This is a genomic window from Pseudomonas sp. 9.3L (assembly GCF_058536285.1).
Genome location: NZ_JBZUBK010000002.1, coordinates 1 through 56,218, shown reverse-complemented (window position 1 = coordinate 56,218; position 56,218 = coordinate 1). Strand labels below are relative to the sequence as shown.

Annotated in this window: 62 protein-coding genes (1 of these 62 cut by a window edge); 2 read left to right on the top strand and 60 right to left on the bottom strand. The window is 53.2% G+C overall.

Annotation, left to right across the window (positions count from 1 at the left end):
* The 3 genes in view from AC4LE2_RS21435 to AC4LE2_RS21425 are tightly spaced (at most 35 nt apart) and all read right to left on the bottom strand, a layout consistent with a single transcriptional unit that may run on beyond the window.
* Positions 1-231, bottom strand: partial view of an SOS response-associated peptidase gene (locus tag AC4LE2_RS21435; RefSeq protein ID WP_491828265.1) — the 5' end (the start) only. 459 nt of this gene lie to the left of the window's left edge; 231 of the gene's 690 nt are visible here — the first part of the coding sequence; it begins with the start codon at positions 229-231; its stop codon lies beyond the left edge, outside the window.
* A 35-nt stretch (positions 232-266) separates the two neighbouring features.
* Positions 267-1,547, bottom strand: coding sequence for a translesion error-prone DNA polymerase V subunit UmuC (gene umuC / locus AC4LE2_RS21430; RefSeq protein ID WP_491828264.1), 1,281 nt, complete (start codon positions 1,545-1,547; stop codon positions 267-269).
* On the bottom strand, positions 1,534-1,965 hold the full coding sequence (locus tag AC4LE2_RS21425) for a LexA family protein (RefSeq protein ID WP_491828263.1): 432 nt from the start codon (positions 1,963-1,965) through the stop codon (positions 1,534-1,536). Before AC4LE2_RS21425 ends, umuC begins: the two co-directional genes overlap by 14 nt.
* 466 nt (positions 1,966-2,431) lie before the next feature.
* On the opposite strand from AC4LE2_RS21425, the gene AC4LE2_RS21420 reads away from it, so the two are divergent.
* Positions 2,432-3,292, top strand: coding sequence for a hypothetical protein (locus AC4LE2_RS21420; protein WP_491828262.1), 861 nt, complete (start codon positions 2,432-2,434; stop codon positions 3,290-3,292).
* Positions 3,293-3,521: 229 nt separating this feature from the next.
* On the opposite strand, the gene AC4LE2_RS21415 is transcribed toward AC4LE2_RS21420, so the two are convergent.
* The 8 genes from AC4LE2_RS21415 to AC4LE2_RS21380 form a co-directional block, all read right to left on the bottom strand.
* On the bottom strand, positions 3,522-3,881 hold the full coding sequence (locus AC4LE2_RS21415) for a hypothetical protein (protein ID WP_491828261.1): 360 nt from the start codon (positions 3,879-3,881) through the stop codon (positions 3,522-3,524).
* A 17-nt stretch (positions 3,882-3,898) separates the two neighbouring features.
* A complete protein-coding gene (locus AC4LE2_RS21410; RefSeq protein WP_491828260.1) occupies positions 3,899-4,885 on the bottom strand; it encodes a DNA-binding protein in 987 nt (328 codons plus the stop codon).
* 781 nt (positions 4,886-5,666) lie between these two features.
* Positions 5,667-6,434 carry a hypothetical protein gene (locus tag AC4LE2_RS21405; protein WP_491828284.1) on the bottom strand — a complete coding sequence of 256 codons (768 nt, stop codon included), beginning with the start codon at positions 6,432-6,434 and terminating at the stop codon, positions 5,667-5,669.
* 370 nt (positions 6,435-6,804) lie between these two features.
* Entirely contained in the window at positions 6,805-7,002 is a 198-nt protein-coding gene (locus AC4LE2_RS21400) for a hypothetical protein (RefSeq protein WP_491828259.1), read from the bottom strand.
* 483 nt (positions 7,003-7,485) lie between these two features.
* On the bottom strand, positions 7,486-7,953 hold the full coding sequence (locus AC4LE2_RS21395; protein ID WP_491828258.1) for a GntR family transcriptional regulator: 468 nt from the start codon (positions 7,951-7,953) through the stop codon (positions 7,486-7,488).
* 43 nt (positions 7,954-7,996) lie between these two features.
* Positions 7,997-9,850, bottom strand: a complete 1,854-nt coding sequence (mobH, locus tag AC4LE2_RS21390; protein WP_491828257.1) for a MobH family relaxase — start codon at positions 9,848-9,850, stop codon at positions 7,997-7,999.
* Between the two features lie 165 nt (positions 9,851-10,015).
* Positions 10,016-10,933 (bottom strand): hypothetical protein, encoded by a 918-nt coding sequence (locus AC4LE2_RS21385; RefSeq protein ID WP_491828256.1) that lies wholly within the window; start codon positions 10,931-10,933, stop codon positions 10,016-10,018.
* 30 nt (positions 10,934-10,963) lie between these two features.
* On the bottom strand, positions 10,964-11,935 hold the full coding sequence (locus tag AC4LE2_RS21380) for a tyrosine-type recombinase/integrase (protein WP_491828283.1): 972 nt from the start codon (positions 11,933-11,935) through the stop codon (positions 10,964-10,966).
* A 141-nt stretch (positions 11,936-12,076) separates the two neighbouring features.
* On the opposite strand from AC4LE2_RS21380, the gene AC4LE2_RS21375 reads away from it, so the two are divergent.
* Complete coding sequence (locus AC4LE2_RS21375; RefSeq protein ID WP_491828255.1) at positions 12,077-12,448, top strand: DUF3742 family protein; 372 nt, start codon at positions 12,077-12,079, stop codon at positions 12,446-12,448.
* A 14-nt stretch (positions 12,449-12,462) separates the two neighbouring features.
* On the opposite strand, the gene AC4LE2_RS21370 is transcribed toward AC4LE2_RS21375, so the two are convergent.
* The 49 genes from AC4LE2_RS21370 to AC4LE2_RS21130 all read right to left on the bottom strand — a co-directional run.
* Complete coding sequence (locus AC4LE2_RS21370) at positions 12,463-13,983, bottom strand: conjugal transfer protein TraG N-terminal domain-containing protein (RefSeq protein WP_491828254.1); 1,521 nt, start codon at positions 13,981-13,983, stop codon at positions 12,463-12,465.
* An 8-nt stretch (positions 13,984-13,991) separates the two neighbouring features.
* Positions 13,992-14,327: a hypothetical protein gene (locus AC4LE2_RS21365; protein WP_491828253.1), complete on the bottom strand. Its 336-nt coding sequence runs from the start codon at positions 14,325-14,327 to the stop codon at positions 13,992-13,994.
* Complete coding sequence (locus tag AC4LE2_RS21360; RefSeq protein ID WP_491828252.1) at positions 14,324-15,709, bottom strand: integrating conjugative element protein; 1,386 nt, start codon at positions 15,707-15,709, stop codon at positions 14,324-14,326. The genes AC4LE2_RS21365 and AC4LE2_RS21360 overlap by 4 nt, the downstream gene beginning before the upstream one ends.
* A 29-nt stretch (positions 15,710-15,738) precedes the next feature.
* Positions 15,739-16,689 (bottom strand): TIGR03756 family integrating conjugative element protein, encoded by a 951-nt coding sequence (locus tag AC4LE2_RS21355; protein WP_491828251.1) that lies wholly within the window; start codon positions 16,687-16,689, stop codon positions 15,739-15,741.
* Positions 16,690-16,691: 2 nt separating this feature from the next.
* The gene (locus AC4LE2_RS21350; protein ID WP_491828250.1) at positions 16,692-17,126 is read right to left on the bottom strand and encodes a TIGR03757 family integrating conjugative element protein; all 435 of its coding nucleotides are present in this window, start codon (positions 17,124-17,126) and stop codon (positions 16,692-16,694) included.
* 224 nt (positions 17,127-17,350) lie between these two features.
* A complete protein-coding gene (locus AC4LE2_RS21345) occupies positions 17,351-17,659 on the bottom strand; it encodes a hypothetical protein (RefSeq protein WP_491828249.1) in 309 nt (102 codons plus the stop codon).
* 8 nt (positions 17,660-17,667) lie between these two features.
* Positions 17,668-20,586, bottom strand: a complete 2,919-nt coding sequence (locus tag AC4LE2_RS21340) for a conjugative transfer ATPase (RefSeq protein WP_491828248.1) — start codon at positions 20,584-20,586, stop codon at positions 17,668-17,670.
* Positions 20,586-21,044, bottom strand: coding sequence for a TIGR03751 family conjugal transfer lipoprotein (locus tag AC4LE2_RS21335; protein ID WP_491828247.1), 459 nt, complete (start codon positions 21,042-21,044; stop codon positions 20,586-20,588). The genes AC4LE2_RS21340 and AC4LE2_RS21335 overlap by 1 nt, the downstream gene beginning before the upstream one ends.
* Positions 21,025-22,524 carry a TIGR03752 family integrating conjugative element protein gene (locus AC4LE2_RS21330; RefSeq protein WP_491828246.1) on the bottom strand — a complete coding sequence of 500 codons (1,500 nt, stop codon included), beginning with the start codon at positions 22,522-22,524 and terminating at the stop codon, positions 21,025-21,027. Before AC4LE2_RS21330 ends, AC4LE2_RS21335 begins: the two co-directional genes overlap by 20 nt.
* Positions 22,514-23,419 (bottom strand): TIGR03749 family integrating conjugative element protein, encoded by a 906-nt coding sequence (locus AC4LE2_RS21325; RefSeq protein ID WP_491828245.1) that lies wholly within the window; start codon positions 23,417-23,419, stop codon positions 22,514-22,516. Before AC4LE2_RS21325 ends, AC4LE2_RS21330 begins: the two co-directional genes overlap by 11 nt.
* Positions 23,420-23,421: 2 nt before the next feature.
* Complete coding sequence (locus AC4LE2_RS21320; RefSeq protein WP_491828244.1) at positions 23,422-24,081, bottom strand: PFL_4703 family integrating conjugative element protein; 660 nt, start codon at positions 24,079-24,081, stop codon at positions 23,422-23,424.
* Entirely contained in the window at positions 24,081-24,488 is a 408-nt protein-coding gene (locus AC4LE2_RS21315; protein WP_491828243.1) for a TIGR03750 family conjugal transfer protein, read from the bottom strand. Before AC4LE2_RS21315 ends, AC4LE2_RS21320 begins: the two co-directional genes overlap by 1 nt.
* A 31-nt stretch (positions 24,489-24,519) precedes the next feature.
* Complete coding sequence (locus AC4LE2_RS21310; RefSeq protein WP_491828242.1) at positions 24,520-24,909, bottom strand: TIGR03745 family integrating conjugative element membrane protein; 390 nt, start codon at positions 24,907-24,909, stop codon at positions 24,520-24,522.
* Between the two features lie 45 nt (positions 24,910-24,954).
* The gene (locus tag AC4LE2_RS21305; RefSeq protein ID WP_491828241.1) at positions 24,955-25,188 is read right to left on the bottom strand and encodes a TIGR03758 family integrating conjugative element protein; all 234 of its coding nucleotides are present in this window, start codon (positions 25,186-25,188) and stop codon (positions 24,955-24,957) included.
* A gap of 5 nt (positions 25,189-25,193) precedes the next feature.
* Positions 25,194-25,532: an integrative conjugative element protein, RAQPRD family gene (locus AC4LE2_RS21300; RefSeq protein ID WP_491828240.1), complete on the bottom strand. Its 339-nt coding sequence runs from the start codon at positions 25,530-25,532 to the stop codon at positions 25,194-25,196.
* 89 nt (positions 25,533-25,621) lie between these two features.
* Positions 25,622-25,930 (bottom strand): DUF4177 domain-containing protein, encoded by a 309-nt coding sequence (locus tag AC4LE2_RS21295; protein WP_491828239.1) that lies wholly within the window; start codon positions 25,928-25,930, stop codon positions 25,622-25,624.
* A 181-nt stretch (positions 25,931-26,111) separates the two neighbouring features.
* Positions 26,112-26,420, bottom strand: a complete 309-nt coding sequence (locus tag AC4LE2_RS21290; RefSeq protein ID WP_491828238.1) for a hypothetical protein — start codon at positions 26,418-26,420, stop codon at positions 26,112-26,114.
* A gap of 49 nt (positions 26,421-26,469) precedes the next feature.
* Positions 26,470-27,216 carry a TIGR03747 family integrating conjugative element membrane protein gene (locus tag AC4LE2_RS21285; protein ID WP_491828237.1) on the bottom strand — a complete coding sequence of 249 codons (747 nt, stop codon included), beginning with the start codon at positions 27,214-27,216 and terminating at the stop codon, positions 26,470-26,472.
* Positions 27,217-27,491: 275 nt separating this feature from the next.
* The gene (traD, locus tag AC4LE2_RS21280) at positions 27,492-29,675 is read right to left on the bottom strand and encodes a type IV conjugative transfer system coupling protein TraD (protein ID WP_491828236.1); all 2,184 of its coding nucleotides are present in this window, start codon (positions 29,673-29,675) and stop codon (positions 27,492-27,494) included.
* Positions 29,676-29,677: 2 nt separating this feature from the next.
* Positions 29,678-30,196 carry an integrating conjugative element protein gene (locus AC4LE2_RS21275; protein ID WP_491828235.1) on the bottom strand — a complete coding sequence of 173 codons (519 nt, stop codon included), beginning with the start codon at positions 30,194-30,196 and terminating at the stop codon, positions 29,678-29,680.
* Entirely contained in the window at positions 30,193-30,768 is a 576-nt protein-coding gene (locus AC4LE2_RS21270; protein WP_491828234.1) for a lysozyme family protein, read from the bottom strand. The genes AC4LE2_RS21275 and AC4LE2_RS21270 overlap by 4 nt, the downstream gene beginning before the upstream one ends.
* The gene (locus AC4LE2_RS21265) at positions 30,753-31,508 is read right to left on the bottom strand and encodes a TIGR03759 family integrating conjugative element protein (protein WP_491828233.1); all 756 of its coding nucleotides are present in this window, start codon (positions 31,506-31,508) and stop codon (positions 30,753-30,755) included. The genes AC4LE2_RS21270 and AC4LE2_RS21265 overlap by 16 nt, the downstream gene beginning before the upstream one ends.
* A gap of 16 nt (positions 31,509-31,524) precedes the next feature.
* Positions 31,525-32,280 (bottom strand): hypothetical protein, encoded by a 756-nt coding sequence (locus AC4LE2_RS21260; protein WP_491828232.1) that lies wholly within the window; start codon positions 32,278-32,280, stop codon positions 31,525-31,527.
* Positions 32,273-32,869, bottom strand: coding sequence for a PFGI-1 class ICE element type IV pilus protein PilL2 (gene pilL2, locus AC4LE2_RS21255; RefSeq protein ID WP_491828231.1), 597 nt, complete (start codon positions 32,867-32,869; stop codon positions 32,273-32,275). Before pilL2 ends, AC4LE2_RS21260 begins: the two co-directional genes overlap by 8 nt.
* Positions 32,870-33,043: 174 nt before the next feature.
* Entirely contained in the window at positions 33,044-33,436 is a 393-nt protein-coding gene (locus AC4LE2_RS21250; protein ID WP_491828230.1) for a hypothetical protein, read from the bottom strand.
* 96 nt (positions 33,437-33,532) lie between these two features.
* The gene (locus tag AC4LE2_RS21245) at positions 33,533-35,770 is read right to left on the bottom strand and encodes an SNF2-related protein (protein WP_491828229.1); all 2,238 of its coding nucleotides are present in this window, start codon (positions 35,768-35,770) and stop codon (positions 33,533-33,535) included.
* An 88-nt stretch (positions 35,771-35,858) separates the two neighbouring features.
* A complete protein-coding gene (locus AC4LE2_RS21240; protein WP_491828228.1) occupies positions 35,859-37,325 on the bottom strand; it encodes a DUF6094 domain-containing protein in 1,467 nt (488 codons plus the stop codon).
* A 27-nt stretch (positions 37,326-37,352) separates the two neighbouring features.
* A complete protein-coding gene (locus AC4LE2_RS21235) occupies positions 37,353-37,952 on the bottom strand; it encodes a hypothetical protein (RefSeq protein WP_491828227.1) in 600 nt (199 codons plus the stop codon).
* Between the two features lie 122 nt (positions 37,953-38,074).
* Positions 38,075-38,347: a hypothetical protein gene (locus AC4LE2_RS21230; protein ID WP_491828226.1), complete on the bottom strand. Its 273-nt coding sequence runs from the start codon at positions 38,345-38,347 to the stop codon at positions 38,075-38,077.
* Positions 38,348-38,501: 154 nt separating this feature from the next.
* Entirely contained in the window at positions 38,502-39,125 is a 624-nt protein-coding gene (locus AC4LE2_RS21225) for a DUF3275 family protein (RefSeq protein WP_491828225.1), read from the bottom strand.
* Between the two features lie 84 nt (positions 39,126-39,209).
* Positions 39,210-39,425 carry a hypothetical protein gene (locus AC4LE2_RS21220; RefSeq protein ID WP_491828224.1) on the bottom strand — a complete coding sequence of 72 codons (216 nt, stop codon included), beginning with the start codon at positions 39,423-39,425 and terminating at the stop codon, positions 39,210-39,212.
* Between the two features lie 53 nt (positions 39,426-39,478).
* Complete coding sequence (locus tag AC4LE2_RS21215) at positions 39,479-39,814, bottom strand: hypothetical protein (protein WP_491828223.1); 336 nt, start codon at positions 39,812-39,814, stop codon at positions 39,479-39,481.
* A gap of 272 nt (positions 39,815-40,086) precedes the next feature.
* Positions 40,087-41,484 carry a DNA cytosine methyltransferase gene (locus tag AC4LE2_RS21210; RefSeq protein ID WP_491828222.1) on the bottom strand — a complete coding sequence of 466 codons (1,398 nt, stop codon included), beginning with the start codon at positions 41,482-41,484 and terminating at the stop codon, positions 40,087-40,089.
* Positions 41,485-41,801: 317 nt separating this feature from the next.
* Positions 41,802-42,065, bottom strand: a complete 264-nt coding sequence (locus AC4LE2_RS21205; RefSeq protein WP_491828221.1) for a hypothetical protein — start codon at positions 42,063-42,065, stop codon at positions 41,802-41,804.
* 65 nt (positions 42,066-42,130) lie between these two features.
* Positions 42,131-42,625: a DUF3577 domain-containing protein gene (locus tag AC4LE2_RS21200; RefSeq protein WP_491828220.1), complete on the bottom strand. Its 495-nt coding sequence runs from the start codon at positions 42,623-42,625 to the stop codon at positions 42,131-42,133.
* Between the two features lie 845 nt (positions 42,626-43,470).
* The gene (locus AC4LE2_RS21195) at positions 43,471-43,647 is read right to left on the bottom strand and encodes a hypothetical protein (protein ID WP_491828219.1); all 177 of its coding nucleotides are present in this window, start codon (positions 43,645-43,647) and stop codon (positions 43,471-43,473) included.
* Positions 43,648-43,708: 61 nt separating this feature from the next.
* A complete protein-coding gene (locus AC4LE2_RS21190; protein ID WP_491828218.1) occupies positions 43,709-44,026 on the bottom strand; it encodes a hypothetical protein in 318 nt (105 codons plus the stop codon).
* A 974-nt stretch (positions 44,027-45,000) separates the two neighbouring features.
* On the bottom strand, positions 45,001-47,001 hold the full coding sequence (locus tag AC4LE2_RS21185) for a DNA topoisomerase III (protein WP_491828217.1): 2,001 nt from the start codon (positions 46,999-47,001) through the stop codon (positions 45,001-45,003).
* A gap of 161 nt (positions 47,002-47,162) precedes the next feature.
* The gene (locus tag AC4LE2_RS21180; RefSeq protein WP_491828216.1) at positions 47,163-49,109 is read right to left on the bottom strand and encodes a DEAD/DEAH box helicase; all 1,947 of its coding nucleotides are present in this window, start codon (positions 49,107-49,109) and stop codon (positions 47,163-47,165) included.
* A gap of 10 nt (positions 49,110-49,119) precedes the next feature.
* A complete protein-coding gene (locus tag AC4LE2_RS21175) occupies positions 49,120-49,692 on the bottom strand; it encodes a hypothetical protein (protein ID WP_491828215.1) in 573 nt (190 codons plus the stop codon).
* A gap of 162 nt (positions 49,693-49,854) precedes the next feature.
* Entirely contained in the window at positions 49,855-50,238 is a 384-nt protein-coding gene (locus tag AC4LE2_RS21170; protein ID WP_491828214.1) for a single-stranded DNA-binding protein, read from the bottom strand.
* A 6-nt stretch (positions 50,239-50,244) separates the two neighbouring features.
* On the bottom strand, positions 50,245-50,808 hold the full coding sequence (locus tag AC4LE2_RS21165) for a DUF3158 family protein (protein ID WP_491828213.1): 564 nt from the start codon (positions 50,806-50,808) through the stop codon (positions 50,245-50,247).
* A gap of 3 nt (positions 50,809-50,811) precedes the next feature.
* Positions 50,812-51,537: a PFL_4669 family integrating conjugative element protein gene (locus tag AC4LE2_RS21160; protein ID WP_491828212.1), complete on the bottom strand. Its 726-nt coding sequence runs from the start codon at positions 51,535-51,537 to the stop codon at positions 50,812-50,814.
* 331 nt (positions 51,538-51,868) lie between these two features.
* Entirely contained in the window at positions 51,869-52,465 is a 597-nt protein-coding gene (locus AC4LE2_RS21155; protein WP_491828210.1) for a DUF2857 domain-containing protein, read from the bottom strand.
* A gap of 6 nt (positions 52,466-52,471) precedes the next feature.
* Positions 52,472-54,064 carry a ParB family protein gene (locus tag AC4LE2_RS21150; protein WP_491828209.1) on the bottom strand — a complete coding sequence of 531 codons (1,593 nt, stop codon included), beginning with the start codon at positions 54,062-54,064 and terminating at the stop codon, positions 52,472-52,474.
* The gene (locus tag AC4LE2_RS21145; RefSeq protein ID WP_491828208.1) at positions 54,057-54,341 is read right to left on the bottom strand and encodes an Arc family DNA-binding protein; all 285 of its coding nucleotides are present in this window, start codon (positions 54,339-54,341) and stop codon (positions 54,057-54,059) included. Before AC4LE2_RS21145 ends, AC4LE2_RS21150 begins: the two co-directional genes overlap by 8 nt.
* A complete protein-coding gene (locus AC4LE2_RS21140; RefSeq protein ID WP_491828207.1) occupies positions 54,338-54,853 on the bottom strand; it encodes a hypothetical protein in 516 nt (171 codons plus the stop codon). Before AC4LE2_RS21140 ends, AC4LE2_RS21145 begins: the two co-directional genes overlap by 4 nt.
* Before the next feature lie 142 nt (positions 54,854-54,995).
* Positions 54,996-55,367, bottom strand: coding sequence for a hypothetical protein (locus AC4LE2_RS21135; RefSeq protein ID WP_491828206.1), 372 nt, complete (start codon positions 55,365-55,367; stop codon positions 54,996-54,998).
* On the bottom strand, positions 55,367-56,218 hold an 852-nt coding region (locus AC4LE2_RS21130), incomplete at its 5' end, for a ParA family protein (protein WP_491828205.1). The genes AC4LE2_RS21135 and AC4LE2_RS21130, both read right to left, overlap by 1 nt.

The window sequence follows — 56,218 nt, the reverse complement described above, 5'->3', positions numbered from 1 at the left end:
ATTGATAGGGTCAGGACGTTTACCCTTGGCCCAAAAGGGTGCCCAGCCCCATTTAACAGCCTGCAGACGGATGCCCTCGGCGTCAGCACAGATCAGCGGTGATTTTGTGGTAGGGGCCACGTTGTAGCGGTTGATCGGCTCAGGCGGCACGTAGTCAATCACCAGCTGGCCCGGCCCCAGTTCGCGCAGGTAGTGGTCCATCGCCTCGTACACCGAATAACGTCCGCACATGCTGTACCTGCCTTTGTCATTGTTCTACTGACGCGCTAGTGCGCTTTTACGGTCCATAGCTGATCTATCCGCGTGGTATAGCTCTGGCTCATAAACTCCCGACGCATGCCCCAGTCTGGTTCCACCGGCACGGTAGCCGAGCGTAGCGTGCCCCGGCCCCACCGCGCATTGATCGAATCTAGGGTTTTCATCAGCTGCTCGCACTTGTCAGGCTGCGTCACAGCAAACAAATCCCCTGTGTACTCGCCTGGTTGCCGCAGGTCCAACAACAGCACTTCGGCCTTGCTGTAGCGGTAGCCCTGGCGAAAGATGCGCTCCACGGCCTGTGTGGCCGCGTTGGTCATCAATAACGTGTCGTGTGTAGGGTAGGGCAGTTCGACCAGGACGCCATTTGCATATTTAGCCTCGTCCGGGTTGAACATGCCGGTACGCACGCTGACCCGCATTTTTTTGCACATGGAGCCCTGTGCGCGCAGCTTCTCGGCGGCCCGCGCCGTGTAGGTGGCCACCGCTTCCTTGATCGAGGCCAGGTCGGTTAACCGTTTGCCGAACATGCGGCTACAGCAAATCTCCTGCTTGGGCGGGTCGGGCTCGTCCAGCTCCATACAAGACACACCAGCCAGCTCGCGGGCCGTGCGCTCCAGGACCACACTGAACTTGGCCCGCAGTGTCACAGGGTCAGCCTGGGCCAGGTCCATGGCCGACTGGATGCCCATGCCCTGCAGGTGGGCAGTCAAACGCCGGCCGACACCCCACACCTCCGACACTGCAGTATTGCGCAGCACCCAATCACGCTTGAAGGGGTCGCAGATATCCACCACGCCGCCTGTGTGCTGCTGTAAGCGCTTGGCCGTGTGGTTGGCCAGCTTGGCCAGGGTCTTCGTCCTGGCAATGCCCACACCCACCGGGATACCGGTACAAGCCATCACCCGTTGTCTGATTGAGCGGCCCAAGGCCGTCAGGTCACCAGGCTGGCCGGTGAGGTCACAAAAAATCTCGTCAATACTGTATACTTCTGACGCGTAAGTCATTGATTCTATTATGGTCATTACGCGTTCAGACATTTGACCGTATAAGGCATAATTGCTGCTGAAGGCCACGATACCGTGCCGGCGCAAGGTGTCTTTGATCTGGAAGTAAGGCGCACCCATCTTCACGAAGGGTTTGGCGTCGTAGCTACGGGCGATCACACAGCCATCGTTGTTCGACAAAACGACGATAGGGGTCTTGGCCAGGTCAGGCCTAAAGACTCTCTCGCATGATGCATAAAAACTATTACAATCTATAAGTCCATAGATATTGTCAGGCGTAGGCATGATCGCGCACGCTGTAGCGCACTACACCCCAAATGACCATTTCATCGCTTTCCAGCACGTAGCGCTGGGGGTAGGCCGGGTTCTCCGACTGAAGGATGACCTCACGGCCTTTGCAGTGGAGTCGCTTACACACGGGCTCGCCATTGAGCGCGGCAATCACGATATCCCCATGACGCGCCTCGCGGCCTCGATCCACGATCACCAGGTCGCCGGTGAACAGGCCAGCACCCATCATGCTGTCACCGTCGATCTTCACCAGGTAGATGTGAGGCGCGCGGATATCGAACAGCTCGTCCAGGGAAATATGCTTTTCCAGGTGGTCCGCAGCGGGGGAGGGAAAGCCGGCCGGTACGCGGCAGGAAAACAAGGGAAGGGTCGTGATTGAAGGCTTGAGCGAGCCGAGAATGGTAAAGGACATGGTGTCACCGCAAGTAGCCGGTCAAAACCGCTCGAAGGCGGCAGCAGGAAAAGGTTAGGCTTATACTGTACATATTTACAGTATTACACGATTACCTGCTCTGCAAGGTGTTTACAGCCCGGCCATCGGTATACCCCATCACAGATTCTGCGTAGCACTGTAGTAGAAAGACGGCCCCGGCATGAACTGCACCCGCACGGCTATGGCTCCGCAGTGCGGATACTGTCCGCACCGAGGCCTTCAGGCTTGATGCAAGCAGGCTGGCAGCATGCAGCAAGCTTGCTGCGGCCTAGCTGCCGGCTTCTGGTACTCGATCTTTATCGATGAGCGTCAGGCGGGTGCTGGCCGCATGAGGTGGGAAGCGGACGTAAGCGTGCTGCCATCGAGCGTAATCTCGCCAAACCGGAGGCGTAGTCTGTCGAATCCAGTATATTTTGAGCCCGCGCCTTCACGACAAGAGAGAGAGATGAAAAACGCAGTATTTAGCGATCTAGATATCGATGAGCGTCAGAACCTTGTGCGCTCCTATACGGATAGCGCAGAAAGATGGCTGCGCCATCTTGTCCATACCAAGCTCAGCGTGGCAAGCGGCTCGAATTATATAACGCAGGGGCCGACCAGTGCCGATCTCATACGGAGGGTCACAACTAAAATCCAGAACAGTCCTTCAAGTTTTCCGCGTGAAGTCGACGCCACGACTTTCGATCAGCTTGTGACCATCACATGCCACCCAAAACTCTGGCCTCACTTCGAGCCGGCACTGATCGCAGCCTACCCTCTTAAGGCCGAGGAAGCGCGTCGATATCTCATCCGCATTCAAGATATCCGGAATGAGGTCGCGCACCTGCGCCCCGTTAGCGTTAGGCAACTTGAGCAGGCTCTCTGCTACAGTAACGATCTTTCCGATAGCATCAAGAACTACTTCCAGGTCACCGGCATGACAGACGAATTTTACGTCCCGACCTTCCTGTCCTATGCAGACAGCCTTGGCAACAGGGGTCAGTTTCAGCCGAATGGCTATAGCTTCCGGGGTGAAGATCTGTCGACCGATCTCCATAAACGGCTCTATCCTGGCGACACCCTGACGGTCGAGCTGGAGGTTGATCCGAGCTTCGATGTCAGCAGCTATTCGGTCGTCTGGTTGCTTAAGACCGCACCGGGTGATCAGGGGAGCGGCAGAAAGGCCATGATCCCGATCACCGAGGCCCATGTCAGCCAGCGGATGGAGCTGCAGTTCAAGCTCACCACGACAAATAGCTGGCATCGGGACTCGGGCGGCGCCGACGACATCATAGACTTTTATTATCGGGTGCCGCCGCGGCCTTGAATGACAGCCCTTCCGAATAAGTGGCCGTTGTTCTTTTACAACCGTGGTAGGGCTAAAACCACCTCCCGCTCAGGGGGTTACAGTGAAAGCCGCTTGAATTCACCCTCTGGCTTCTGATTCGCCCAGGTCAATCGTGCCGTAACGCTCTTGTCTGGAGCCCTTACTTGATGTGTAGGAATCTTTGAAATTCCTATATCGAGTAGCTAACCCAGTGTCCGAACAGGGTGGCTTAATCGCCCCGCTGCCCAATTCGGCGGACCTTTCGAACGGGAGGCTTTTCCCCGCGACCTGGTACACAGCAGTCCAGTTGATTCAGAAAGAAGTCATGGTCCTGGCGATGCAGGGCATTAAGCTCAAGGGCCTGTGCTAGTACCGTCCTGAGTCGGCTGTGCCACTCCTCGGTTTGCAGCAAGGCAACAGCCATGATCTGGTCCAGTTGCTTGACCAGGCCACTCCTGGCGCGGCCGTCAAGTTGATCCTTGCAGGCATAGAAAAAGTACCGCACGCGTTGTGGGTACTGCACGCAGCGATCATTGAGCATGGTCTGTGTGGACTCGCACATGCCGGTCGTGAGCGGGGTCAAGGACATGGTAGTGGCTCCCTGGGTCATTGATGGTCGGGGGTGGGTTTAGCCGGCTTGGGCGTGCCGGTGGCCTTGGCTTTTTTCGTTTCTTGTTCTTTCTTGCTCAGCGCTTCCAACTGGGCACGTGCTAACTGCTCGCGGTGCGTCGCCTCCTGCGCTGCCTGGGTGACCGTTTTTAGCTCGTTGTTAACCTCCTTGAGCTCTGCCTTCGCCTGAACCAGGTCAGCCTTCACCTGATCGACCTGCGCTGCCTGGGCCTCGGCAATCGCCGTAGCCTTAGCCAGGGCGTCACCGGCAGTGCGCAGCTCGATGCGCAGGTTTTGGCAGACCTGGGTATCGTCCTCGTGCTGTTTCTCCATCGCCCGTAGCGCGCCAACGGCCTGGGCTTCGCGCTCGCGAGCCATCTGCTCGGCCTGGCGTTGTTGTTCCAGCTCACTGCGCAGCGCCTTCTCCTTCGCTACGGCGCCTTCGGCGGCCACTTGGGCCGCCTTTTCAACGGCGGTCAGGCGTTCGCGCAGCTGGGCCAGCTCCACGGCCAAGCCCTGCTTTTCGCTCTGGCTCTGGACTAGCTGCGCATCGACGTGTTCACGGGCTTGCTGAGCGTTATCAAATTGCTGCTCCAGGTCCTCGACGGTCTTTGTAGCGTCAAGCAATTCGCGCTCAGCTTGTTCGCGCTGCTCGCCCGCCGCCTTGACCACTTCATGGACACGTCGCTCGCTGGCCTTGACGGCTCGGTCGTTGATTTCAAAGGCCATGGCATTCAACTGGATGACCAGCGTTTCGCTCACTTTGGCCAACTGTTCCGCTACCTCAACCGGCAGCTCGGCTACGGGCTCAGCCTGGGTGACGTTCTGGCTGGCCTGATACTCGTCCCACACCTGCTTGAGACGGGTAGGGTTGCCGCCGCCGATGCGCTGGCGCAGCGCAAACCCGGTGATGTTGCGCCCCGTGCCCTGGAGCGCTTGGCCAGCTTCGATGATTTGCTCAGGGGAAAAGTCGGCAGGACGCATGAGGGGTATCTCCTTAGGGGTAAGGAGAGTATAAACCCTTTTCTATTAATAACAAATAAATTAACAAACTAACAAACTAATTAATAAACTATGGTGTGTCTCGTGCCCGATGGCCATGGCACGTCACTAAAGAGCCAGTACACGCCACAGCCCATCGTGTAAGCCCTTATCCGCTTCATGTGCGAAAGGCTGAAGCTTTCCCTGATCGTCGGTGCGTCACCGCCAAATGCCGGTCGGGTAAAGCCTCCAAAACACATGCCTTCATTGAAGGCACATGACGGCCGATAGAGCGCTATAGGCGTTTCAAAGCGTGCGCGCACACGCGCCCGGTTGAGCCGGCAGGTGGCGTAGCCGCCTGGGGGCGATTTATCCGGGTCTTAGCGCCCGGAGGGTGGCCGTAGGCCAGGGCAGGGCGGCTGTATCGCCCTGGGCCGCTTAGACAGGCTTTAGCACGGACGTGAGGCTACCGTTTCGCGCCGTGCCGTAGGCACGAAGTGCGCGAGCATTATTGCTCTGTGAGGTGGTTCTACACCTCTAAAAGCACTGTCTTTACCCGTAGGGGATTACTGAAAGGGGTATAAAATTCTACTTATTTCAAGCTATCCACCGGAAGGGCGTTGGCCCGTGGAATAAGGAAGGGTTTTGGAGCCAAATTACGCAGTTTTGCGTCCTGTAGGAACCCACACGCCGGCGCTTCGATCCAGGCAAAAAACGCCCTCAAATTGCAGGCGTGACAAGGCCTCCGCGTGAGCGGATAGGGTTTTAGAGCAGGGAAAGGGTGTTACTTGGCCTTGCTGGCCACCGACGCCATCAGCTTGTCTACCGCGCTCTGTACGTCACTGGGCGGCTTCATCGGTGTGCTTCTCTGCGTGGGTACGTGCGTTGGATGGCTGACGTGGCCACGGCTTTCCTGGGCCTCTTGGGCTTCCTTGGCCTGCCAACGCGCACGTGACTTGTCACGGCGCATTAGCTCCAGCGAGTGCTTCTCCATGTCGCCTAGCCGCTTCTGCTCGATGTCGCGCAGCTGGGCTTCGCGGCGCTTCTTGGCCGACTTCTGTACACGCTCGTACACGTAGGCCAGGCCGAGGTCTTTCCAGAACAGTTTGGTGAAGCGAACCAGGACGCGAGTGCGCACCAGGTGCAAACCGCTTTCGTCCTTTTCGTCCAGGCGAATGCGCTCGATGCGGCGATACACATAGCCTACGTCGTCCAGGTATTTCAGCAGCCGGCACAGGACCGGTGCGGAAATGCCTGAATCTTCGGCAATGCCACATTGGGTGTTGAGAACATAGCGCCCATTTTCAGGATCGATGTAGCCCAATACGCTGGTGGCCAGGTCAAGGCGCACCAGAAACTGTTCGGCTACACGCTCGAAGGCCAAAAATACCTCACTTCGGGTACGTCGATCGCCATGGACGCCATCCAGGCGGCGTAGGTAGCGGCCTCGGTAGCTGGCCATATTGCTCAGACGTTCATAGGCGCTGCGGATCAGGGGGTTTTTGAGTTGCTGTTCGGAGAGGTGCCGGGGGGTCTCACGGCGGGCAGGCAATTGCCGCGCCGATCTGCGCAAAGCGGAATTGGGGTTAGAGGGGGAGAGTTTGACGGCTTTAAGGTGGCTCATGCTTCACCGCCTAGGGCGGGGTGGCCAACTACTGGGGTAAAGCGCGTCGGGAAGATGTGATGCTTTTTGTACAGGCTGTGGCCAGGGGATAGCACAGCCAGATTGGAATTCTTTTCCATGGGTCCGCCGTTTAGCGGTGAGCCGTTGACTATCACATTTTGCAGCTTGCACAAAGCCGCAGTGATCGCCATAATGAGCTCACTAAGTGGACTGAAGGGTAGATCCGCCAAGAACTGGCCCTTCAGCTATCATCCAAAAAGCCTCGGTTTGCAGACCGGGGTTTTTTGGTTTCAGAATCTTACTTTTTCAATTTGGGGATCAGCGATAGCTGTACCTCAGTCTTTTCGTTGTCATACTGTTCAATAAATTCGTATATCGCTTGTCGCAAAAAAACAGAGGCGTTTGTACCGCGGCTTTGCAGAATTTCTTCAAAGCGCCGTTTTTTTGCTTCAGGCACCTTCGTGGCAATCAGCTTCAGTTCATCGCTAGCCACCATCTGCAGCTCCTGGTAAAACTCCGTTTAACCGAATTTACCGAGTGTAAGTGTGCCTGTCAACAGCCAGCCACGCCTGCAAGCGAGGTGCTTCGCCATATCCCTGGCAAGTGAAGGGAGCAAGGCAAGCTCAAGCGCTTGGCGTAGCTGTATGAATGCCATCAGTGATGAAATAGACGAGCACGGGATGCGGAGGCCAACCTGTGGGCATGGACCCAGAGCACTGGAAAAATGATAGTCCTGGATAACCGAAAACACGGTCGTCAGGTAAAGGGGTATACCCCTGGTAGGTTGAAGCAGTATGCACTCAACGCTGGTATCAGCATTCGTTCGCGCTCCCGGGTGCTTAGCGAACTTAGGCGGGGGTAAAAACCTCGCAGCTGCCTATACTGCTTTGCCAAAAGGAACCTGGATAACTTGGCCCAGCGCTTCAATGGCTGGTACAGCATGTGCACAAACGTAGCCAATGTCAATGGGCTGAGAAACCTAGAGGCTGTCGAGCATGGGCGTGGACGGGGGTATGCTACTGATCTGGCCAGAACCTAAGCCGTCTAAAAAAGACATGACCTGAAGCCCAAAGGCTTTTTTGGACTCCAGGTCGCCCTGAGACTCGTACTGTTCAGTCAAAGCGCGAAGCAGAACAGGTAGTTCCGCAGGGGCTTGAGTGGATGGGGCTGCGGCAATTACGTAGACTCTATGTTTCGCGCCATAGAGATAGCCTTGTACTTCTAGTGCTCTGAGGGCCTCACGGACAGGCATCCGGCTGACACCGAAGGCATTGGCTACCGACTGCTGGGTAATGCTGAACCCAGCTTGAAGCCGTCCGATAATAATGGCAGCTCGAAGTTTATCTTCTATTACCTTATGGCAATTCCCAGACACAGCACTCGAAAACGAAGAGATTTCTTCGAGAATTTCTCGGGAGGTCTTGCCCAAGGGTTGTAAGGAGCGCATTAGGTTTTCTCCAATTTTAGGGATTTAAGGTACAGCAGCATAATCATGTGGTTTCCTTAACCAAAACCAAGCTCGGATTGTCCATCATTTCTGTAGTGAAAATATCGGTCGGACGTTTCAGCAAGTAGCCTTTCAGTTGGCCAGACTTGCGTGCACCTACGACAGTACATGTCCATATATTCAATCCATTACTTTTTTTCACGTTCGCTTTAAGTTTTTCAAAGGACTTTTGAACGGTAGACCAAGCTTGATCATTATCTGTCCCAGCCTTATTAAACAACTGTGGATGCTCTTGAACATATCGTCTAAATATTCCAGGGGTGACAATAAAACCTGTACCTTCAACAGTGTGAACCTTCGCTTTAACATCATTAATTATAATCTTATGTGTACCTATACCCATCTTAAGCCAATGCATGAATTGGTGACCCAGTGTTTCACCTGGCTGCAGCTCATCATGGATTTCAAAACCTGGTACAGTATCAACAGCCTCAGCTTGGACCGGAGCTTCACCCACAAGATCATAAGGATCATTGATTACTGGTGGAGGAGGTAATAGCACTGCCCCAGAATCATTATTGGCTGAACGATCGAAATCGAAAATATTTAGCAAGTCGTCAATATCGTCTTGAGCAGGCACACCGGGCACTGGTTCAGTAGCTGGAGAGGAAGCCTGTATCGGCATGGCAGTGGACACCACTGTCTTGGCGATATCATTTTTGGATGAGTTTTCCTCGGTTGGCTCTGGTTGTGCCTTTGTTGTGGGAGTAACTGTTCCAGCAAATGATTCTGGACGATCCTCGCCTGCCAACCAGATTATGTTGGGTGATACTCGCAAGAAGGTAAATGAATGCTTCCATCCAGACGGGCTCGCAACATCGGCTTCCCAAATTGCCTTGCCCGATGAATTGACAACAATAATGCTATTGTCTTGCAAAATATTAAACAATGTCGCATTACGATCAGGAACGCCTTCAGCGCCTGTTGAAAGCATATGAGCCCGTAGTCTGTCAGAAACAGTTTTGCTAACTAGCCACACTGCGTCATTACAGTACCATCCATCGGAAGCTTCAGGCTGGTTCAGTTTCAGTTCATTCTTGATGAGGTAACGCAGGCCCTCAATCAATTGCTTCTGAATAGTATTCTTCGGAGCAGCGATTGCGCGATCTGGATTACCTCCTAGTTCACTAGCTACTGAAGCCTGGTCGGCAGCCTGTACTATATCCGCAAGGACTCCAGCATGCTCTGATTGACCGGCCAGAACGAATAGCATCGATGACCATAGTTCACGGTACTGGGCCAACCAATCCAACTGATCTGGCAGCAAGATTTTATTGAATAAAAGACCGGCTGCAGCACCGTGCAGATTATATTTGCGGCCTTTCACGTATTCGAATCGATAATCTTCGTTCATCGGACCGTGCCAAGCACGCCACGTTTTTCCACTTTTGAGCTGGACGGACACATCTACAGCTATTTTACCGATATCGTGCAGTAACGCAGAAAACGCAACGCCTGCTGACCATGCTTCTGACTGAGAGCTCTGCTGCTCAGCGGTGCTGCCAATAGGAAGTACGTAAGACTGCCGTATTTTCAGCGCATACGCGATGATTTCCAAACCATGATCAATCATGCCTCCTAGGTAAGCATGATGATGATTTTCAGAAGCTGGGAGCAGCTGTACCAGCTCAACATAGCGACAGATAGGCTCGTAGTAAATTTTGTTGAATTGCGCTTTAGACACTGAGGTTCTGTGCCAGATATTCTCTATCAAGCGCTTGCGCCGTGGAGTATCTAGCAAAGATGCGGCTGATTTATAGGCGATATAGCCTGCGGGGAGTGCTGCTGTCCCTGGCGCTTTTGCACTTCCCTTTTTGAATAAACTCCAGTTCAGCATCTCAAATCCTATTGTTACTAACGTCGAGAATGATAGGCCTTCCCTTTGAGGGTAGGGCTCTTACCTTTGAGCCCCATTCCATTACCCCCTTTAGCCGTTCCTTTGCCTGTTACCTTTTCCTTTTCCGCTTTCGAAATCAAGGGAAAAGGTTATATTCATCCTCGACTATTTGTCAGAGGTAGAGCTACCCCTTTTTTCTGGGTAGAAGGAGTAGTAAGACTCTACGGCTTCTTCCCAAAGCTGCATCAACGCCGATTGATGCCTTTCTATCACTTTCACATAATCACTGACATTTGACGGAACCCTGTTACCGGGATCTGGGACAACGGCGGGGTTGTTAATAGAAATCCTCCACGCGTTTTTGTGGTTCAGAAACTGGACACATGGATTTTCCCCCGGGCTTCTACAAATGCAAGAGGCCACAGGGTACTGTAAGCGTGGCTGTGACCCCCAAAGCTCAGCTAATTCTTCGTAAATTTTTTGAGATAGAGGAAAAAATCCAGACTCAATAAGGGCTGGCCGTGCATGGATGTCGAAATTAAATGATGAATACTGGCCATTTGCGAAGCCTTCCACCGCAGAAATTTTATCTAAAGAAATATCTTCACCTAGATAGACATACCAAGTTTTTTCTTTAGTTTTCAAATCTTTACTCAAACGCAGTATCTCTGCATTAGAGACTTCCGGCAAGTTGGTGTAATAACCACGCACTGCGAGCTTACGTCTGTACTCGGGGGACTCGTTAAGGAATTTGCTAAATTCCACAAATGATATCAATCCTCCGGAACTAGGTCTTTTTTTACTAAACTTCCTAAGCTTCGTACCATCTACAACTATTTTTACCGACCGCTTGTTTGTACTGAAATTATTTTTTGGATTTTCTCCCCGCTTTTCCAGTATACCTAGCTCCACCTCGCTAAATTCCGAACCATCAGGCAATCCGTGACCCTCAGCACTGTCGCTCGTAGTGAACCAAATTGCCGGATAAATACTATGATTTTCAGCGAAATAATCGCCACGTGTCAAAGCTGATCTTGAAATAGTTTGGAATATACCGATGGAAGTGTAATGATTTAATCTCATTTGTTGCCTATATTGTCCTGCGATTAATTATCAGTATTTTACTTTAAAGGTTGGCGAATCTTCGGGACGACTATCTCGACGATCGTAGATCACTGTAGTAGAAACGTTCGCATGACCCAGCCAATTTTGTACTCGCTTAAGATCCGCGTCATGTTCCAGGGCATTAGTCGCAGCGGTCGCCCTCAAACCATGAACTCCTAAACCGAGCGCTTCAATACCAACTTTTTTAGCATACTTGCATACGATTTTGTAAACGCCGTCAGGAGTTAGTCCTCCCGATATAGTTTTGCGGCCTCTCAGTCCGCAAAACAGAGGAGTTTCACCTGAGGATTCCTGCCCAAGGGATTCTATATAAGAATAAATTCGCTGCGCTGCAACAGGGTGTAGTGGTAGGTACCGAATCTTTGAGCCTTTACCCAGTACTCTTAAATGCTTAACGCCGCGACGCTCATGAACATCTTGCAGCCGCAGTGCGCAGGCCTCTGCACGGCGCAATCCATGAAACAAAAGTACTGCCAAAAGGGCGCGGTCGCGCAGGCCTATTACGCTTACCACGTCTGGAGCATCGAGCAATGCGCGGGCCTGGTGATCGCTGATCGCAGGAGTTGTGCCCTCGCAGGAGTTAGCTTTGGGCCGCTTAACCCCATCAACCGGATTACCTGCTATTGCATTTGATTCGCAGAGGTAATCAAACAAGGACGCGATAGACGAAAGCTTCCTACGGATGGTGCTAGTAGAGAGCCCCCGCTGCTCCAGCATTGCCCGCCAAGCTAAGACATGAGCACGGGTAACCTGTCGAAGCTCATCTGGCCGCTGGATACCTATAAAGGAAGAAAAATCCTCGACATCGGCCTGGTAGGCCCTACGAGTGCAAGGGTTGGTAATGTTGGCAAACCAGACCCCTGCATGGGGCACCTCTGCCAGGCTCTGGAACTCGACAGCTGTGAGCCGGCGTTCAGCCAGAGGTGTAATACCATTCGTCGGACTCACCTGGATGTCCATGAGTTGCCCTCGCAAAAGCCAGCGGACTGTTAGCCAATAAATAGCTTGATAATGTATTTTATCAATCTTTAGTGGCAAAGGGTATCCGTGGAGGCTATTCTTGGATCATACAGGCGTGAGACTTGACTTCTGGAGAAAGCAATGACTAGCAAATCCAACGAGCCCGTTTCAGCGAAGCTCGGTCATGCCATGGGGCGTGCGCTTCGAAGCTTAGTGAGAGTGAATCGACGGGCAGGCCTCAAACTCACCAGCATTGGTGTGCCCTCGGCCATAGTGCGGGGTCTTACATTCCTACTAGCTTGTTCCGCCGTTGCGATGGTGCTTTACACCAGTTATTGGATTCTGGTTACTCTGGCCGGTGCGCTCTTCTTACACTCGTTAGTTACCAGGCCGCCTGCTGACGGCCTTGAGCATGAATTGATGGACTTCGAATCCAAGGGCCCAAATTGGGAAATGGGGCCCCAGGGGTTTGGGGAGTACGCAAGGGGCTATCGCGTTGACTCAGGTGAGTGACGTTAAGCCTGGGTCTATTTTTTCAGTGCGGCATTGGTAGCCATACTTGCGACTTGGCCTCCAGCCCGCTGAGCGTCCTGTGTTGCACCGCTTAGCCCAGCTAAAGCGTTCCCAGCGGCGATTCCGGCCCAACTGAGTGCGCCCATCCAGAATATTGGCAGCACGATGAACATAGCAGCCATCACCCAGTTCACGAGCATGTCCCCCATCGCGTTATTCCAGCCCATCAGCGGGTTCAATGAGAAATGGGGTGTATTCATCCCGTATAGGGCATCGATGATCGTCGAGTCCATCCACCGGGCCAGCTCAAACCAGAACTCTACAAAATACATTGCGAAGTAGACGATGGTGAGCGTCATCAACGTTTTCAGGCCATACGTCCCGAATACCAGTATTAAAGGAAGGCAGATCACCATCGCCGTTTTCAGGAAGCTCAACACCATAGGCAACGCTTGACGAACCTTGTCCATCGCAGGGAACTGAACGATTGAACCGACCGATAGCCCTAAATCGCTCGCTGCGCGGGTCACTCCATTAGCTGCGGTGGCGTCAATCTGCCCGCCGTAATCAGCATACACCTGGCCCTTGGTCATCATTTGCTGCTGAGGCGCCACAACCGACCTAAGGATGGAATTGTTAACGTCATCCTGTGACAGCACAGATGCCCACTGGCCAAATCTTTGGAGTAGCGAGGGCTCAACTTTTCCGAGCACTCGAGCACGAAGGCCGGAGCTACTGTTTGACCACCAGTCATTGCATGTTGGGTAACCTCCCCCGCTAGCCACCTGCGCAAATCCAGCATCTCTCGCTGAGTCATATGGGAAGTCGGCTCTTGGGGAGTTGGAATGGAATGAACCGTAGAAGTCATCGCCTTCCAAGAACATCTTCGAACCTATCCAGCTGGCATCGTAAGCAGTTTCCTCATCCATTTCAGGTCGTGTCTGAAATAGTTTCGCGCGGGCTGGGGCGTAGCAGTCGCGTGTAAAATCTGCGATCTCTTGTCCGAGAACAGGGTCGTCTATCCTGGTTTCACTCACCTCCATGCGCATCTGTCTGAGGTCTGTGCTGCAGGGAATACCGGCCACTGCACTGCTGGTGAAAGCTTTAGACAGAGCATGCATCCCAAACCACCAGATTGGCACCTTTGCACTCTGCCCTCCTAGCTCTGTGAAAGATGCTCCCCAGCCGGTTTTGGCAGGAGCAGGCCCTACTGGGGTGTAGGTCTGGCACTGCGTCGACCTGGAATTGTCAAAATTGATAGTAGAGACGTTGATCGTGATCAGCGGAAGCTCCGCGAAAAGCAGCACAACTACTGCTAGCCACACACGGTTTTCGATACGCAATGCTGAAAGCACACCTTTGTTACCTTCATCAGCGCCTTCCGCTCGTGCTCGTATCCACTCTTGCAGGATGATAATAAAGAAAGGTAGAGCAAATACGCCCGTATCAAGCAGCGTGTTCCATACACCGTTGCTCACGATCCAACCCACAAGGGTTAGGTAGTATTCAAGATAATCCGTCGTATAGAGCGTCATACCTACTCCTAGAATCTGGTTAGCTGCATCAGCTCAAACACCAGGATGGTAATGATCATGGCGTACTGAATCCTTGTAAGTCTTGCCGCCGCATCTGCTGAAGGATCACGAGCAAGTACGCGTTTGCGCAACCAGGCCCACAAAGCGCCTAGGCTGATGTACAGCATCATTCGCCACGCGAGAAAATACGGGTAGGCCTGCTGGCGTGATGTGTCCCAGTGCTTCGTGTCACTCAATAAGCTCGTACCCAATTGATGAGCAGCTAGCCCTACAAAGCTGATCAAAAGCACTGCGCCAGCAATTTTCCAGAAGGAGCGCTTAGCTAAAGCCTTGAACGGGTTCATTGCTGGGACGTTCCTTTTTCGAGCTGGTGAACACGATCAGGTATGGGGTCGCCTTGGAAGACCCCGCGGCTGTTTTCCCTTCGTTCACGACTACGCTCAATGATTTGTTTTGCAGCGTTGCCGGCGAGCGAATTCCGCATATCCAGTTCCTGCTTCAAATTACCCAATTCCTGCTGGAGCACCTGCTGTTGCTTTTCGGTCGCAGTTACCGCATTACTGATACTGGTTGCGTTTGGCTCGCGGGCTCCAGCCTGGAGTACTCGACCCAGCAAAAGGCCGCGCTCGACGACATCTGTTAGAGCGACTTCGGAGGCTAGCCGGCGTGATAACACATCTTGATCATCATCCGTCCTGAGGGCCTCAATCAGACGTCGGGTGATTGGTACTGAGCTAGTGCCAGCCTTTCGTAAGTTGGACAGGGTGGGATTGGTATTGCCCTTTATGAGATCACGTAGATCCTCGAGCTTTGTCTCATACGACTCCTGAATCAGCGGCGTTAATCCAACACCTGGCCTAGTGGTTGTTCGCGTGCAATCCCTGCACGTGCGTTGTTCTTCCTCTCCTAAGACCCGGACAGCAAAACTGGTGGCGGCCTCAGGTGAGGCCCAAGTGCCGCAAATCAGGCCCTCATCACAATCGGATTCGCTGATAGGAGACGTGTCGTCAACCGCTCGATCATGAAGAAGGTTGTAGCCGGCCTTAGTGACATCCGCGACGATACGAATGGGCTGCTGGTTGCTCCCACCTGCAAAAGTCCCTCCTATCCAAGGCACTCCTACGTCGCCCCCAGTCGCATCGGCTTGGGTAACGCTAGCAACCGCGTCTCCTCCTGTGGCGTCTACCGATTGCTTCATCGCCTGGCCTTGAGCAATCTGAGTCCAACCCATCTGCTCAGAAGCAGCGTTCGCCATTTTCTCGCCCATAGAACGGCATGTGAGCTGGCTTCGATCAAAGTCTACCCGGGCTTGCAGAATTCCGTTTGAGAGCAGGTTGTAAAGCGCTGGGTTAGCGCGCTGAATGATGAGGGCAGGGAGTGAAGCGACTGCCCCGGTCGCACTTTGAATGACATTGCTCATGATCGTCTGGAAGCCGGACGTTGCACCGTTTAGCTGGTTTTGCAGCGTAGAAGTCAAGCTCATGTTTCCGCACATGAGGTTGCTATTCCAGCCTACCCCGACACCAAGGCTACGAGGGCTACCAGACTTACCCATCGCGACTGCGCTGCCCCCGCCAACGTTGTAAAGCACGTAGTCATCGATCACGTTACCTGATGCCTCATATCCGTAATTGTTCTGTGCAGCTTGGGCATGGCCCACTCCGTCCAGAAGCACCAATACCGTGATCAAGGCACAACCGAGTGGCCGTAGTTTTTTGACCTTCATACTGACTCCCACTGCGTTAGCCCCATATCTCACGAACCGGTACCGGCAAAATCAGTGCTGCCCAAAAACGTTTGTCCAGCACGTTTGCAACAACTGTAAGGACGCCAAAGCGCCCAAGCGTATGCACCATCCTCGGCCTGAGCATCTGCATTCATATTGGGGAAGACTGCACACGTAGAACTCAAGCTAGGCTTGAGCTCCTGCCATTTGTGATTCGTTATATCGCCTTCAGTGACTGGTCCTGGGGGCCAATATCCGTCTTGGGGGGCAGCTGTGATAGGGACGTAGACATGCGGTTGAGCAATGCGCGTGACCACATCTGCACTGCGTTGAGCCATGACAGCAGCTGCTTTGTACTCATCCACCTGATGCAGAAAACCATCACGCGGATAGACGTTGCCCCAGGTAGTTCCCAATAGCAGATTGCCTACCTCACGTTGACCAGGAATGATCGCTTGGGGGTAGGCCATTTCTGGAATGCTATTTCGCCAAGCTAGGCTATCCAACGTGCTTAAAAAATAGGGCATATACGGTTTAGCTGCGCTTTTACATACATAGCCGGTGCCACTGGCAGCTGCACTGAGGAGTGTTGCTGGATGTCCTATGACGTCCACATTTTTGAAGATGCTCATCTCATTTTCATGCTTGATATTGGTCGTGCCGCTGCCCCCATCTTGTGCTGAGGCATTAGGCAAACCATACGCAGCTACTTCGGTCCATGGGTTTTGGCCGGTCACCCCGTAGCTAGATACCACTGCTTCTGGAATGAAATGGCGTACCTTGGCAGAAGTCTTGACCTTGCAGCCAAAAGGCGTGCAAAGCAGCCAATAGCAGATACCTACGACTCTGTATTCGAGGCAATCGGGTGATATTGCAGACGGGATGATTGTTGCGGACTGTAGTGCAAATGCCGGCGTAGAAAGCGCAAGGGTAGCTAGAATCAATGATCTAGGTACCCTACAGAAGCGGGCCATAGTCATGATCATTGGCCCTCGCGTGCGCGGAAGTCATCTACCAAAGCCTGCGCTCGGGTGACATCGGCATTGCCATACACCACATACTGTCCATCGATGACCACTGCGGGTATTTTCTTCACACCCCAGCTCCACGCATCAGCAACACCTTGGTGAGCCTCACGTAGCTTTCTATTTATCGCATCACCGCGATCTCCGGACATTCGCCGCTTCACTTCAAGTGAGGCCAGCTGCGGGTCAACAGGCAAACCGGTTGATAACTGGCGCTGGATAATTTCGGGGTTATCCAGATAGATCACCCTCACACCTACCGAGCTTTTGACAGGGTTGTGGCTGTCTGTCACCACCACGGTGTCGGCTGCCGCATGTGAAGTGATGCCCAATATCAACGGAAGCATTGCAAGCGCGCAGCGAGCGGGGCAAATAGCAAAGGGGAGGGGCATTAGTCTAGAACCTGTGGTGTAAGGCACGGGCACTAGTCAAAAACATTCAGTGAGCAAGCGCAGCAAACAATACGATTTCCATCCAATACCATTTATTCGAGCATGGTATTGGATGCCGCTTGCGGTGGCCGGCTATGGCCTAGAGCGGGCCAACACCAGCCATGACTCATAGCTCACTGAAAAAACTTGTCCTCTCACCACCGCGTATAGCTGAGATCGCCCGTTCAGACAGCCAGGACATGGCGGCTTGGCAAGCTAGATGGCACTACAACTTCTGGCAAATCCAGCTCTGCTGGCAAGCTCAGCAGTGCTTTGTGAGCAACCTCAGACTGCGGGAAGGTCTTGAGCCATTGGGCTATTTTAAGCTGCAGATTGGTGCTCATCTCCCGCCGGTCAACTGCTCGGAGCTTCACTGCCTCAAGCGACTCGATCAAGGCCGGCGCACCGACTGTAAGCGTCTGCAATGCAGCGGCGGGATGCGTTTTTAGCAGGTCAACCAGCGTATCGATCAGTTCCTGGGTAACGTTGTTCATTGCTCGACTCATTGAAGCGCTTCCTTATTTTCGTTTTTCCCCCGGCTCAGGATTTCTAGGCCCCGGGCGCGGTCAATTTTTTCAGCCATGATGATGGCGGCATCAAGCTCCGAACAACCGTGCTCATTCATGATCCGGTACCGCTCGTTCTTCTCCTCCGGTTCAGTCATAGCCAAGGCGAGATACAGGCTCGGCGGGACTGTCCGGAATAGCATTTCCATGGATTTGGAAAGCACCACACCTTCCGCGAACTTGTGCTTTTCCTTGCGCGCCGAAAGCATCAGGGCCTTCTGAGCATCGTTGAGCTCACGAAAGCGGGAAATCTTGGCAACTTCATCAGGCGGCATGCTCAAGCAGATCCACCACTCGATCATGTTCAGCATTGGCGCAGCTTCAGGCGGCAGATCGTCGATGTTCTGAGTAGCCAGCCAGAACCAGGCGCCTAGCTTCCGCCACATCTTCGTGATCTTCACCACATAGGGGCAGAGCAAGGAATTCTTAGTGATGATGTGGCCTTCGTCGGTCACGTTGATCAGCGGGCGGCCCTTGTACTGGTCGCGCTCCGCGATGTTGTTCACGGTGTTGATCAGTGAGATGTACGAGATTGAAAGCTGCGCGTTGTAGCCTTCGCGAGCATAGGTCGCCAAATCTACGATGGTAACGTCCGCTTCAGGCCATGGAGTGCCGGCACGGTTAAATACGTCACCATCGGCGCCTTGGCAGAACATATCCATAGCGTCTGCCATTTCAAGTAGGCGATTGCGACGGTTCTCGGTGAGTTCCTCATCGCGGCCCATAGAGCGCAGAGCGTCCCTCACGTCCTGCGTCAGGACCGTACTAGCTTTAGCTTCACATACCTTGGCAGCGTTGATAATGCACTGACGGATCATGCTGCGGTCCGCACGTGACATGCGGGCTTCTTCCTTGGTCTCACCGCCAGTGATCATCAGGCGTGCGGTAATCTCAAGCTCGCCCAGGATGTCCCGTTCCTCATCATCGTCAGCGTCAGCGTCAGACATGCCAGGCATAGCTGCTGTAGGCTTGGTGACTACATCCTCTTCGTCACCATCAATGTCCAGTGTGGCCAGTACGTCAGGTGCCACCAACCGGCGTGCATCGGCAAACGGAGCCAGGCTGATACCCGAACCTGGAGCCAGCTTGACCCGGTGTACTGTCAAGCCCATACGAGCGAAGAAGTCACCCGTGAGACCAAAGCTATTGCCCGCTTCCACGATAAACAGCCGAGGCCGGTAGATCGCGACGGCCTGGTGGAGGAGAGTGTTGAGCGTTGCTGACTTGCCGGCACCAGTTGGGCCAAATAGGAACAGATGAGCATTCATTTGCCGATCAAGGGGATTGAGCGGGTCAAACGTGACCGGCCCACCACCTCGGTTAAAGAGCGTGAATCCAGGATGACCTGTCCCAGTGCTTCTGCCCCACACCGGGCACATGTTCGCGATGTGCTGGGCAAACATCATCTGGGTGTACCAGCCCGCATTTTTTTGTGAAGGATCGAAGCAGGCCGGTAGCCAGCGCAGATAGCTATTGAGCGGAGCTACTTCATCTTCCTCGCGCACCGGCAGCAGTCCGTTGTTAAGCATAACGTTGTGCAGCTGGAGTGTACGGTGATCGAGCTCTCGGTCATCTTTGCCTCGGATGAAAAAGCCCACGCTGCACTGATACAGCTTATGAGAGCTCGACAAGATGGTGCGGGCACGACGGATATCAGAACGGGCATTCTCGGAGGCAAGCGTGTCACCGACCGATTTCTTGCCCAGATAGTTGAGCTTGGCCTCCAACACGTCCTGCGGGTTCACTACCATAGTGATGCATAGGGTTGTATCTTCCGGCATCTGGTCGAACAGGGCATTTATGGCATTACCACCCTTACGGGTCTCGCCAGTGAGATGTCCGGTCGTAGGGGGCAAGCGCAGCTTATCTACCATGACCACTCGATGAGGCATCCCGTCGAAATACCAGAGGCCTTGGTCTACGTCCGATACTGGCTGATTGAAGAATAGCCGATCGGAAAAGTCGCGACCTGCAGCTAGCTCCAGCTCTCCTGGCTCAGTGGTCTCTGGATATGAAGTAAGACGGTAGAACTCGTCCTTGTCAGGGATCAAAGTCGGGGCAGGGTTAAACCAACGCAGCAACCAGTCGTGAATCGGACCCTCGGACATGCGGCGTGCAGATACGCCGGCATTGGCTAGCCCCCCGGACAGACGATCGCAGATTGAGTTGAGCTCCTCCTCGGCAGACTGTCCACGCCGAGCTGCAGCACCAACCGAGCGCCGGTAGACGACCATCCTGCACTCACGCATCTGACCTCGCCAAGGCAACCGTGAGACAGTTGTGTCCTCGAACAGCCCACCTGGGCGCGAGATGCTTTTCAAATGGTGCTCAAAGTCCCTTAGGTAGGCCTCACTGAACTCGGTACCTTGTGCCCGCGGCTGCACATAATCCCGCAAACCTGTAGTGAAAGGGTCCCAGTTCGTATCGTCCCTTGCATAGAACTGGACTACCCATGGGTGCTCATCGAGCTCGTCAAAGCTGTCTTGGAGCGCGCGTTCAAGCGCATCCCTTACCGAACGAAGCCAGTGTTCGTCGCGGCCTTCGGTACCTACCGATGAAAGATCATAGAACGCAGCGACCGATGCCCCATCCTCAAGCAGCATGCACTGGGAGTCAGGCAGGAATTCCGCCCAGGGTAAGAGCTTCACAAAGGATGGGAGGGTGTCGTATGTACGACGATGATCGCTCTCTGTAGCCGGACGTGCATGCGGATCTAATGCATCACCGGGAGCAGGGATACCGGCATCAGCCAACTTCGCGACATGATCCTCCCACACGTCTCTCTCAGCGTCAGGAGTTGTTTCAGGTACTGATTTGAATCGCTTGAAAAATGATAGCTTCTCAAACCTCCCCATTAATAATCCTCCGTCCGCTCGCCTGGCATGGCGTATTGGACCCGCTGGTAAAGTGGGAAAACAGTGCTATAGCCTGGAACCGGCGATGGATCACTGCCGGCCATATGGGGGTACACGTACATCACCAAATCCGGGTTCGGCAGGCGTCGGAACTGACTGTAGATTTCGTTTTGAGCGGTGCGAGTGTATTGACTTGGGTCGTTACGCTCTGCCTCTGCAGCGATGCCTTTGTCTTGTACAGCGGCTCCTTCCGTCAACGGCCGACGCAGTTGCTGCCGTGCGTCGAGCATTTTGAGCTGCCCAACACTGCCGGAGCCGCCACCCGTGCCTTGGGTCCAGATATCCATCATGGTGTGGTCACCATGGGGGAGCATCTCATCCTTGGTAGTTGAGCAACCAGCCAGCACCAGGCTCAACGCCAGGGTTCCAAGAGTGGGGTTAATCCAGAGTCGAGACATGCGGGGCCCCTGTGCCGTACTTGACCTTGCGGCCTTTGAGTTCGTAGTCGATTTGCAGCTCTTTATCCAAGTGGATCGAGACCTTGGCTCCAGGCTGGACATACACAGCCGCAAACGCTTGTCCGTAAAGCTTGTTCACCCAGTCAGATACATTGCCTACGCCACTTGTAAGAATCTGCTGAACCGCTTGGTTACCAGTTGTAGTCGAGCCACCAAACGATCCGCCGCTGCCTGAGAAAACGGACGTCGAGCTGCCGCTGCTATCAGAATTTCCAAAAATAGTGGCTGCACCGGCGCCTGCAGCTGTAATCAGAGTCTGGGTGCCTATGTACTGATTGGCGTTGCTCTTGCGCTCACCACCTACACACGGGATACCGTACTGATCGCTGATCCAACCCAAACCGCCCTGTACTTGGTCCAGGTCTGAGCCTTTATTTTCCGAGTTACCACTGCCCTTATTCTTGGAGGCATCCTCAGGTGCGGGCAAGGTTCTTACCCGGCCATCATTGAATACGAAGGTAATGCTGCGCACCTGACCTCGCACACAGGAGAGGGTCCAATCGCCGGTCGCGCTGCCTGAAACAACGGCTCCAGCAACGTCTGGCAGATCGATGCCATTGGCAGTGAGATTGTCAGGACCGATCAATACTTTGAACGGGTAGGGGTCGTTCACAGTGCCGTCTATTGGTACACGTCCGACCAGTGCCGTCATGGCTACGGACCCCATCAGGGTTGAGTTTTGCGGAAGCGTATATACCTTACGAACCTTCTTCTTTTCCGCTCCGCCAACCTTAGTGGTTGCCTCTGCCAGCTTCGATTGGGTGCTGTCGCTACCTGAGCCAAAACTGGTTGGGAAGCTATATCCGGTTACTTTTTTGCCCCCTGAACCTGATAGACCAGGCGAAGCATCAAGTTCACGCTTGTCAGACGGATCTATCCAGGTTATCCCGTCTCCACTACCACTTCCGTTCCCTGTGAAGCCTGAACCCTCACCGCCGTCCAGACCCAGCCCTACGGGCATATCCTTGCTATTGGGCTGCTTGTAATTGCTTACTTCAGCTTTGAAGCGCTCCATCATGGACTTGGCGTCTGTGGTTGCCCGAGACAGATTTTTCTGGTCATCCTGGAGCTTGTCCTTCTGGTCACGAAGTCCACTTTCAATACGATTATCGATGTCGCTTTCGCGCGAGCGCAGGCGCTTGTTTTCCTTCACTAAGTCTTCATTGCTTCCTTGCAAGGTTTTCAGGTCGATACGCATGGCCTTCACCTGGCCGACCAGGGTTGCAACAATATCTTTGGAAGTATCTCCCTCCACCCCCAGCGTCTTCATCTCCGAGGGTGTTAGCTGAGGCTTGTCTTCCACCACCTGAGCAGGGCGATCGCTTTTGTTTTTGAGGGTGACGATCCCAATAAAGATTGCCACTGCGGCAACTCCGATGACGATCCACTTGAGCAAGCCACTAGCGCTATTAGTGCTCATGCTTGGCTCCCCCCACATTGGCAGACGGGTCAATTGGGCTCATGGATGGCAATACTGACTTGCTCAGGTCGCGACCTTGAGTAACCAGGTAGGCCACCGTCGTATCTGCATCGCTGCCACGATTTCCCAGATAAGAATGCTGGAACGTGGCCGCACGTAAATCACCGGTCAACTCTCGAGGATCAAGCGTGATGCGCATAGCCGATAGATTTTTGAGCCGCACTGCAGTGACCCAGTAATCATCAAGCTTCCATGACGCTAGAGCGGTCGCCTGGATAGGCTGAGTAGGCATAAGCCCTGACAAATCCAGCGAAGGGTTGATGTTGGCCTGGCTGATACCATCCACTGCCTCTACCGTACGCAAAGGGGCATACAGCGATTGGCTGGCGTAGCGAGTAAGCACGACTGGAACAGGTGTTGCGCGCTTCTCTGGGCGAGCATCGCGCTCGTCATCGTCATCCTCATCTGCTTCGTTAGCATCTGTACTCACAGGTGCGCTGGCATATTTGGTGCTAGCCACATCGCCTCGAACAACCTTGACCGGTTCCAATTCAGCCTTACCTTCAGTAGGTGGATTAGCCGCAATATCCAGCAAGATCAGCTCGCCCGTGGTTTCAGACTGCACCTGCAAGCGAGTTGGCTCTATTGCCTCACTAGCTCTGAGGTAAATAGCGCCATTAGCGCTCTGCACACGTAGCTTGTCTTTGATGGAGTTGGGTACACCGACCCGGACGTTCTCTTCGACGAATACAACGCGCTCTTGGCCTACAACCAAGGGCACGGGAAGGGGCAGACGCTGCCAGCGCAGAATCTCGACTGCATGCGCTGGAATAGAAAGGATCAGTCCGGCTGTTGCAGCAACAAGACAGGAGTAAACAGGCAGGACGCGTTTCATGTTCAATCTCCTTTGGCAGCCAGGTCAGCAGGTTCCGGGGTAGTGATGCGCATGGGAGCGCTGGTGTAACAGTCCAATGCCATCCCCCACGGGTTCATCTCACCGTCGCCATCCATGCGCACAACCTTGACGGGATACCGCACAAAGGATTTTTTAACCGGTTCCGAGGCATAGTATTCGCTCGTGGCCAGGTCCAAATTTACCTGCCAAGAATCCATGGATAGCTGCTTGACCCGCATAACAGGATCGTCTGAATAGCCGCGTCCAGGAATTTCGGAAACGTAACGGATTCGGTCTTTCAGTTCGTTGTTCTCATTGCGAAATTTGTAGTCCCCTTGCAGGAAGGCCCGGCAGCTGGGTGTCAAATATTGCTTGAGTATGGATATCTTGTTTTCGTAGTCGCGCTTGCCATCCACCGGCCAGCTATTGAGCTGCTGAAAGATGTAGGAAGTGAACGAATAGACGCTTTCTGGTGGTATATCCCACCACTTCCGGGTACTACCCGAACGCAAATCTGGCGGTACATGAACTGTTAGGTCTTTGGGTGAATGCCACCATCCAGCGCCGGCTGCTATCGCCAGGCCGCACGCGACAATGCAGGCAACTCGTAGGGTTTTGACGTGAGCTTCCAATCGGGCGACGTCGTTGCGGATTCTGCTCATTATTTGACGCCTCGACGATGAAACCAGATCCCCGACCGCTTGATGAGAATGCGGCCGCCAAACCAGCCTGCGATTGCAGGAAACCGATGGGTAAGCTTCCATTGAAGATTTCGGTAAAACCACTCATCTGGACGGCCTCGTTTCAGGCGGCGCATGATACGGCCGCCTGTCACGATTCCCAGGGCACCTACAAGAAGGCCGGCAGTAGGCACAAGGGCAATTTTGCTAAATACAATTGCGAGGATGACGCCCAAACCCAGTCCTATAGCCACCGAGACTGCTCCAACAAAAAAAAGCTCATCCGCTGTTAGCCCCATCACCACAACAGGTTGTCTGTTGAGGCGGTTGGGAAGAAAATCTACGGTCCCATCTGCTAGGGTTCTGAGCGGTTCATAGCTCTCTTCCATCAGAAACAACCTCAGAAACTGAAGGGAACCGTCACAGGATCTCGGCAGCCTGAGTGCACAGCCATATAACTAGAACCAGGATCAACGCGCCTACACCCACAGTCGCGCCGAAGTCGCCCCAGGTTTTACGGCCTGCTTGCACTTGCCCGTATGAGCCAACCGAATGGTGGGCAACAACCAAGAAAGCTACCGTAGCCAAAGCTAGGCCCAGCAAGATGCCGATGTCAGATCCATAGTTTTTAAGCGTTTCCATGATGCCTGAACCGTTACCGCGAGTTGGTGCGTCAGAAACAGGCATAACCGCAAAGGCCGGGCTGATCGACGACATGATGCCGGCAGCTGCAAAGAGTGTTTTGATGGAAAGATTCCGAGCTCCATTTACAGTTCGCGTAATAGGATTGCTGCTGATCACTTCTTTCATGGAATGCCTCCTTCGGCATGGGTTTGTAACGCAATAAATTTCAGATCACTGCAAAAGCAGGTATGCCAAGCCAAGAAAAATAAGGATGAATCGAGCAGCTGTCGTGACCACTGCTGCCCTGTCCAATCGTTGGTTTGCCCATCCTCGATAAGCCGAGAGCACCGCCCATGCTCCCCAAAGAAAAATGGCGACAAAGACCAGCCCTACGAACAAATTCGAAGCAACAGAAGGTGCAAAGCCACCTGTGGCTTGGAAGGCGCTGTTTTGCGCTGCTGTCATAGCTGTCATGGCGCGACGGGGCCAGTGCGCGTGTAGTGACCAGACAGTGTCCCAGGGTCCCGTGGCTGAGCACGGGTAGGGGTCATATAGGTCTGCAAGCCTTTACGAATCGTATCGAGGTCTTGCTGCAGACGTTCGTAATCGAAGTGATAGCGTTCGCCTTCTGGGCTACTCAGTTCAGCGCTGCGTTGTGCAACGCGCTGCGACTGGTCAATTTGGCGAATGATCAGCTCAAGATTTTCGGCTTCAATCGCGCTTGCAGCTGAGGCACATTGACCGCCTGCAAGAGCGGTGATCACCAATGCGATCACTCTGGCGCGAAGGGGTAACCGAGCATGTTTCATCGTCTAAATCCTGGCTTTGGCCGTTGGACACAGCCTGCCAAGCTCTTGAAGAAACATCCGCAAACAATGCTATTTGCAACCCAACCTATTTATTCCGAAGAACATTTTGTTCGCTTCATTATCAGCAGGTAGGCGACGGGGACTACATACACCGCTCCTGAAATCTGATTCTGCACAGCGCTAGCCTGAGCAACTGACTGCCAAACTGGCTCGACCGTTACAAGCTCCCATCCATAGCTCCCATGCTCGTTGAGAGCATCCTCGATCGTGCCGGCCAGTTCGCTGTGTAGGGCAGCCTGATAATCGGAGACATATTTTTTCTTGATCAGACCTGTCTCGCGCCTATCGTAGGCGGCTGGAAGATTAATCGTCTTGTACTCGATAGACAGAAGGGTCATAGATCACTCTCGGGTGTTGCGGGCCGCAACATCTGGACCTGCTGTAGGGGGTCTTCAGCTCGCGTTCCTTAAGGCTGCCTAAAGGGGCTGCAACGATTCTGAGAATATCCCTATCTAGAGAGCGGATCTCAAAGGTAGCGTGCCTCACCGGATGCACAGGTCTGGTTCACCTGCACGCTTATCAATTACTAGGCAGCGATGAGCTCACAATTTCAAAATCGGCCTCTTCGTAACTGAGGGTGATCTCCCGGTAATCCGAGGTCTTGTGCTCAAGGGCTGATCTCGGGTATGTAGTGCCGGCGACTCCTAGTGCAAAGCACCACGGCTCAGAAGCGGTATGAGCACGCGCACTGTTGATCTGCCAACTCACAACTGAAATCAATTCACGTAAAGCCTGAGCGAAAGGAATCTCTTGCTGGTTCCCGCTCAGAGCCAAGTGCTCTTCAAGCTTGGCCGCCCCTACTTGCGTCAATCCAGTGATCAGTCGCATAGATTCGCTCTCTAAATCAGGTTTTTCACAGTCCAAAACTTCCGGTCCATCACAAGTACTTCTTGAAGCTGCCTGCGGTGATGCTGACTGACACGGCGAGCATGACCGCGCACGGCAGAAGTACCAAAATAGGACTGATGCTGATTGGTATGGAGAGGTAGATGATCCAGGGGGCCACTGCTAGCGGTTTGATCGTGGCTCGCGCTCGATGGTACAGAAACCCTGACTCCAGCCCCGCGCCAAAGCGGCGTATGTCGCGACGAACCAAACCGTCGACAAAACCGACCAGGACGGCCATTCCAAACAAAGGAAGGGTCAAGGTCAGCACAATCAGCCGTACCAGGAAGGTCAGGATCGTGTACACCGCTGCAAGCCCGTAGTCTTCCGCCAACACCATGGCGTGACCGATGCTATGGTCCCAACCATGGCCATTGGTACTCTGGTCGTGGTAGGTCGCAGAGAGGTTCTGAACAAAGGCGACAAAACCGGTATCCACGAAAAACAGCTTGTAGGCACTTTCGATGATCCACAAGGCCGTTTCTCCGGGCTCATGTACGATCACGCTGCGGGTGAAATCCTCCGAAAGCCAATCCAGCTCTGTGCAGAGCATGGTTTGCGCGTGCTGCCAGCCCTGATCACCCCAGAAAAAATACAGCCCAATCCACTCGAAGACCACGCTGATAAAAAGCGAGCCGAACATAACCGCCAGGAATCGGAAGGGCAGAGTGAGGGTGCTGACGAACCAGCCACTTTGCTGTACCTGCTGCCGATCAGCAGTCTTTGCCATATCCGCCATGGGATTTTTGTCCTTGTTAGTGGAGCGTGACAGCGATGGTTTCGCACTGCAGCAAAACGACTCCTGCGACAGGATCCTGAAGGCTTAGAGCCACTGAACCATTCTGTCGTATCCAAGCCGGTTGAAACCCCAACTTGCGTAGCCGTTCATACACCGCAGGCTCATCAAGAGCTCCGCTGTACGTCGCACAGATCTCGCTCTGAAGCAGTTGAGATAAGCTGTACAAAGCTTCTGAACCAGCAACCTTGACTCTGAACCAGAGCTTCTGTGGAAGGTTATCTATCATCGCGGCTCTCCTCCGTGAGGGCTTGGGGTGTTGGGGATCCGGACATAACAGGAGCAGGACTTTCGAAATCAAGGTCAAGGTCCGCCGGTAGATCGTCCTGGGCGCCTCCCACAGGCCCTGTGTTGTTCCACCACTCGCCGCTGTCCAAGTAGTTGCTGCGCATGTAACTGGCCAGGTGCTGCAAGTCTTTTGGCATCTTTTCATCCGGATCGACCGCAGGCAGAGGCATGCGAATCTTCCAGAGATTGCCACCTTCAATCAGAGCAAAGGCCTGCCCCTTAGGTAGCGAAACCACATGGGAAGGCTCGATCAGCGGGACCGAGACCGAGCTAATCCGGTCCTGGGTGTTGGAGGTGAAAGCCGTGTTTCCGGTTGGGTCCGATGTATCGGTAGCGCCGCTCACCTGAGTTGTGGCGTACACATCGACCTTGTTCAGCTGGTTGGTCAGCAGCTCAGCGGTGGCTGTTTCCCGGACACGCAGCATGAATAGGTTGTTGAAGTTACCAATCACCTGACCAGCCTTGGCACGGTTGCCGATTCGGGCCTCAATGTCGCTCAGGGTTTGGGTGTAGGCTGTCACCTGAATGCCGGCACCGCCTCCCTTGTTGATCATAGGGATGAACTCTTCCCCCATAAGCTCGTTAAATTCATCACAGTGCAGGTTGATTGGGATCTTGGTGCCCGTATCGCTACCCGGCAGGCCATCGTCCACGCCATGCTTGTAGATATGGCCAGCCACCGACACCAAGTCGGAAAACATCGAGTTGCCCACCGCAGCGGCAACCTCGGAGTCCGATAGGGCATCTAGGCCCACGTAGACGATCCCGCGCTTACGGATAATCTGCATCCAGTCGAAGATAGGGCGCGGATCGTTCAGGTCGTTATAATTGGGGGAAATGAGCTCAGCCATGCGGCCCGTAGTGAGCTTTTCCAACAACGGCAGCAGGCTCGCTACGATCTTGTCGAAATAGGTCTTGTCATAACGCACAGCGCTACGCAAGCCGTCCATCACTGGGTCTTCGACCCGAATCTGAGAGAGGTAGGCATCGAGCGCGACCACGCGCAGCGACCGGCCCTTCATGTTGAAGGGAATATTCTTCTCATTGAGCTTGCCCTCAATCGTTATGACCTTCTCCCACTCTCTGGGATCGCGCCTGGAAAAGAACAACTGCGCATATTCTAGGAACAGGCCTTCGATGTTGATCACATGACGCTGGATCTTCATGTAATCCGGACGCTGGCCAAGCTCGTTCAAGGCACGTGCAATGATGTTCACGAACCGCCAGGAGAATTCCTTAAACGCCGCACTGTTGCCTTGGCTGGGCAACTGACCTGCCACCCGGCTGGCCACCTCAGAAATCCTCCCAAAGCGACCTACAGCGTTGTAACGTGCCGATATGTCCGGCCAGCCCAGGTGAAAAACGTAGAACTCGCCCAGACGACCCGCACGCTCTGCCTCGACATAGGCGCGCTTGAGCAAGTCTGCATCGCCTTTAGGGTCGAAAATGATCGTTGTCTCCCCCCGATTGATGTCCTGAGTAATGAAAACCTCGGCTAATCGGGTCTTGCCCACGCGAGTCGTTCCCAGTACAAGCGAATGCCCTACACGCTCGCCCAAGGGCAGGGAAACCGGGACCTCGTTAGGTTCGATTCCGTGCAAACGTGGCGACCCACCAACCGGGGGTAGCGGACGCACCGGATTCAACCATGAGTCGGACGAGGTCAGCCGCGGTATCAGGCTGAAGGGGAACGGAGTCTTCTCCATACGCTCTTCTAGACGGCGTGCGGCCACATAGCTGGGCTTTGGCTCTACATAGGCTCGATATTCGGGACGGTACGTCTGCAGCAAACGCTGGGTGTGTTTCTGCTCCCACTTGAAGCCCATGCCAATGAACAGGCGCTTGTTACTCACCGGCACCTTACGGCTTTTCATCTCGTAGCGTGGCAGCCTACGAATATTGCGCTGGTACCGCAAAACGGTCAGACCCTGACTAAGGCGCTTCAGACCAAAGAGGACCATCACGATTGCAGTCGCGTATCCAAACTCTGGAGATAGAGCAATAGCCCACGGCGAGACCACACTGACAACTGCGCAACATGAGCACACAAAGGCCGTACAGAGCTCAACTGGTGGGCGTAGCAACGCTTCGATTGCATGATGTTTTAGGGTCATGACTACTGCTCAATACTTTGGAATGTAACCAGTGCAGGGTAGTGATCCAACGACAACCGTTTGGCTACATCTCCACCAGGTGTCGGTAGCATGGTCAGGCCGGCACCCACCTGGCGTAGGGCCTGTAACCCGTTGACCGTTTTGACATTCACAACCATGCCTACGGCCCCCATGGCAACGAGTGCATCCTTACGCGATATGAGCCACGCACGTGATAAATCGTCGTCTCCTACGATGAAAAACGGTCTCAGTCCTGGCGCATTGATCTGTCGCCGAACCACCTGACCTGGGCTGATACTGGGAGACAGGACTGGAAGCATGTTGGCCTCTGTAACTGGCCCTGACAGAGGTCGTGCTTGCGATGCTTGTGAGGTGTCCGGCTCAGGATTCAGTTGCTCATAATACGGTTCGGCCGATGCGCCACCTGCATCGTCGACCACTTTGAGCGCTCCGAAAGCGCACGTGATCGAAAATGCTTTAAGGAGGGCCGTCCAGCCAAGACAGATAGCGGTCCGTTTCATGGGTTGCCTACCAAGAGAGTATTGGAATCATTGCCGAGTACACGGCGTAAATGACTGTCGAAGGCTGTTCGATAGCGTGCGGCAGGTGCTCCCCCAGCAGGCCGATGGTATCTGCCGGCTGCTTCAGTCCAGTTGCCGGTCTGGTCGTACCATCCCCTAAGAATCTCGGCACTGACCGACAGGTTTCGATAGGGATCAAGCGCTTCGCAAGGCTCTTTGAAATGATGGCCGTTCCAGCCGATGTTGACCTGCGCAATGCCGGCATCAACGCGCTTGGCCCCAGCTTCGCGAATACCGATCAGTAGTGCTGTGCAAGCTGCTTCGCGAGTCGCAAATCGATACGAAGCGCCGGCAACATTCAAGGTCCAAGGCCAAGGAAGTAGCCGGTCCTTAATTCTGGTACCGGACTCCTGAAGCGCTAAAGAGAACAAAACGACTCCGGGTACTCCGGCGGTGAATCCAGCAAGTTGATAGGCCGGAGGCGGCAGCTCATCTGCCTTAGCAAGGCTCATCGTCACCCAGCAGCAAGTCAACACGAAGGCCTTAAGCAGTGCGGTCACTGCTGCACCCATTTGCCGCCGGTTTTACGCAGAGCAATTGGGAAATTTGAAGCGGAAACCGAGGTGCCTGATGCTCCTAGAACAGCCTCCAAGCGACCCTCATCGTGGTTGAGGGTAATGATTTTTTGTCGGACCTTAGAAGCTTCGATGCCCGAGGCAATCGCCCAGGCGCGCAGCTTGTCATCGCTATCGGCGTCGTCGAGCATATAGATATCGAATGGCGTGCCTTTTAGCTGTAGAGCTTTGACACGAGCAGAGCAGGCCTGGCAATCAGGTTTAACGAACAAGGCTAGACGTCCATTGCCCTCGACCTCAGACTCAAGAGAGGGTGGCCTTTCGTTAAACATGGGCTTGTCTGGACGCAGATTAATGACCTGCTGGCCACGATTGAGCTCAGCCACTGCATTGTCATAGGCGCGCTGGTACTCAAGCTCTTTCTGAACCCGTTTGGTTTCGGCAACGGCCTGCAAATGTGCAAAACGATCGCGCTCTGCGTCGGACCGCGCTTCTATACCCAGTACAGCTATAGGGTCTAACCCGGGTGAGTAGATCCCACGAGCGCCTTTCATGAGTTCGGAATACCGATCCCACTCCTCAACTGACAAACCCCAACGTTCAGCCTGCTTCTGGGATATCTCTTTGTCATTGGAGGAATGCACTTGAGTATTCTGTACCTGGCTTGTGGTGTCCTGTGCATGTGCGCCGCAGGAGCCAATAACTGCGCAGGCCAGTAGGAAATTCCGCATAGACATGATCACTGTTTTACACTCACTGAAGCGTCAAAACCTGAGTAGTGCCGTTGACTTCAAACTCGGCGGTGGTACTGCCTAGATTGCGCAGCTGCCAGTCGTAGCGGGTATCGCCAGGGCGTATCAGAGAAATCTGATCAAGGCGTGTACTGCCATTAGGGGCAACTGATAGGAAGCGCTCACCACCACGAATCTCAAAGCCAATCACTTGAAAGGGAGGGCTCAGTTTTACTGGACGCTGCGCAACGACCAAGGGAGTTTTAGGACGAGATTTAGCCGGCTGTGCCGCTGATACCATTACAGGTCTCTGGGCAAGAACATTCACGCGCTTGTCCATAGCTTCAAGAGCAGTCTGGATGGACTCAATTTGTGCCTTGAAGGCCAGAAAATCCGGTGATTCGCTACCGGTTTGTTGCGTCCCGACCATTTTAGCTTTGAGGTCTTCAACTTGGTTTTTCAGCTCTTGCTGGGCGACAGCGAAATCGGTACGTAGCATCACGTCTTTCTGTTTGTCGCTGACGGTCGCTACCTCTTCAGCAAGCAATGTCATGTGCTCATTGACACCCTTGATCGCTAATTCTTGTCGATCTGCTTGATCGGCATCCCCCATGTGACTGATCTGTACCTGCTGATAGCCATTCCAGCCCACAAGCAGCAGCAGTGCGCCGCAAACTGCTAGAGCTGGAGCCTTGGATTTAGGAACTTGAGCTCGACGATCAACACCTAGCCGACGTTCCTGACGCTCCTGAGGGAGTGCGCTTAGCTGTTCAGTCATGTGCGAATCCTCCTGCAGGAGCACTAGATGAGCTAGCTGCTACTCGCGCTATTCGCTCATAGCCTTGGCGCTTTTCGAAACAGATGTTGCGAGACACCTCGTCGACTACTACCTGCCAGGCGGGACCTGCGAGGATCTGAACGGTATTTCGAAGTGTCATCGGGCCGAGCTGGTACTGGGAGGCGGGGAGAGGTAGTCCATAGAGGACTTTCACATCCCCCTGGGCAGGGCAAAGGCCATAGCCAGAACGCTGCATGACGTAGCTCATCGCCTCATGCACGTTCGGGGTCATGGACTGAGGGATGGTAACGTTGATGATCTGACTAAGTAGGTCGCGCTGTTCGGCCCCGGGCTCAGTACTGACTAGAGTGTAACGACCGTAACGGACGACCGGCTCTGGAATCGGTGTAGCGCCCTTGGGATACAGGTCCGGACGGACTTGTTCAGGAATACGGCTGCCGTCCTGGGCACTGGTAGCCAGAGCAGTTGTGCCGGCGTTTTTTCCCGTTGCGCAGCCTGACAGAACCAATAGGGCCAGTGCCGCGCTGGCCAGGCCATACCGCTGCGAAGCAGCAATCGGGATACTCATCGTGAAGCCCTCACACCAATATGGCCTCTACGATGGATAACTGCGTCAATCTGCGCAGCAATAAATGGGATATTGATCAGAACCTATTTTTGGCCTGCACCTAACCGGACCCTACCAGCAATCCTCTGTTGCTCATCAAAATCCGTTCTAGCACAGGCTTGGCTAAGGAAAGGGTTATATTGTAACCGTCTCTTTAAGCTTGATCACGATAGGATCACCAACCTTAAGCGTTGCTATACCTGGCTGACCGTCTGGTCCGAATAGCTCAATCGCAAAATTGACCATGTCTTTTTTCTCGCATGACAGCGTTGCCCTATTTGCTTCATGAAGGTGCGTTATTGGGTTGAAGCGGTACGCAACATTGACCTCACATTTCATAGCTCTCAGCGACCTTTGAGTTTTTTCATCATTACTCACAGCCAAATCGCCTGCAAAAAACGTATCTGAGCTTGCGAATTGCCAAAGAGTGGCAGTGATGGTGGTTCCAGAGTCGATCTTGGTCTTGGGTCCACAGCCCAAGAGTGCGAAGGAGCACATTGCTAGAAGAGCGGTTTTTTTGAAGTGCATTGCCTAATTACCTATCAGTAGTGTGCTGATTGAAACTGAAAAATTGCGAGATTTTCAGATATGAAAAAAGCCCCCCTTAGGGGGCTATAAGGATACTCAACCCGCGACTAGTTGCCGAGCGAGAGCCATTTCTACTGAATCACCATCCTGATTGAGCGAATCGAGGCCGGACTCGGGCACATCGCCAGAGGTCGACTGTGATACTGCTATTTTCTTTGCCATAAGCTCAAGACAAGCAATCTGCGAGGTTTTGGCATAGCCAACAAACACCACACGAACCGCCTGCTTTTGCCCAATACGCCATGAGCGCCTAGCTGCCTGTTGCAAGGTGTAGACGTTCCAGCCTGTCTGCATGAAGCAAATGGTTGGAAAGTCGAGCAGATCAAGACCTGTTTTGACCAGCTCCGGGTTTGTGATTAATACGTCGATGCCTCGAGCCACCTGGTCGAGAATCCAGTCCTCACGGCGGGCCGTGTCAACTGAAGCCCTCAGCACTGCAACCTTTAGCCCCTGACCCTCCAGAATCATCTTGAGGCGAGCTGTGGTGTCCCTGGTACCTGTGTAAACCGAGTACACAAGCACCTTGCGGCCTTGGGCCTTCTCTTCCTGGCACAACTGCACAAGCTTGCGTTCCTTGGGCATCAGCTCCATTTCCTGAAAAATGGTAGGTACAAACGCTAGTAACTCCCGAGACCGCGGATGCTTGACGGTCTCAGCTCGAAAACAGCAATCGGGCCATGCCAGCAACACGTTCAACACCACACCTAGCAGGGTCGTATCCCGTCGAGCTAGGGCTTGCCGCAGCTCAGCGGTAAGGCTGCCTGCAAGACGCGCATATGCTCCCGCCTGCTCGTCGTCCATGTCGACCTCTACAAACTGCTCGACGTAGGACGGCAGGACGTTGCCCCCGATATCCTTAAGTTTCAGGAATACCGTGAAGGGCAGCACGTAGCGCAAGATGCCCTTGGGACCAAATCCTGGAGCCTTCACTGACCGGACACTGAGCGCCTTGCCGCGAGCGGTCTTGTGCGCACGGTCGTCCTTCTCCGTGTAGATGTCTTTCAACACCCCGTGCTCCCTCATGAACGACATGGCAGCCGGTGCCATGCTTCCCCGACTATTCGGCCGGTACCCATCCTCGATCATGCGCCGAGTAATGATCCGAAATAGCAGGTAGAAAAGATCATCGGCATAGCCCCCCATCAAGGTCCCGGTCAGCAACAAGGTCTTGCGGGCCTTGGCAGCAAGTACGCCCATGGCTTGCCCCTGGGCGGAACCTGCATTCTTGTATTCATGCCCCTCATCGACGATAAGCAGGTCAAAAGTATGGTCTGGTAAGTACCGCTTGATGAACTCGGTAGGCTGATAGCCACCTTCACCCAGACCAAACTCGATGTTGGCCATCGCACGCTCCATGCGCTTGGCCTGCTTGTCGCTGAAAACGAAATTGCCCTCACGATCCATTAGATTGATGAACTCGTGGACGTTGTCGGCCAGCATCGAGGCGAGAAAATCTTCCCCAAACTGGTTGACCAGCGATTCCGCTTTCACTGGGCCGATGGTTGGAATCCGGCACATCGATTTAAGGATGATTGAACGACGATTACCGGCATCAGGCTTACCTGCCCTTAACAACGACCAGAGACGCTCACCACACGCGGGGCAGCTTTGGCGCCTAGCGTCGAGCATGAACTGCTCCACGGTTCGGTAGTTGCCGTCGTCATCTAGGAGGTTGCCGAAGCAACCTGGGCAGGTTGCTACAACCATCTGACCGATCTGCTTGGTGACACATACCGGCTTCCAGTGAAACCCCATGCGCATGCGAACGCGGCCGAGGATAAAGAACTCTTGCTTGCCATCATCAGCCAGACCTAGCTGATCACGCAGTTTAAGCAACTTGGTAAGCGTGTCAGGCCCGTTGAGAACCCAGACACGTGCATTAGGCACAGTCTCAAGGATTTCCCGACGCCATTTGTAGACGAGATGCGGTGGGGAGACGATAAGCGAGCGCCGATAGCCTTCCTGGTACAGCACTGCTGCTACAGCTATTGCCATCATTGTCTTCCCTGTCCCCATTTCGGCATTGATCACGCCGGCTTGTTCGCCTTTATCCAGCAGAAGGGCAGCCATGGCCTGCACGACTTCCGATTGAGCTGGAAAGGGCTTTCTCTTGAGCGAAGCCATCACGGCCTGGCGAGTGCGCGAGCCATTTCCCCCATACACCGGGGGATTGGATTGGTTTAGCGATGCAAGCAGCTCTTCGCCAAATTCCGCAACGAAATCGTTGAGGTCAATGGACAGAGCCGCGTCTTGCTGGGTGGTTTGGTCGTGCATGTCAGTCACTCCAGATAACGGGCATGCACGACCCCAGACGGGCGCGGCAAAGGCCCGTATGGGTTTTCAGCAGGATTGCTGAGAGGGTCTAGTACTCGGAGGGGAACAGCAGCGTAGTCACGCTTCTATCCGCCTCTGTGATAATCCAAAGTTTGGTCTCGGCTTCGACATCGATGTCGTAGACCGAGAACAGACGGTTGCCCAGCCGCAGGGCAGCATCGTTGGAACTCTTGTCCTCGTCACAGCAATCCCCCCAGTCCCCGGCAAAATGCCGACGAATATAAGGCGCTGGATTTAGAAACCCATCGGCAACCACATCGTTTACGCCTCTGCTAAACACCAGACTTCCCGAAGGAAACTTGGAGCCTGCCACAGAAGCTCGAACGTCCTGCATGGCTGTCTCAGGGGTTTCTATCGGCGGAGGCTCTTCAGCCTTTGCCGTTGAGGTGATCTTCATGATCCGTCCCAGGGAAGCCGATCCAGGCGTCATGTCCCATGCCAGGATCACTGGAATAAAACGATCAGTCAGAATGCGTACCTCCGAAACTGTGCCATCCTCATTTTCGGTGAACTCGGTCTTGCGTGACTTCTCCTTGTAGGTATCGCCCTTGAGCACCAAAACCCTGCCGGCCTTGGACGTGACAACACCCGAAATGGCCCCGGCCGCCAGCGCAAGCGCTAAATGCCAGGAGGACAACGCACGAACCGGTGGGCGCGGTTGTACGCCCATGTGGTGAAAGTGCAGGCCGAAGTCGGGCCACAAGCCTGAAAGGCGAGTGGTTTCCTCAGCGAACTGCGATGCCTCTAAAGAGACGCGGTAGAAGTGCTCCAACTCGCCAGTGGCTGCAGGAACCTGATAGGGATCAAGCGTCCAGTCGACCGGCAGTTCATCTGGCTGCGTGTCGCCCTTACCAATGCTTAGCAACAGGTCCTTGAGCTCTCCTTGGGGGAGAGTACGGTCCTGATCCTTGCGCTTAGTTCTGACGCCAAATACCACAATCTGCCGAAATTGCTGCTCTGGTGCGCGATAGACCCGAAGGTCTGAAAAATGATTGCACAACCAGCTGCTGAATTCTGCGTCCAAGCAGCCATTGGGAACAATGCACACCATGACACCGCCGTACTGCAGATAGTGGATAGCGCGCTGATAGAACACCTTCTCTAACCGGCGCCGGCCCTTGCTCTGATACTGCGATGCTCCGCTGTGGTCGGCAACTAGGTCGCCGTAGGGTGGATTGAACCAGAGCAGACCAAAGGACTGGCGAGAGATCATGGTGTCGAATAGATCTCCCTGCAGTACCTGATCAGCCATTTCTCTGGCATGGCTTGCTCGATCTCTGTCGTACTCGACAGCGTAGGCCTGGACTGAATCACGGCCTAGAACATGGGCGGCCTCAGCAATCGCAACCCCTTCACCGGCACAGGGATCAATGATCCGCATCGTGCCTGCTGAAGGTTGCAAAGCACCCAGGGCCCGCTCAAGCGTTGCCTCATCGGTAGGGTAATAGCCATTTTTGGCGAAGTTGCGTGCCAACCTAGGAAACATGAGTCCCATGGAGCCTCCAAAAAAGGACACAGCAGGCTAGGCCCGCTGTGTTGTGGTAGTAAGAAGCTGTTGACGGATTAGCTGGCCGAGGTGGGTTTCAAGCTCATCGAGACGCAGCGACAATCGCCATGCCTTGACAGGCCCTAACGGGGCAGGGAGTGCGGAGAGCATCTGCAACTGGTGTAGCAGGCTCAGAACCTGTTCACGCCAGTGATCGAGTAGAGGTAGAGGGCAGGTCTCGCGTACCAGTGGCCAAAGCATTTCCTCGGACATGTGCTGGCCGGGGGGAAGCAACGCAAAGGCGGTATGGTTCGCAAGGTCCGGTTTGGCAACCCTTTTGTCGAAGATCCACAGATGTACGAGGCTACCGAACAAAGTGCGCTTGAAAGTCCGAGTGGTGCGCTTGTCGAGCATGTTCACGTTGCCCACATACACCGGCAAGGACCGTTGTTCGTGAACGACGTGAAAATGCTCAAGCCCACCTTCACTTGAGGCCAAGGTCAACCTAGCGAAAAATTCCTGCACGACGGTATCTCTCCCCCATGCAGACATAAACACCAGGCCGCGCTGCTCGTCGCATACGCAAGCATCTACAAACAGATCGGGACATTCGTCCACGGTATACAAGTGGGGCATGGCGATCGCCTTTCAGAAAAAAGAAAGGGCGCCGCCCCGGATGGGTTGGTCGCCCATTGGGTGAAGTAGTCCTTACGGACGATGTGGTGAGTTCTACTGCGGCGAAACAGCTCGCTACGGTCTTAGAACGGAATAGCGCCGTGTTGATAGGCCTGCCAGGCTGCATACGCATCTGCATGGGAGCTATATCCGAAGGCATTTGCTACTGCTTTGCGGTGAGAGGCCTTCTTCACGTAATGCTCCGCCAGAGAGACTGCAATCTCGCCATAACGACTGATGAACAACGAAACAGATGAACACATGAAGATGCAGTGGGCTGGGGCTACCATCAAAATCTGCTTGTTAGGAAGCTTACCTACCGGTACTCCCGTCCATTCACGAATGTCGGTAGCCATTAGCCTTTCCTCCAAATCATCAGCTCTTCGTTGCTTGGTGTGTAGTAGAGCCAGACCATTGGCAGATCCTTAACAAATGGCCGGACCTCTCCCGTTTGGGCAAAGACCCGGCCGGGAGTGATGCTGTGATAGGTCACAGCGTGGTGGGGGGAAACTAGCTGGCCAGTGACCAAGTCTGGTTGCGGAAATCTAGTTCGTAACCAAGCTCGGTCAGACGACGACACTGGTCTCGGATCAATTGCCGACTCACTGTAGGATCGATCTTCACCGTATGACCCAACGGCCATAGCGAGCCAAAAAGCAGCTCATCGGTGGAGTCGACCGACTGTTCGACCTGGGGTACTGGGGGTGTAGGTATGCTCATTCCGAACGGCGTCATGTCGTCAGGATCAGAGAGTGCCGGCGCGCTAACAACTCGCGGGGCAGCTACCTTCACAGGTTCCGCAGGTGCAGCGGCAGAGCTTTCTTCCTCGATTGGATCGTGCTCCCGGTGTTCCAGAGCATCGGTTTCCTCATCAGTCAGATTGTCCAGGCCGTCGAGGGTCATTCCGCCAAGGGATGCACGGACCTCAACTACGAGTCGACCAGCACCTTGATAGCACGCTGACTTGATTTCGGTGATGATGAACTGGCCGTCATATTTGCCTTCGCTGTACTGATCCAGTGCAGCATCCTTCACGGCAAACTCACCAAAGGAGGTGTAGAGCTTTCCGACGTTGAAATCGCCATGACGTCCGGAAATGGTCCGTATGGCCAATTGGCCTGGGACGGTGATCATAGAGCCTCCTAACGTGGAGACTCCGCATGGAGGTCTCCACGCAGTAGTTGAAGCATTGAACCAATAAGAGGTACAGCCTCGCGGTTAAAGGTCAGGATCAGCTCGTTGGGTCCAATTGCTATCCTTCAAGGCAAGTGAAGCGTCGGCTTTTGTAGGAAAGTACTCAAGCGACTCCCGAGAGGTAGGTCCTTCTTCGATGCTGAACGTACCGATGTAATACCCTGCGCCACTCTTGAGAACTTCCAGAGGAAGCTCTTCACCAAGGTATTGCTGGGCTAATTTTCCAATAGGTGCAGACACAGGGATCTCCTTAGGTGAGCAATGCATACCAATCGATGTGCAAAAATATGGGTTCAGGCAGCAGGAATTTCGAATTTCAGCGAAATTTCCATATGCCAAAAATCAGCCCTGGGGGCTTTCACACGTTCGGCCTTTAGTGCAAGGAAAACCCTGTGACTCCGTCCACCTTCCGGTGGAAAACGGTAGATGCTGAATTCAACGCTTTCAGCACAAGGATCTTCCATAAAAGCGTGCCATGCTGCTCTCACTGTCCAAGCTAGACGTTGTGCAACCTCAGACGTACTCTTTGGCTGATCAATATCAACAGCTTGGCGCCAAGCTTTAGGTGTGAAAACTACAGGTAGAGACAGGACGTGAGCTTGCTCTGGGGTGAGGATAGTGCGGGTCATGGTGAAAGCTCCTGAATCGGAGATGCACCACGCCCGGGATCGGGATGATGATCCCGATGGGGTAGGTAGGTAAACAAACATGCATCCATCACTTTCGTGACTTTACGCGCTTCCGGATGCTTGGCGTACTCTGGGTCGACCATCACCGAAGTGACCGTAGCCTTGAAGATCGTGGCTACCTGGGAGGTACTGTCAACGACAGCGAACCTGCTCTCTTTTTAGTAAAAGCACGCTTCGAAGTCAATAAAAAAGGGGGCCTTATGGCCCCTTGGTTAAGCAACTCTCTGTCCTTGATCGCCCAAGGCACGCCATATCATCCTTCCAATAGCCTGTGCTAGCGCTTCAAAAGCCGCAAATATGACGGACTGCCCTAGAATTTCATGAGCAATCGTGTCACTGACCCCCGCAACTATTTCCTTAGGGATCGTCTTCACGCTGGCATGTTCTTCCTTGGTCAATAGACGGCTTAGGCCCGGATCTACCGGATGTTGGATAAACGGTTCGGTTGATCTTGCCTTGGCATACCCCCGGCCAATACAACCGCAGGCCACCGAAGCAGGCCCTATCAGTTGCCTGGCGAAACCCTTGCCGGCAGCTTTATCCCTGATCGCTTTATCGCTCAAGTAGGCATAGGGTTTCCAGCGCTCATCATCGAGTGGCAAGTCCTCCAGTACAGATCCCAGTGAAGCCTCCTTCACACGCACCGGCGTGATGTCCTGCTGCTGCAGATCGGACATGGCATTGTCGGTATAAGCGACGACAGTCATCCGCTCGCGATCTTCCAATGCACCGAACTCTGCTCCGCGCAAAACGCACTCGAAGAGTTTGTAACCCAGACCATCAAGAACAGACCTGATCACCATCATCGAGGTACTGGTGAGATAGCCCGGCACATTCTCGATGATCGCCACGGCAGGATTGGCGTACCGAACAAAGTCTAGGAAGTCTACAAACAACGCACCGGCGCTTGGGTGCTCCTCCGTAGCCGTTAGCTTGTTCTTCGCTTTTCCTGCCCGTGAGGCTCCGGTACACGGAATTCCGGCCACCACTATTTCGCACTTGGGAATATCAAAGCCTCGACGAACATTCCGTATGTCAGAACAGATGGCGATTGACTGGTCAGTCCACAGCATTGGGTTATTGCGCAAACTCGCATCCAGGTACTGACCTTCTAGCTCAACGCCGACCTGCACGAATGATTTAACACCGGCCCGAAGCAATCCATTGTGGATAGCTCGATCCAGAACACCTCCGCCATGAAACAGACTACATACCGCAAGTGTTTCGCCCTTCACGAGTTTTGCCTGCAACCGATCCAGCCGTTCCTGTATACGAACGTCCTTGTCGATGGCGGTCACCACGATGCAGCCAAGGCGGATAACTACCCGGACCTTTTCAGCCGTCGCAAAGACCTTTCGTAAAATAGCGCTTCGGATCTCCAATAGCGGAGTAACAACTCCATTGCGCTCGCGCTTGGAAACCATAAAGCCAGGTGTCGTCCCTACTGTAGGGATAAGCTCAAGACGGCGCAGAGAGGCGTTCTCTCGCAAGGTGTACATCGAACCAATCTTGACCCCCGCCCGCAGGAGCTTCTGACCTTCCAGCCAGAGTCTTGCAACCCCACGGCTTTCGCCAATGGTCGAGGTAATTAGTGAAGTGAAGGTAGACATAAGTGCTCTCCTGGTAGGGACAACACTTCCCCAATGGGAGGTGTTGTCCCATGGGTTTTCGATAGTGAGTAAGGCGCGTACGCGTCCTGGATATCAGCTAAAAAAGGGGCAGAAGCCCCTATTGATGCGGCGAAGTCACAACGACTGTTGCGGGCCGCAACACGTGACATTTCAGAGTACGCAGCTGGCCTCCTAGTGAGGAGACACATCACTCAATGGGAGGCGTTTCCCAATGGGTTTTGGAGGTCAAGTCTGTGCGGTTAGTAGCCTATCAAGGTTGATCGTGTGTTTCACAGAGTGTTGCGGGCCGCAACAGCCTACTCATCCTGCAGGCTCTGAAAAACCAGCTCCAGCAGCAGCTTGTGACAAGCGACAGGCTTATCGCAGTCAGCTTGCTCGTAGTGCATATACACGTCGAACCAATTGTAGAATGCTTCAAAATCACTAAAGCCAGCTAAAGCCTCATCTGTCCCGGATAAAGACTCCAGAATGAAGCTACGAAGCTGGCAATAGGTAAGGTGAGACTTTAGGCCTGGAATCGAACAGGCGATATCGTCAAATAACTGGATGTAGTGGTTCATGATTGAAGGTCCGACAATCATTCCCCAAAGAGAACGAATGTTCTCTTTGAGGGGGTGGTGATGATTCAGGCAAGGCAGTGAGCCTGTTGGCTTTCGGCACAATGCGAACCCGATGCGTCGTGAGACATATCCTGATTCGTATCCTGCGTCAGATCCTCTAAAGGCTCATGACCTTCATCACTTTGTGGAGCGCGATAGACAACCTCTTGATCAATCTTGATCCAACCGATGTAGAGGAGCCGACCTTTGATTTGAGCACGGGGCTCGCCATCCTTGAGGTAAGCATCGCACCAGATGTCACCGATGCGGAAGTTGACGAGCACCTTCTTCTTGGCTTCGACTGCTGCAAAGCACCGACGTACCAACTTTTGAGCGTCAGCGCCCGAGACAACACAATCGATGTAGGAATACTCGGCATTAGCAATTGCGCCATGCAAAGCAGCTACTGTGCAAGCTAGAAAGCTATTACCCTTTTTTGGTTTCACTTCCCGAATGCGGTTTAGATAACCAATGCCGGTGGTGTGCAGGTCGAAAAACTTAGTTTCGTTGGTCTGGGACATGTGAGCTCTCCAAAAACAGAAAACGGAGAAACACTGTCCCTGGCGGGAGTGATCCCCGCATGGGTTAGGTGGAAAATCTTAGAAGTAGAGCATGAAGCTTTTAGGTATTAATCAACCATGCGAAGGGCAAGGATCTCCGTTCGAGCCTTGGCATCCCCTGCAATGCTGCATTTCAATGCATTCATCCGCTTGGTTCCATCCTCTCCGGAAGGCCCTAGAAAGCATTGGTACATTACGAAAAAGCGCAGGTATCTGTTCAGTATCCTCTGACATACGTGAACGATATCCCAGGTGCAAAGCATCTTCTGTTATCAAGCATTGAGACTCAACGCTATCCCAGATCAATGCTTTTTCGAAGCGCGTTCTTACGTCCAAGCAGACAATTAAACCTACGGTATAGCGGTCTGAAAACCTGGATTGATTGGTGTATTCCACAGTATTTCTCCTGTTTACAAAGGAGAAATACCCCCTAAGGGAGATCTCTCCCGTAGGTTAGGTATGCATTCGTCACCATCTCTGGCAACCGTTCGCGCTACCGAATGCTTAGCGAACTTGGGTGATCAATGCCGAAGCATCGTAGCCTCAAAGATCGATGGCTACCTGGGCGATTTGCCGACAACGCCAGCAGAATACGCATTTAGATTCATTGAATAAATCACGTCTGTCAAGTCTGAAATTTGGACAAAAAAAACCCCCAAGAGGGGGGGTTTATCGCCGGGTCAACACGTCAGTGACGTGGTTGAAGCGCACGTTTTAGGTCAGGCCAGCTGGCATAGAGTCCTACACCACCTACTGAGAAAAACATGAACATGAGAATCGCGATACCAGCCATTTCATGGCTCATATCATTCCTCCTTTGTCATGAAAATGCCGAGTAGCCACATTACAACCCCTACAACCATGGCGCAAGCCGATAGAAGAGAGAAGTTTGTAACGAAAATGCTGATCAGTGCAGCAGCGATTGCTGTCGTACCAATTTTTCGCAAGTCCTCGGCGACGGCTTTTTTCTGGATGATTTTCATTTGGAATCCTTTGTGTAAAGCCGGAAGCGCCTATCCAGACGCATCCGGTTTGTGAAACAGATCAGATCAGGTCGTTGAGCGGACCAAATTTGATCGACGGAGCATGATGCAACGGTATCAAAACTCCTGGAGAAGAATCGCAATCCCAGTCCTCAGGAATTTGCGGCAATTCGTGCAAATTCTCGGCCTGCCATTGGGCAAGATCGATATCGCGACGAACCATTGCTGGGGTTGTAGAAAGCTTCTCGTAGTCTGGGACTTCGAACTCACAGGGAAGCTGGGAAGGGATGGTTACGGCAGCACGAAAGCTGTTGAGCAGCGAACGTACGACCAGGCCGGCTTGATAGCCTGCCGAAAAACCGAGAGAAGAACCGGACATGGTGAGTCTCCAACAGAAAATGCGGAGTCGCACCTGCCCTGGCGGGAAAGGATTGATCCCCGCGAGGTAAGGAGTGTGCATTCATCACTAGCAGAGCTAGTAACCGTTCGCGCTACCGAATGCTTAGCGAACTTGGGTTTGATCATGTGTCGTAAGACACATCGCAACCTAAAAGATCATGGCTGCGTGGGCATGTAGCTGACAACGTCAGCAGAACACAACCAGATCATGTTGAATTACTGCAGGGTTCGTCAAGGGAATGGTTCACAAATCGGGAGGGTTTGGCGCGAGGCAGATCTACAGAGGCGGGGCTTAAAGAGGAGAGGGAATAGCAGCCGAAGGGGAATCCCTTCGGCTAACAAAAGCTAACCACAATGATGGGTCACGCAGGTTCCTGGCTATCAACCTGTTCGCGAGCAGTCACCCGACTCTTGTCGTGGCTTGAGTCAGTATCGTCAGGCACACATCCGTGCACAAAGGGAGCCCAGTATTTCACCGGCGGGCACCGGCATAGAATATCGCTGCACCCGTAGGGTGTCCTAAACGTCGTATCTCGACGCTTAGGGCACCCTACGGCAGCAACACGTTCTTAATAGGGAGGGCCTTCACACCTGTAAGGCCCTAGGACTAACGTACTCCGAACCTGATGCCTATATCTTCCCTATTCACTTAGTTTGACGGCTGAGTGAGAGGTGGGACAGGGAGACAAATTAAGGTCCGCACGCCCTTCCCGGAGTTAAGCGCGCTATGGGTTTGGAGCCGGAGGCAAGTATCAATCACATACGGCTCCAGGGTGCTACTGATGACCGACAGTAGCCAGCGGGGTGATTCACCTTTGATTATGGAAGTAGGCTTGAGGACGTGCAAGCCTTGGAGGCAATACACAAACGATTTCCAACCAAAAAACAGCATAAAATTAGGATCCGTTATATCCATTTGCTATTGGTTCTCAAGCAATCGCAAATCATTGAGATTCAAGCTGCTTTTTTACGTTTCCTCGGTTTTTTTCCATCGCCGCTTACTGAAGCCGTTCCGCGACAAGAAGGGTATTTACTGCAAGCCCAAAAGAGACCCTTATCCCCGGATTTTTTGACCGTCGTGTTTTGACATATGGGGCATTCCGGCCCCTTTTCGAGATTGAAAGTGAGCGTAGTTGAAGCATATTTCTTCACCATCTGACTCACCCACATTGACTGCTTTGACACAAAATCGTCGAGCGTCATTGCGCCGCTTTCCACCATATCAAGAGCCTGCTCCCAGATAGCTGTCATTCCTGGGTTAGTTACTGCTTCTGGCGCGCTAGCAATCAGCGACAAACCCGCTTCCGTGGCGCGCAACGTGCGCCCCTTCTTAATGATAAAACCACGCTCAATTAGCCCCTGGATGATGCCGGCGCGGGTCGCCTCGGTTCCGATACCCGTCGTATCCTTGAGCTTCTGTTTCAATCGAGGATCGGACACAAGCTTGGCTGCCCCCTTCATCGCGGCAATCAGGTCACCCTCGCTAAGATATTTCAAGGGTGTCGTCATCAGACGCTCGCTGCGAGCCGCCATGACCACTGCTCGATCATGAGAATTGAGGTTTGGTAGCGTCTGACGGCCATTGCGGCTCTCTTCCTCGGCATCCTCGTCCTGGTCGCTGTTATCCAGCAGCACTTTCCAGCCCTCAGAGAGGATCTTGCGACCATTGGCGATGGCTCTCTCACCACTACACTCGAAAATGATTACTGTCTTCAGGTAGTCATAGGACGGCATAAACTGAGCGAGAAAATGTGCCCGGATCAATCTGTATACCCCGGCTTCCTTCTCCGACATGCCATCTATTCTGGAAGGCTCAATCGTGGGAATTATTCCATGGTGAGCGGTCACCTTGCTGCTATTCCATGCCCGGGATTTCATCCCAGCATCCAGCCCCTGCACTCTGCCTGCTATAGAAGAGTCAGTAGCAACGAGCGCCTCAAAGATCAAAGGCACCTCATCATGCATCGACTCGTCCAGGTAACCTGTATCAGCTCGCGGATAGGTCGTGGCCTTGTGAGTCTCGTACAGCGCCTGTGCTATATCGAGTGTTTCCTGCGCGCCAAGACCTAATACACGTGAGCAGGCTTGCTGCAGTGAGCTCAAGCTGAAAGGCAGAGGCGCAGACTCGGTAACTCGATCCGTCTTGGATTCGGCAACGGTTGTATGACCAGCATTTGTCATTGTCTTGAGCGCGGCGTTAGCAGCAGTTTCGGAGATGCAGCGACCGTGGCCATCAGCATAATCTTCCATAGCCGTCCACTTAGCTTTAAAGGTCACGTCACCGGCCTGCAGGGTCAAAATGATGTCCCAATAAGCTGTGGGGACGAACGCCTGAATCGCCTGATCGCGATCTACCACGATTCGCAATGTCGGTGTTTGAACGCGTCCTATGCTAAGCACGCCGAAGTATCCGGCATTGCGGCCCAACAGGGTGAAGAGCCTAGAAAGGTTCATTCCTACCAGCCAATCCCCGCGGCCTCTGGCGAGCGCTGAGTGGTACAACAGGACAGTTTCCTGTGCAGGTCGAAGGCTGCTCCAAGCTCGCTTGATAGATGCCTGGTTTAGAGCTGAGAGCAGCATACGTTCGGCATGGCCGTTGTACTTACAGTGCTCCAGGATCTCCCATGCAATGAGCTCACCCTCGCGATCAGGGTCAGTCGCAATCACTACGGACTCTGCTTTTCTGATCCAGTCTGTAACGATCTTGAGCTGGGCAGCTGTGGTTTTCTTAGCCTTCATCTTCCAGCGAGAGGGCACTATCGGGAGGTCTTCGATCGACCACTTCTTGTACTTCTCGTCGTAGTCCTCAGGAGTCGCGTTCTCCATTAAATGGCCAATCGCATAGGTCACAATCAATCCATTGCCTTCGAAAAATCCCTTACCGCGCCTGGTTGCGCCTATGACCTTGGCGATGTCGGATGCTTGGGATGGTTTCTCACAAAGGACGACTCGCATGCTTAGATCTCCGCATAGATATAGGCAGACCATTGCACTCACGTATGCCTAGATACAGGGGAAAACCTAAACGAAAAAAACGGCTTTTATAGCGATCAACAAGATAGTGCTGCTGATCTACCTGGCATGGTGTTGCGGCCCGCAACACCCTCTCGGAAACGCTATACAGTGCCCGAAATCGCAGTCATCACTGCGTGTTCTGCGGCATCAGGCTCAACCAGGTCGCTGGCCAGCGCCTGTTTACCCTCAAGCATCTGCCAAAGGTGCTGATCTATTGAAGACTCTATGAGTGGGATCAGCACAAACACCGACCGCAATTGTCCGTTCCGATAGGCACGGTCCTCAGCCTGAGCTTGCAGTGCAGGTGTCCACGGCAAACTGCAGAAAACTACATAATTGGCTGCGGTCAGGTTGATCCCGGTACCGGCCGCTTTGGTGGTACCTATGAAAACTCTACACTCGGGATCTGTTTGAAAACGATCGGCTGCCCGTTGTCTTCGCGCGGGGAGGTGGCTACCTAGCAGGGTCACATAGCCCAACCCCAACGCTTCACATTGTGCGGCAATAGCTGCAACCGAATCCTGAAACTCACAAAACACGATTACTTTGTCGTCTGGGCTGAGTTGTGCGATGCACTCCATAACTCGTGTGACCTTGGCATCCTCCAATAGTCGACGTAGCTTGCCGAGCCGTACAAGTGGCCCGCCGTCGCTGGACAGGATTGCTTGATAAGCTAGCCTGGAATGGTCGTCGAGCTCGACCATGAATGGCTGCCGGTGCTTCCCTTTTAGCTGGGGAAGAACATCCTTACGTCTTCGGAGCATCCAGTCCGAAAGCCTGCCCCGTAGCGCCATCCGAAACTCCTTGCTTCCAGCAAACTCGTCGCAAAACTCGCGCAAAGGCATTTGGCCAATCGCATGTCCTGAAAGCCTGAGTAAGGTATGGAGCTCTGACTCGCGGTTCAATACTGGCGTACCGGTTAGCAGGTAGCGGTTGGGAATCTTTGCCGCAATATCGAACGCATGACGGGTGCATTCGGTTGTAGGCTCTTTGAGCCGATGAGCCTCATCAATGATCATTACAGAAAATGTTCCAGCGATGCTGCTGAAGACCTTTAGACGTTCGTAGTTTGTGACCACCCATTGGCAGGCGGGATTGTCCACTTGCGATGCCACAGTTGCTTCAGGCTGGATCATACGGATCTCACGCTCAATGTTCAGGATCAAGCTAGCCAAAGTGATCACTAAAACCCGGCCCCCTCGCGCCTGAATGGCTGCAGCTGCTAGGGCCTGACGTGTCTTGCCAAGCCCCATATCGTCTGCCAATAACGCACTGCTGCGGGTGAGCAGAAATCGCACACCAGTGACTTGATAGTCATACAGTTCAAAACTGGATATGGCTTCGGATAGCTCGGCTTCATCCCACTGCCTTACCTCGATCGAGGCGACATTTGCCAGGTAGACCTCATTAGCCCCGTCCTCCGCCTGGCCTAGGCGCTCCGGAACATCGCCGCCGACTTTGAGCGTTACAATGTCGCTGGCGACTGTAACGGCTCCATCACTGTGTAGTGATTGCTCGACATCTGAAAGCTCGATCTGAGACTCGTCCATCCCAAGCAGCTCAACAAGCTGATACATGATCGCTTCTTGCGAGCTGTCTAGCCTCCAACCCTTCATAGGAGGTAGGAAAATCCCACGAAGCGAGCGGTACAAATTGACGATGGCGGGGTGGTAGTCACCGATTGAAAGCGTGCCACCATCCGCTACGGGGAAGAGCCTAATCTTCAAGCCCCAGGTGAACGCATCCAGCCTAGGATGGGCTCTTGCTTCATCGAGCTTCTGTACAAAACTTTGGAAGGTTTCCTTCCATTTCCCGTTGCCTAGCTCAATGAGCCCATTGAAAAGCTCTTCAGGTTCAGTGTGAAGCTTGCTCTTGGGTATACGCCACGCACGAAAGAAAGGATGTTGTTCATTACGGATGAAGGAACCACCGACTGGAGCCAGAAGCCGGCCAGCGCCTTCAAGATATTGCATGGTCAACCCATAGTCGTGTCCATCGAACACGACGTGTTTTAAGAGCGGCGGTTTGCGTATGGCAAAGCTCGACACTCAAACCCCCTTAACGCAGCGCAGTTTCAGCTTTGGCTTTAATGCGTTTCATAACAGATTGGGCATCGCTACCCCCTGTTTGCATTTGGTCGTAGGTGATGACAACCCGCGCTCCACTTCCTTGCTTCGCTACCGTTGTAGAGATAATGCCTTGAGCATAAGGCTGCTTCATAAAGTAATACGAGCCACTGTTACCGCTATACGCGTAAGCAGGGCTATCAAACATTGTCTTGCCTACGTTTCCAGATTGGGCGATTGCTTCGTCACGCGTTTGATAATCGAATGCAGCTTTCAAACGCATAGCGACACTATCCACGTCGCTTGCATAATTGAGTTGTATTTCATCCCAGCCAATAGGTCGAGAAGTAGAGCTACTACGCATTGCAGGATCAAGACCATTAGACGTGCTGACGACCTTATTCGAATGAGCAGCAGGGTCATAGTTCATTGGCTTGCCTGTCATGGGGTTATCGAAGCAAGTCATACACTGGTTTCCATAGCTGACCTGGTTGTTACCGCAACCAGCTATAGAGCTGAGAATTACAATTCCCAGCAGACCAAATATAAGCTTTGAACCTTCCATCTAAGTGCTCCCTGAATACGGCTTAGGCCAGTGGCCTAGAACCTGACTTACGTTTGAAAAAGATAAAGCAGTGTTATTCACCACTATTATGAGCGAGTACCAAACGGCTCGGGCAACGTCACAATTTTTCAATACCAAAATCGTGTTGCGGGCCGCAACAGATCAATGAGCGGAATTCTCGCGTCCACGGGGCGGAGCCATGGTCACGTTTTCGATTCGGTAAGGCAGCAAGGCAATCCTTTCAGCACGTACCTTCATGCGGGCACGGTCTTCACCGTTGGACTGGAATGTGTCCATTATCAACGTACCTGGTACGAGGACCCGCATACCTTTTTTGAAGACCTTAGAGAAAGCCTCAGCGCTTTGATGCCACCACTCAACCGTCGCCCAAAACCCACCACGGTCCTCGAACTGATCACCTACAGGAACCTGGTTGTCGAAATACACGCTGCATTCGAGCAACGTGCGTTCCCCATTACTGGTCTTCACAACCTTGAATTCCGGATCCTGACCAATATTGCCCTCACCTGACCATGTCGTACTCATGCGCTTTTACCTCGCTTCGGCTGTTGATCCACTGGCTAATCTATCCTGCATAATCATCTCTGCTGATCCCATCTTCTCTGCGCACTCAGTCGCCTGGCGCGATAGCGTATGAACCAGACTGATTTGCATATTGATAGCGATACGTTGAATCTCCATCTCATACAAACCTTGTATAAGGGACGATGGAGTCTTCTCGCTCGCCATCAACTCTTCCCAGACCTTAACGCCCATCCTGGCTCGGTCAACTCGACGCCATCTGAGAAAGACCGTGCCGGCATCCGTTGTTTGGCGCATCAACTGAACAGGCAACATTGAGTAGGGGTTCTGACTTGCCTGAGATAGGAGATCCTCAATTGCGAGATTCATCAGATCGTCTCTCAACTTGCCTGTCCGATCTGCGAAGAGGTCCAGCTCCCCCTTACCCTTAAAGGGTTTTAAAAAGCCCTTTAGGGAGGCTGCATGTTCCAGGCCTGAATAGGCTGTCGATTCCAGGGGCCGGAAGGCTGTCTGTTTCAGTGATTCGGTTTGCTGAGATGCGAACCTGGGCGTTGAATCCGCGGCCTGTTTCATTGATCAATCCTCATCGTCCACATCTGCAGAGGAATCTGAGTCGACGGAGGCGGTTTCAGCGGTGCCGCGAAGGATAGGTGGCGCAAACTCAGAGCGCCGAGTGCCCTCTAGAACATCCTGGGGCAGTTCACCAAATTTCTCGACCGCATCACGGCCCCTGGCATTTTTGGATTTGATGTCGTCGCGGGTTGCGCCTGAGAACTTGTATTGCTGAGCCAATCCAAAAGCACTGCGTATGATTTTCGATCCCTCATTGATCCACTGCTCCATTTCTCGTCTGCCAATCAGAGCTGTGTGATGAGCGAGAAGGAGGCGCCTTGTGAGCTCGTCGTAATCGGTAAGCAGATATACAGCTTTGAAGCCAAGCTGGGCGTTCACATATAACGGCACCTGGACGGGACTAATGTTCAGGTTGTCACCAATTGATAGTGCTTTGGGAAGGGCTGCCATGATCCCATCAAGCTGATCGTGGATTTCCTTCATCTGCTGTTTAGCTTCGGCCAAGCATTCTTCCATCCGGATGATCCACATATCAGAGTAGGGATCATCTTGCTCAGCGCCACGCTTCATTCTATTCATCAGATTGACGAAGCCAGTCAGCCCCAAAATTGCGCTTCGCCCTCCTTCGGCCTTGCGTCCATGCCAGATGCGTGCGGCATGATGGGTATGAAGCTCCAAAGTCATAGCGCTGCGAAGCGAGCCAAGATTGAGCTGGAATTGGTCTGACATCGGTTGCTCCTAACCGTGAAGTTCGGTTGTTTGAGGTGATTAAGGCAGTTACTTAGCCTGGTGTCTGCTCTAAACCCGAACTCAAAGAATTTGATTTTTATAGCCCGCACCTGCATTACCTGGAAGGCGCAGTGGCGCTGTTGCGGTCCGCAACACTGTTGAGGTGCGCGATGTGTAGCGCACCGCTTGGATACTGTTGGAGGCTGCTGATGTTGCGGCCCGCAACACGTGGTGGCCCTGCATAGGAACCTGCGTAGTGACGGGCACGAGGTTCGAACAGCCCATCACGTTTAATTGGGTCTGATCCACAGAGCGGAATGACTGAGATGAATTAATCCATACCATGCTCGATGCCTTCTTGCAGGGTTCTCCATATCTGAGCCAGCGAAACCACAGAGCCATCCTCCAAAGGTATGGATGAATACTCTTCAGCAATCATGATAACGACGTCGAGCTGAGCCAGCAGGTTGTCATGACTGACGTCATTTTCCTTGGCCAGGTAGACCCATCGATGCCAGATTGCATGTTCAAGTTGTTGACTCAAAATCGGCCAACGGCCTTTGCGCTGGGGAACACCAAGCACCTTTCTACGGTGAGCGATTTCTTCATTTGTCATGCCGAACAATTGGCAGATAAGCGTGTTTGAAGCGCCGAGAATAAGCGCTCGATCGATCATTTGATTTTGTTCGTTTTGCTGTACCGAGCGTGTGATCAGACGCTCCACAACTGCTGGTTGGATTTGAGGGACAACCCAACATACCGACGAATTGGAAAGTGCCCTTACGAACCGATCGTTTTCAAATGCTTTCAGAAGGTCATCATTCAGGCCCATAGCATGGCACTTTCGAATCTGACCCGCTTGAAGGCAATGAAGTATTTGCTGAACCATGGCCTGATTTAGAGGCTGCTGCGAATTTGAGTTAGCCATGTTTTACTACTCCCCGAGACGTAAATCCATTTCATGGTCCATGAGGCGCCTTGCCAAGCGAATCAAACTGAATAATTTGATAACGTCTCCGTCGCTCAAGCGTTCGCTAGAGGAGGCTTGGCCTCCATCTACTACAGCGGGCGTTCCCAATAACAAGGGAACCATACGAGTTAAAGAAAGGTTTTCCCCTAGTTCACTTGCTCGACTTTCCATTCCCAGAAAGGCAGTTGAAAGAGAATGCATGAAAGCTAGAATTGACTCAGCCCGTGCATCAAGCTTGTTGTCTTGATCAGCACCCGGCTGCTGATAGAAGAATCCAGCTCCGCTATCGACCGTCACAATAGATCCTGGAAGCCCAACAGCCTTTGCAATTTCGGTAGCAAGCGTAGCCATGTTGGCACGCAATCCAGCTGGTTCTTCAACTGAGAGCGGAATGCTCCATGACTTGGGACTTGTTGGTCGGGCGTTGATAGGAGCTACCGCGCCTTGTTGATCAGAGCCTTGACTTGATTCAGATGAGTCCCGTTCAGGATCTGACGCAGCATCCGACGCACCAGAGGATTGTGTATCAGGAGATACCATACTGGAGGCGGGGACGCCTCCAGGGGCATCCTCGTCTGCCTCATCAAGCGAAGGCCCTGCAGTGTTGGGAGCAGGAGTTGATGCTACTTCACCAGTGACATTGGGTGGTGACAGAACATTGTCCTGCGACCGCGACCTCGCGCCTTCTTCAATCATATCGAGCGTCAGAAGCTCATAATCAATACCGAGAGCTTGCGCCATCTGCCCAGTCAACTCGTCTTGGATACGTTTGAAATCGGGGGCGACTGAGGGATCGTCAAAGGTATTGAGCGTTTCTGTGAATAGATCGAAGAAAGGCAATGACGCATTGTCCGAAGCGTACTTGGCCCATGCTGCGTTGGCTGCTTTGTACAGGCCGATCAGTTTAACGGCGGGATCAATGCCATAACCCGAATAAAGAAGGTTAGGGATGGCAGGAAGAAGGTAGCGAATAGCATCCTGCATACGGCTGATCTGTGAGTTCGATATTTTATAACCATCCGCCTTGAGACGTTTTGCAAGCTCGCGTTGTGACAACGCTCCCCCGGCTTGCTGCTCATACAATTCCCGGACCTTTTCAATCGCAAGGGCTCTCTCAATGAAAGAGAGATTCCCGCGAATATCATTTTCAGCCAAGTGTCCGGTCAACGCATTGATTTCGCCTTTCCAAGGTCTAAAAAGAGCATTGAATGACCGGAATTTTTCGTCTTTAGTCTCAGAGTAAAGCTCATTCATGATCGCCAGACGCGTATTGCCGCCATTGGAAATGATGAAGAACTCTTCCCCTGGACGGCGGGTTATCGGCGGCGGCTGGTCGAGACCACGTGTGCGTATAGATTCCTTGATTTCTTCATATTGCGGGTTACGTTTGGTACGCGGGTTGCTGTCGTAAGGGCGAACCTGTCCAAGTGCGACCACCATTGGGGTCTCGGTTACAGGATCTGCAGGAGCTGCTGGCCCACTTGGAGCTTTACTAACATTGAAGTTTGGTGTCAGCAACGACGCGCCGACTTGTTCAAGGGTGGGCTTCTTAGACATGAGCGCTCTCCATCATTGGTTTAACAAAAAGATCGAGCGCCTGATTAAGGCGATTGACCTCCAGTTGCAATGCCTCGACGGATTCAAGCCTATGGATAACTTCAGCGTTCATTGTTCTATAGTTAGCCCTAGCGTGAGCGAGAATCCTTTCACGCATACCCTCAGGAAAGTTGAGGGGGAACCGATTATTTTTCTTGATCATCATTTCACCGTTCGTTGAATCACATGCGGGGCCAGTCTCAGAAGGCACATTGTGGAGCGAAGATGTACCTTTCATGGCCTAGACTCCGTCTCTTGTGACTCACGGTGCTGTGCCGTATCACCTGGTTCCAGGTGAACAATTTCGGCGATGCCAGGCCCTTCGAGCCGAATGCTCAAGTCAAGGAGCACGTCTGCTAGTGAAGCTTTCTTCTCTGGTAATTGAAGAACCACAGTGCACAGACTACCTGAGGCAGTATTTTCTGAACCGGATGGGAAACGCTCAGTTCTTCTGCAGTATGCAGGTAGCCATACTCCCCAAAAAAAATGAAGCAGTACTCTGGGCGGGCACATTCTAGTGGCGGTAACTGGCTCGCCAAGGTTCAGCGGGCGTGGTATATCCAGTGCGATATACCCAAGGTCTGCAATCAGCTCAAGAACCTTAGCGAGCCGTCCACAAACTGGCTCTGGTACGTTGCTCTGGTACAGTTTCATCATCAATTGATTCAGTTCAAACAGCTCGACATCCCTTAATTGCGCGACGGGCCGTGCTTGGGTATCACCGCTATGTTTTAGCAGTTGAGCATTCATTAGATTTCCCCAGTTTGGGTTTCGTCTACAGATCAGTACGCTGGTCCAATAAATAATTTATGGACTGTGCCGCTAATCTGCGCAGACTATTATTCTCTACCTCAACAATATGAGGCAGAGCCAAAGGGGCAGGGGGATTGTATCAATTCCACCCTACCGGCGAAGTTCTTTTCGCCAGAAATCCAAAGGGGTTCATATAACTCCTCCACCCTATGAAGTTTTGCCCTGCGGTCACACTTGCATCATCGAGCGAAAACATGCGGGCGCAGGATTGGTCTTTATAAGCGCAAAAACTAAACAGGGCAGGGGAGGAAATCGTTGGATGCAAAGTGAAACTCAAGCGGCCTCGCAAACCCATCTGGAGCCTCCACTCAGCATCTGAAGAAGGACGCGCAGGTGACAATCCAACTGTGCCATCAACAATGGGCAGCCTGTATTCACTCGTACCAACCGTAAAAACCAAATCGCCGGTAGTCGATAGGGAATCGAGCGTGACTTCGAATTCGGCTGGCATCACATAGCACCTCTCACCAGTGCCTCGACACGCTCAGCAGTCAGTGCGGAGAAGCGATCAGTCCACTCTGGATAGAGCTCAATAGCTAGAGCGCGCATGATATCCAATGCAGAGCCTGCTTTTCTGTCTGTTGGATTACGAGGCTCAATGCGGTGAGCAGGCATGCCTTGGGTTGCAGCACTTCGGAAGCTCACTGCAGTTGGGATGACGTTTTCCAGAACACTGAAAGGCTCTTGGTTGAAATTGTCCCTGATGGATTTAGCGATTAGTTTGGCATCAGCAGTATGGTCCATCATATTGATGACGACCTTGCATTTTGGAATGGTGATGCCAAACGACGAAAAGGCCTCAAGGTCCCTGAAGAGCTGTCCGGTACCCCTGGAAAACTCACGGGCCGAGAGCATTTGTGGCTGTATCGGTGAAAGCGCCAAGTCTGACGCTAAGACTGCCATTTCCTGGAGAACCGAACGGGACCCTTGGGTATCAATTATCACCAGGTCGAAATCTGCGAAGGCTTTGACCAGGTTTCTCAACCGAAGGCGTCCATCTGGAGCATTGAGCATCATCTGGACTAATGACGCGGTAGGATCGTCGCTGTAGATGATGGATAGGTTCTGGATTTTGGTGCGAGAGATGACCTTATCCAGACGCGTTTCATTGCGCGAAATCAGCTCGTAGAATCCGCATGGCGCATTGTGCTCCATAGGGAAAAATGAGGAAGCCGAAGGCTGCGGATCAGCGTCTATGACTAAGGTACGCAAACCGGCATCAGCGCAGATAGCACCCAGGTTCATGGCTGTCGTAGACTTACCGATGCCGCCTTTACCAGCAATCACTGCTGTAACTTTCAT

Bases quoted from the DNA above. Each gene is read 5' to 3' on its own strand.
- umuC (WP_491828264.1), bottom strand. From the start codon at position 1,547: ATGCCTACGCCTGACAATATCTATGGACTTATAGATTGTAATAGTTTT.
- AC4LE2_RS21425 (WP_491828263.1), bottom strand. From the start codon at position 1,965: ATGTCCTTTACCATTCTCGGCTCGCTCAAGCCTTCAATCACGACCCTT.
- AC4LE2_RS21420 (WP_491828262.1), top strand. From the start codon at position 2,432: ATGAAAAACGCAGTATTTAGCGATCTAGATATCGATGAGCGTCAGAAC.
- AC4LE2_RS21415 (WP_491828261.1), bottom strand. From the start codon at position 3,881: ATGTCCTTGACCCCGCTCACGACCGGCATGTGCGAGTCCACACAGACC.
- AC4LE2_RS21410 (WP_491828260.1), bottom strand. From the start codon at position 4,885: ATGCGTCCTGCCGACTTTTCCCCTGAGCAAATCATCGAAGCTGGCCAA.
- AC4LE2_RS21400 (WP_491828259.1), bottom strand. From the start codon at position 7,002: ATGGTGGCTAGCGATGAACTGAAGCTGATTGCCACGAAGGTGCCTGAA.
- AC4LE2_RS21395 (WP_491828258.1), bottom strand. From the start codon at position 7,953: ATGCGCTCCTTACAACCCTTGGGCAAGACCTCCCGAGAAATTCTCGAA.
- mobH (WP_491828257.1), bottom strand. From the start codon at position 9,850: ATGCTGAACTGGAGTTTATTCAAAAAGGGAAGTGCAAAAGCGCCAGGG.
- AC4LE2_RS21385 (WP_491828256.1), bottom strand. From the start codon at position 10,933: ATGAGATTAAATCATTACACTTCCATCGGTATATTCCAAACTATTTCA.
- AC4LE2_RS21380 (WP_491828283.1), bottom strand. From the start codon at position 11,935: ATGGACATCCAGGTGAGTCCGACGAATGGTATTACACCTCTGGCTGAA.
- AC4LE2_RS21375 (WP_491828255.1), top strand. From the start codon at position 12,077: ATGACTAGCAAATCCAACGAGCCCGTTTCAGCGAAGCTCGGTCATGCC.
- AC4LE2_RS21370 (WP_491828254.1), bottom strand. From the start codon at position 13,983: ATGACGCTCTATACGACGGATTATCTTGAATACTACCTAACCCTTGTG.
- AC4LE2_RS21365 (WP_491828253.1), bottom strand. From the start codon at position 14,327: ATGAACCCGTTCAAGGCTTTAGCTAAGCGCTCCTTCTGGAAAATTGCT.
- AC4LE2_RS21360 (WP_491828252.1), bottom strand. From the start codon at position 15,709: ATGAAGGTCAAAAAACTACGGCCACTCGGTTGTGCCTTGATCACGGTA.
- AC4LE2_RS21355 (WP_491828251.1), bottom strand. From the start codon at position 16,689: ATGACTATGGCCCGCTTCTGTAGGGTACCTAGATCATTGATTCTAGCT.
- AC4LE2_RS21350 (WP_491828250.1), bottom strand. From the start codon at position 17,126: ATGCCCCTCCCCTTTGCTATTTGCCCCGCTCGCTGCGCGCTTGCAATG.
- AC4LE2_RS21345 (WP_491828249.1), bottom strand. From the start codon at position 17,659: ATGAACAACGTTACCCAGGAACTGATCGATACGCTGGTTGACCTGCTA.
- AC4LE2_RS21340 (WP_491828248.1), bottom strand. From the start codon at position 20,586: ATGGGGAGGTTTGAGAAGCTATCATTTTTCAAGCGATTCAAATCAGTA.
- AC4LE2_RS21335 (WP_491828247.1), bottom strand. From the start codon at position 21,044: ATGTCTCGACTCTGGATTAACCCCACTCTTGGAACCCTGGCGTTGAGC.
- AC4LE2_RS21330 (WP_491828246.1), bottom strand. From the start codon at position 22,524: ATGAGCACTAATAGCGCTAGTGGCTTGCTCAAGTGGATCGTCATCGGA.
- AC4LE2_RS21325 (WP_491828245.1), bottom strand. From the start codon at position 23,419: ATGAAACGCGTCCTGCCTGTTTACTCCTGTCTTGTTGCTGCAACAGCC.
- AC4LE2_RS21320 (WP_491828244.1), bottom strand. From the start codon at position 24,081: ATGAGCAGAATCCGCAACGACGTCGCCCGATTGGAAGCTCACGTCAAA.
- AC4LE2_RS21315 (WP_491828243.1), bottom strand. From the start codon at position 24,488: ATGGAAGAGAGCTATGAACCGCTCAGAACCCTAGCAGATGGGACCGTA.
- AC4LE2_RS21310 (WP_491828242.1), bottom strand. From the start codon at position 24,909: ATGAAAGAAGTGATCAGCAGCAATCCTATTACGCGAACTGTAAATGGA.
- AC4LE2_RS21305 (WP_491828241.1), bottom strand. From the start codon at position 25,188: ATGACAGCAGCGCAAAACAGCGCCTTCCAAGCCACAGGTGGCTTTGCA.
- AC4LE2_RS21300 (WP_491828240.1), bottom strand. From the start codon at position 25,532: ATGAAACATGCTCGGTTACCCCTTCGCGCCAGAGTGATCGCATTGGTG.
- AC4LE2_RS21295 (WP_491828239.1), bottom strand. From the start codon at position 25,930: ATGACCCTTCTGTCTATCGAGTACAAGACGATTAATCTTCCAGCCGCC.
- AC4LE2_RS21290 (WP_491828238.1), bottom strand. From the start codon at position 26,420: ATGCGACTGATCACTGGATTGACGCAAGTAGGGGCGGCCAAGCTTGAA.
- AC4LE2_RS21285 (WP_491828237.1), bottom strand. From the start codon at position 27,216: ATGGCGGATATGGCAAAGACTGCTGATCGGCAGCAGGTACAGCAAAGT.
- traD (WP_491828236.1), bottom strand. From the start codon at position 29,675: ATGACCCTAAAACATCATGCAATCGAAGCGTTGCTACGCCCACCAGTT.
- AC4LE2_RS21275 (WP_491828235.1), bottom strand. From the start codon at position 30,196: ATGAAACGGACCGCTATCTGTCTTGGCTGGACGGCCCTCCTTAAAGCA.
- AC4LE2_RS21270 (WP_491828234.1), bottom strand. From the start codon at position 30,768: ATGGGTGCAGCAGTGACCGCACTGCTTAAGGCCTTCGTGTTGACTTGC.
- AC4LE2_RS21265 (WP_491828233.1), bottom strand. From the start codon at position 31,508: ATGTCTATGCGGAATTTCCTACTGGCCTGCGCAGTTATTGGCTCCTGC.
- AC4LE2_RS21260 (WP_491828232.1), bottom strand. From the start codon at position 32,280: ATGACTGAACAGCTAAGCGCACTCCCTCAGGAGCGTCAGGAACGTCGG.
- pilL2 (WP_491828231.1), bottom strand. From the start codon at position 32,869: ATGAGTATCCCGATTGCTGCTTCGCAGCGGTATGGCCTGGCCAGCGCG.
- AC4LE2_RS21250 (WP_491828230.1), bottom strand. From the start codon at position 33,436: ATGCACTTCAAAAAAACCGCTCTTCTAGCAATGTGCTCCTTCGCACTC.
- AC4LE2_RS21245 (WP_491828229.1), bottom strand. From the start codon at position 35,770: ATGCACGACCAAACCACCCAGCAAGACGCGGCTCTGTCCATTGACCTC.
- AC4LE2_RS21240 (WP_491828228.1), bottom strand. From the start codon at position 37,325: ATGGGACTCATGTTTCCTAGGTTGGCACGCAACTTCGCCAAAAATGGC.
- AC4LE2_RS21235 (WP_491828227.1), bottom strand. From the start codon at position 37,952: ATGCCCCACTTGTATACCGTGGACGAATGTCCCGATCTGTTTGTAGAT.
- AC4LE2_RS21230 (WP_491828226.1), bottom strand. From the start codon at position 38,347: ATGGCTACCGACATTCGTGAATGGACGGGAGTACCGGTAGGTAAGCTT.
- AC4LE2_RS21225 (WP_491828225.1), bottom strand. From the start codon at position 39,125: ATGATCACCGTCCCAGGCCAATTGGCCATACGGACCATTTCCGGACGT.
- AC4LE2_RS21215 (WP_491828223.1), bottom strand. From the start codon at position 39,814: ATGACCCGCACTATCCTCACCCCAGAGCAAGCTCACGTCCTGTCTCTA.
- AC4LE2_RS21210 (WP_491828222.1), bottom strand. From the start codon at position 41,484: ATGTCTACCTTCACTTCACTAATTACCTCGACCATTGGCGAAAGCCGT.
- AC4LE2_RS21205 (WP_491828221.1), bottom strand. From the start codon at position 42,065: ATGAACCACTACATCCAGTTATTTGACGATATCGCCTGTTCGATTCCA.
- AC4LE2_RS21200 (WP_491828220.1), bottom strand. From the start codon at position 42,625: ATGTCCCAGACCAACGAAACTAAGTTTTTCGACCTGCACACCACCGGC.
- AC4LE2_RS21195 (WP_491828219.1), bottom strand. From the start codon at position 43,647: ATGAAAATCATCCAGAAAAAAGCCGTCGCCGAGGACTTGCGAAAAATT.
- AC4LE2_RS21190 (WP_491828218.1), bottom strand. From the start codon at position 44,026: ATGTCCGGTTCTTCTCTCGGTTTTTCGGCAGGCTATCAAGCCGGCCTG.
- AC4LE2_RS21185 (WP_491828217.1), bottom strand. From the start codon at position 47,001: ATGCGAGTCGTCCTTTGTGAGAAACCATCCCAAGCATCCGACATCGCC.
- AC4LE2_RS21175 (WP_491828215.1), bottom strand. From the start codon at position 49,692: ATGGAAGGTTCAAAGCTTATATTTGGTCTGCTGGGAATTGTAATTCTC.
- AC4LE2_RS21170 (WP_491828214.1), bottom strand. From the start codon at position 50,238: ATGAGTACGACATGGTCAGGTGAGGGCAATATTGGTCAGGATCCGGAA.
- AC4LE2_RS21165 (WP_491828213.1), bottom strand. From the start codon at position 50,808: ATGAAACAGGCCGCGGATTCAACGCCCAGGTTCGCATCTCAGCAAACC.
- AC4LE2_RS21160 (WP_491828212.1), bottom strand. From the start codon at position 51,537: ATGTCAGACCAATTCCAGCTCAATCTTGGCTCGCTTCGCAGCGCTATG.
- AC4LE2_RS21155 (WP_491828210.1), bottom strand. From the start codon at position 52,465: ATGGCTAACTCAAATTCGCAGCAGCCTCTAAATCAGGCCATGGTTCAG.
- AC4LE2_RS21150 (WP_491828209.1), bottom strand. From the start codon at position 54,064: ATGTCTAAGAAGCCCACCCTTGAACAAGTCGGCGCGTCGTTGCTGACA.
- AC4LE2_RS21145 (WP_491828208.1), bottom strand. From the start codon at position 54,341: ATGAAAGGTACATCTTCGCTCCACAATGTGCCTTCTGAGACTGGCCCC.
- AC4LE2_RS21140 (WP_491828207.1), bottom strand. From the start codon at position 54,853: ATGAATGCTCAACTGCTAAAACATAGCGGTGATACCCAAGCACGGCCC.
- AC4LE2_RS21135 (WP_491828206.1), bottom strand. From the start codon at position 55,367: ATGCCAGCCGAATTCGAAGTCACGCTCGATTCCCTATCGACTACCGGC.